This is a genomic window from Photobacterium sp. WH77 (assembly GCF_022014395.1).
GTDB lineage: Bacteria > Pseudomonadota > Gammaproteobacteria > Enterobacterales > Vibrionaceae > Photobacterium > Photobacterium arenosum.
In genome coordinates, this window is record NZ_JAKLTE010000006.1 from 114,062 (window position 1) to 170,382 (window position 56,321).

The window sequence follows — 56,321 nt, forward strand, 5'->3', positions numbered from 1 at the left end:
TCTGCCAGAGGATAACTGGGACGGTTACACCGGCTTCATCCATAATGTGCTTTATGAAAACTACCTGAAAGATCATGATGCACCGGAAGACTGCGAATACTATATGTGTGGTCCACCGATGATGAACGCTGCTGTTATCAGTATGCTGAAAGACTTGGGTGTTGAAGACGAAAACATCCTGCTGGATGACTTTGGTGGCTAATCCTGCCTGAGGTCTTCCTTTAAAATGGCTGATCCCTTGGGATCAGCCATTTTTCGTCAAGCCCTGCATAAATTCTTTAGCGCGTATCAATGCCGTGTGAGCGGTAACTGAGTGACATTGTCTGTATTTGGGAGATCCCTGCATGATGAAACTATTCACCCGGGCAGCTGTGCTGCTGGTGATGGCACTGGTTGTCAGTGGCTGTAGCGAGCAACGTCAGTTAATTCACCTGACCGGCTCAACAATGGGGACCTATTATTCGATCAAGTTGATTGAGCAGGAAGGCTTACCGAGCGAAGTGGCACTTCAGAAAGAAATTGATCGCCGCCTTGAATTGGTTAACGATCAGATGTCGACCTATCGTGAGGACTCCGAGCTCAGCCAATTTAATCAGCATCAAAGCCGTGAACCGTTTGCTGTGTCGGCTGATACGGCGACAGTTGTCCGGGAAGCGATTCGCTTGGCAAAACTGACGGATGGAGCGCTGGATGTGACGGTTGGCCCCCTGGTTAACTTATGGAGTTTCGGACCGGAAGCCCGTCCGGATGTGGTACCGACGGATGAAGAGCTGAGTGCTCGCCGTCAGGAAATCGGCATAGAGCATCTGAAAGTCGAAGGTAACGCTTTGGTAAAAGATTTGCCCGGACTGTATGTTGATCTGTCATCCATTGCGAAGGGGTATGGCGTCGATGTTGTGGCTGACTATATTGCTTCTTTGGGTGTAAATGACTATCTGGTTGAAATCGGTGGTGAAATTCGCCTGAAAGGCAAGAATCTGGAAGGTGTGCCATGGCGGATAGCCATTGAAAAGCCAACAGAAGATGGCAGCCGTTCGATACAGGAAGTGGTTGAGCCGGGGGAAATGGCGGTGGCCACTTCGGGTGATTATCGTAACTATTTTGAAGAAAATGGTGTACGCTATTCACATCTGATAAATCCTAAAACAGGTAAGCCGATTACCAACCATGTGGTGTCAGTGACTGTGATGCATCCGAAAAGCATGACAGCAGATGCTCTGGCAACGGCATTTTCTGTAATGGGAGAAGAGAAAGCAATTGCACTGGCAAACCAAGAAAAATTGCCAGTTCTGTTAATTGTAAGTACGGGAGAAGGCTTTAAGGAATATGCCTCTGATGCCTTTACGACTTACATGCAGAAGAAATAAGTTGAGAGCATAGTATGTTGGTATATGTAACAACCTTTGGTGTTTTTCTGTTGGTCATAGTCGCTATGGCTGTCGGCTATATTTTCCAGCGTAAAACGGTAGCTGGTAGCTGCGGCGGCCTTGGCGCGGTTGGCATTGAAAAAGAATGTGACTGTCCTGAGCCCTGTGATAAGCGTTTGAAACGTGAAGCTCGCGCCGCCAAGCAGGAAGAATGGAAGAAAAATCAGATCATCTGATTATGACTGGCGTTCTCGCTGAGTAAAAAGCCCGTGGTTAAAACCGCGGGCTTTTTGTTGCTCGCTATCTGCAAGGTGAGCACATATAATACTGTGTATAAATACAGCTATCTATTATCCAGCCACATGTTGAAAGCCGATGTTATGTCAGATAAAAACGTGACCAACAGCCATCAACGGAAAATTATCCATGTTGATATGGACTGCTTTTTTGCGGCGGTTGAGATGCGCGATAACCCTGAACTGCAACATGTCCCTATTGCTATCGGTGGGCGATCTGAACAGCGGGGAGTGCTCAGTACCTGTAATTATCTGGCCCGGCAATTCGGCGTGCGTTCTGCTATGCCGACAGCTCAGGCGATGCAGCTCTGTCCGGACCTGGTACTGGTGCCCGGCAGGATGGCTGTTTATAAAGAGGTCTCGCATCAAATCAGGGCGATTTTCCGGCGCTATACCTCGCTGATCGAACCCCTTTCTCTCGATGAAGCCTATCTGGATGTCACAGACAGCCTCCTGCACCGAGGTTCAGCGACTTTAATTGCTCAGGACATCCGTCAGGCTATCCGTGAAGAGTTGCATCTCACAGCTTCCGCAGGGGTGGCACCGGTAAAATTCATTGCCAAAATAGCCTCCGATATGAATAAACCGGATGGTCAGTATGTGGTGACGCCAGCCGGCGTGTCTGATTTTGTGGCCGAGTTGCCATTGGAGAAAATACCTGGAGTTGGCAAAGTCACCATCCAAAAACTGCACGATATCGGCCTGTATCTCGGCAAGGATGTACAAGCTTATGACAGGCGGGAGTTGTTAAAGCAGTTTGGCAAGTTTGGCCAATCACTGTGGGCGCGTGCACACGGCATTGATGAGCGTGACGTTGTGGTCTCGCGTGAGCGAAAATCTGTGGGTGTCGAGAGAACCTTTTCCCGCAACATTGTTGATTATGCTCAATGCTGGCAAGTCGTTGAGAAACTGTATCCTGAATTGGAAGCACGGCTCAGAAAAGTGCGTCCGGATCTGCGTATTGCCCGTCAGGGAGTCAAAGTGAAATTCGCCGATTTCCAGCAAACCACGGTCGAGCATAGTCAACCGGTATTGCAGAAGCAGCAGTTCGCCGCTTTACTGACCGAAGCCCTGACCAGACAAAAAGGGCGGGAAATTCGCTTAGTTGGTATCAGCGTCGGGCTGGAATCGGGCGTCAAAGCGCAGCAATTGTCGTTTGACTGGTAGGTGTGTTTTAGGAAACTCAGGTTTTCCGGAACAGACAAAGGGGAGCGGATACGCTCCCCGCTGCATTTATCAGGCTTTCACCGGGATCTGTTTCAGGATGGCGACCATTTGCTCCCAGAACAGGCCAACGGTTTTAATGTTCACCTTTTCGTCGGGGGAATGCGGAAATTTAATGGTCGGACCGAAAGAAATCATATCCATGTTTGGGTACGGCTCTTTAAACAAGCCACATTCCAGGCCAGCATGGATCACCATGATATCCGGGATATTACCGTAAATCTCTTTGTAAGTGTCGCGGAACAGATGCATCACTTCTGAATCCGGGTCTGGTTTCCAGCCCGGATAGGCGCCGGAGAACTCACACTGTGCGCCAGCCAGCTGGGCCAGGGCGCTCAGCGCGTGTTCAACACTGCTACGGCCAGAGTCAATCAGAGAGCGGATCAGACACAGCAGGGTCACGCGGTCAGTCTCTGTGGTGATCACGCCCAGGTTCAGTGAGGTTTCAACGACACCGGGAATGTCGTCGCTCATGCGCACAACACCGTTCGGACAGGCATTGATCAGTGCCAGAAGACGTTGCTGGCTGTCAGCACAGAGCACATCTACAGGCAATTCGCTGTTTTCAACCGACAGTTTGATACCGGTTTCTACGTTACCCAGCTCGGTATTCAGTATGTTTTGGAAATGACCGAAGCGATCCTGCAGCGCATCAGCCTGTCTGGCTGGCAGCGTAACGATGGCAAAGGCTTCGCGGGGAATCGCGTTGCGCAGTGTGCCGCCTTTGAGGCTGTGTACTCGCAGCCCCAGCTCTGCGGCATGGGCAAACAGGAAACGTCCCAGCAACTTATTGGCGTTGGCACGGCCGGTGTGAATATCACAGCCAGAGTGGCCGCCTTTCAGGCCTTTGATCATCAGTTTGACAGCAGTGTGCTCTGCCGGAACCGTCTCACGCTCAATCGCCAGAGATAGCTCGGCATCAACGCCACCGGCGCAACCCATGTAGATTTCGCCTTCCTGCTCTGAATCGGTATTCAGCAGAATATCGCCTTCCAGCCAGCCTTCCTGCAGACCAAATGCACCTGTCATACCGGCTTCTTCATCAATAGTTAGCAGTACTTCCAGAGGGCCGTGCTCAATATCTTTCGAGGCCAGTACAGCCAGACAAGTTGCCATACCAATACCGTTATCTGCCCCTAAGGTCGTTCCTCTGGCGGTTACCCACTCACCGTCGATATAAGGCTGAATTGGGTCAGCAGCAAAGTCGTGATCTGTGTCTTCATTCTTTTGCGGAACCATATCAATGTGTGCCTGAAGCACCACGCCTTTGCGGTTTTCCATTCCCGCAGTGGCTGGCTTTGTAATAAATACGTTGCCAGTGGGATCTCGGCGTACGGCCAGGCCTTCGGTTTCAGCAAAACGTATGATGTGTTGAGCCAATGCTTCTTCATGCTTGGACGGGTGTGGTATAGCGCAAATTTGATCAAAGAATTGCCACACGATTTGTGGCGAAAGATGGCTGATTTCAGACACAGAACTCTCCCTAATAAACTGTCATTCATGCTGCCTTACCCGGACTATCATAGGGTGAATTTCCGGGACAGGCAGATGAATATCTTACCTCAGCCACAGGGAGCTTGCTATTAATCCACTTTGCTTTTCGCTAAATCTTAAATTGAGAGATCTGTACATTAAGGTGACGACCACTAGCGAGCAGTTGCTCACTGGCCGCCGCAATCTGCTGACCCTGTGAAACATGGCTGTGACTGTGTTCACTCAGTTGCGACAGGCTGATGTTAATGGCTTCTGTCGCATCGGACTGCTGCTGGCTGGCATCGGCAATGTGTTGATTCAGATCTCGAATAGTATGAATTTGCTGACTGATCGCTTCCAGTGCATTGGCGACATCCTGGGCATGTTTTACCGTACTGGCTGACTGCTCACTGGTCTGGATCAGGGCGTTACTGACATTGCTGGAGCGATTCTGCAGCCGGGTGATAATGGATTCTATCTCATTGGTACTGGACTGAGTGCGGGTAGCCAGAGTACGTACCTCATCGGCGACTACGGCAAAACCACGGCCCTGCTCGCCAGCACGGGCTGCTTCAATGGCGGCATTCAGGGCCAGCAGGTTGGTCTGTTCAGCAATGTTGCGGATCACGTCCAGCACAGCTCCTATGGCTTCAGAGTCTTCGGCCAATGCTTGCGCACTTTTATTGGTTTCATCCAACAAGGCGAGCAGGGCACGCATTTCCTCTCCCGAGCGAGATACAACACTCAGCCCCTGTTCACTGTGAGATTGCGCTGTTGTTGCGGCGTCGGCAGCTGTTGCTGCCGAGCGTGCGACTTCCTGGTTACTGGAATGCAGCTCTGTCATGGCCGAGGCGACGGAATCCACCCCCTGATGCGCCTGACTTGCACTCTCGGCCGTGGTGTTGGCGACGGCATTGAGCTGACTGGCGGCCGAACTGATATGCTCACTGACGGGTTCGACAGCACGCAGCATGTCGGTGATTTTATCGGCAAACTGGTTGTAGGCAGTAGCGATGAGGCTCAGTTCATCATTACCCTGAACCGGCAGGCGCCGGGTTAAATCACCTTCACCGCGGGAAATATCCTGCATGGCCAGCAAGGTGGATTCACACGGGGCGGTAATGCTGCGGCCTATCACTTTGGCCAGAAGCAGCATCAGGATCAATGAAGCGGCCAAAATGAGCCCGAGGCGTTGTAACTCTGTGTAAAACAGCGCTTTGACATCATCGACATATATCCCAGATCCCAGAATCCATCCCCAGGGGGCAAATCCTTTTACATAGGAAATTTTATCAACAGGCTCAGAGTGACCTGGTTTTTCCCACTGATAATCGACAAAGCCCTGGCTTTGCTGCCTGACGATGTCTGCCATGCTGACAAACAGTGTGTTGCCGAGCGGATCTTTGAACTGGGAGAGATCTTTACCGTCCAGTTCGGGTTTGAACGGGTGCATCACCATGTTGGGATGGTTATCGTTAATCCAGAAGTAATCATTATTTTCATAGCGAAGGCTGGCGATGGCCAGTTTTGCCTGCTGTTGTGCTTCAATGCGTGTCAGCTGGCCCTGAGTTTCCTGCTGGTAGTAGTAAGCCAGCAAACTGTGGGCACTCTCGACCAGATTTCTGGTTTTATCTCGTTTTTGGTCCAGAAGGGTTTCCTGATAGCCAGATATAAAGGTAATCAGAGGGAGCAGGGTCAGAATGGTAATGATCAAGCCCAGCAGATACAGACGGCTGCTGATAGATAGTGAACGTAAGTGAAGGAGTTTTGTCATAGCGCTTTCTTCCTTGCTTGCACTCAGGCAAATGACCTTCACTGATGTTGTCTGCTTCTTCGGAAATTAGGTATGCCACTTTAGTCTCATTTGTGTGGATTTATGGCCTGGTTAACATAGTCCGTGGTGTAATAAATTACCGATAATGGGTGTTGTTGAGAGGTTAATTCACAAAAGTGTGACGTAGTTAAAATTAAGGTTGTAATTAAATTACCAAATGGTTATTATTATCCCAAGTTGAAAAACGATAGTTAGCACAGGGAAAGGTCAGTGCATTAACTCCAGGGAACCGAGATTGGTGGCCAGGTTGCTCTCAATTAGCCTCCAGGCAATAAAAATATATTAGGAAGTCGTTGTCATGAATGTATATGAATCCACAGCAAAATTTTGGAACAATAAAGGCGTTTTCAGTGGTGCGTTTAGCTACCCGCGATCTTTTGGTTACTGATAATTGAATTGCTCACGGCACACATCCCCCTGATGTGCCTGCAACTTTAGCGTTGCGAACAGATGTTCACCCCCTAACTTTCAAGACTAATCAGATAATTGCTCTGCTGCAGTGATTGCTGCCGACAGAGACCCGATGACTTAGTTTTGCCGCCACCCGGGAAAGGGTGGCGTTTTTTTTATCTTCCGCTTAACTCATTTTACTTTCACCCGGCATTTTTGATGATAATGTTGTGAAAAGGAATGTATTCGATTACACCCTGCCTAACAGAGTAAAGACTTCACTCTTTATATATGATTAAGCGTTTGCTTTTGCTGTGAAAAATTTAATCGCTTAAATATCAATCATGAATGGTTAATTTTAACTTGTTGATTTTTATTGTATTTAATGGGGTTTCGGTGTTGGGTTGGATTAAAATCAGCCATATATCTGACATTGACTGATATTTCTGACCCGTCTGGTAATTTACTACTGATAAGCCTATAATCGCCCCCCAAAATTACTGTGACGCAATCGTTTACTATTTGCTGTTATACTTTTTGCGTTTCAGAGGTAGCAAACACTTTTCTCCAAGGACCAGAGAGCAATGCTAGAGAAGCTGTTTAAGTTAAATGAAAACGGGACCAATGTTCGTACCGAAATGCTGGCTGGTGCGACGACCTTCCTGACGATGGCCTATATCATCTTTGTGAACCCGTCGATGCTGGCGGCGACAGGAATGGATAAAGGGGCCGTTTTTGTTGCAACCTGTCTGGCGGCGATGATCGGCTGTTTCATGATGGGCTTAGTGGCAAATTATCCGGTTGCTCAGGCGCCGGGCATGGGGCTGAATGCTTTCTTCACTTATTCCGTAGTTTTGGGAATGGGTCATACCTGGCAGGTGGCGCTGGCGGCGGTCTTCTTCTCGGGCCTGTGTTTTATCGTGCTCAGTCTGTTGAAAGTCCGCGAGTGGTTAATTCATGCCATACCACTCTCGCTGAGGACGGGCATCACGGCGGGCATCGGGTTGTTCCTGGCATTTATTGCCTTGCAAAGTGCGGGGATTGTCGTCGATAACCCGGCAACGCTGGTTCAGGTTGGTGACTTCACCAGTTTCCCGGCAGCCATGGCAGCGCTGGGTTTCATTCTGACCATTGCACTGGTTCATCGCGGTTTAAAAGCTGCGGTTCTGATTGCCATTCTGATCATTACGGCATTGGGGATTTTGTTTGGCGACGTCCAGTACCACGGCATTGTTTCTTTGCCGCCAAGTCTTGCGCCAACCTTCATGCAGCTGGATTTCAGCGGTGCCATGGATGTAGGCCTGGTGTCGATCGTCTTTGCTTTCCTGTTTGTGGATCTGTTTGATACCGCCGGGACGCTGGTGGGGGCAACCACCAAAGCTGGCATGGTCGACAAAGACGGCAGGATGCCGCGCCTGGGTCGTGCGCTGCTGGCAGACAGTACCGCAACCTCCGTGGGTGCACTGCTGGGAACATCCAACACGACGTCTTACGTTGAAAGTGTTGCTGGTGTTGCGGCAGGCGGTCGGACCGGTCTGACGGCTGTGACTGTGGGTGTCTTGTTCCTGCTCGCGCTGTTCTTCTCGCCGCTGGCGGGCATGGTACCTGCTTACGCGGCGGCCGGCGCATTGTTTTACGTCGCCATCCTGATGATGTCGGGGCTGAACAGCATTGACTGGCGTGACTTAACAGAAGCGGCACCTGTTGTTGTGGTCTGCCTGCTGATGCCGTTAACATATTCCATTGCAGAAGGGATCGCGCTGGGCTTTATCAGCTATGCAGCGATCAAGTTGCTTAGTGGTAAAGGACGCGAGGTGAATATCAGCGTCTGGGTTATTGCCGTGCTGTTTGCAGCTAAAATCATCTTTTTATAATTTGTTTATCGACCAGCGGTTTTTATTCGCTGATTTAGAGGTTCATCGGATATGAGTAATAAGTTCGTCATCACCTGGGACAACATGCAGAGTTACACACGCCAGCTGGCTGAGAAGCTGCTGCCGGCTGAGCAGTGGAAAGGCATTATCGCTGTGAGCCGTGGCGGTCTGGTACCGGCTGCCATTCTTGCGCGTGAACTGGGTATTCGTCATGTTGATACAGTCTGTATTTCAAGCTATGACCACGATCATCAGCGTGATATGAAAGTACTGAAAAAAGCAGAGGGTGATGGTGACGGCTTTATCGTGGTGGACGATCTGGTGGATACAGGCGGTACGGCTGAAATGATCCGTGCTATGTACCCGAAAGCAAAATTCGTTACCGTGTGCGCCAAACCTGCCGGTAAACATCTGGTTGATGATTATGTTGTCGATATTGCTCAGGATACCTGGATTGAGCAACCCTGGGATATGGCTGTGACTTATGTTGATCCAATTGCCAAGCGCTAAGTAAAACAGCTGCCCGGCATTTTTTCGAAAAGGAGCGAACAGGCTCCTTTTTTTGTGCCTGCCGTTTGGGGTAATGGCTGAGAAAACATATACAATATAGCCAGATTTAATGTTATCGCTGTGGTGGCGGTAGCAGGTTCTGAACCGACAAATGCAGGAGTCAATTGTGTCTGAGCCTTCTAAGGTAAACTTGTCTGAAAAATTGTTTGCTCCTCGTCAAACGACCAAAGAAACCTCGAGTCTGGTTAAACTGGCCCATACTTCATCCCAGGAAGTTCATAACGCGCTTGATGGGGACAGTGAAAGTGGCTGGTACCGGGTTCTGCGACGTCCGCAATGGATCTGGCAAGGCGTTGATCCTATTGAAATGGAAAGTGTCTTTGCCAAAATTGCCAGTGCCGAAGCACAACGCACCAATGATGAGCTGCTGGATACAGTGATCGGCTACAAGCCTGGTAACTGGGTCTATGAATGGTCGCAGCTGGGCAGTAAATACCAGCGCTTAAGCCGCGAGAGCCTGGATAAAGGCGACAAAGAACAGGCCGCTAAGCTGCTGCTTAAAGCGAGCACCCATTATGGTATTGCGGCCTATCCGCACCTGAAGGGGGATGAGCTGGCCGCCCAGGCGGAGCTTCAGGCGACCCTGACCTACAAAGATGCCACCGAACTGATGCCGCATCAGGTGAAAACCATTGATGTCTCCTACCAGGGCAAAAAATTTCAGGCTTTTATTCACTTGCCTTGTACCGACAAGCTGTTGCCGACCGTGATTGTCAGTGGTGGTCTGGATACATTGCAGACTGAGCTGTGGCCCTTGTATCAGGATTACTTCGGACCGGCCGGTTTTGCGATGATCACACTGGATATGCCATCGGTTGGCCACAGTGCGGCCTGGCCATTAACCGAAGATACCAGCCGGCTTCATCAGGCATTGCTGCAACAGGTGCGTGATGTGCCCTGGGTTGACCATAACAGGGTCGCGATGCTGGGGATACGCTTTGGCGGCAATGCTGCTATCCGGCTGGGGTTTCTGGAGCCGACACGGCTGAAAACCAGCATCAGTATTGGCGGTATTATTCATGGATTACTGAGCCAGCCTAAGTTGCTGAACAGTATGCCCAGAATGTATCTGGACATGTTTGCTTCACGGATGGGGAAAAACTGGGTGTCTAAAGCAAGCCTGGTTTCGCATATGAGCGCCTGGTCGCTCAAGCAGCAGGGGTTGCTCGCCCGTCGTAAAGTCGACATCCCTATGCTGGGCGTCAGTTTAAAAGATGATCCTGTTTGCCCTGAGACGGATAACCAGCTGATTGCTTTATCAAGCAGGGGCGGGAAAGCGGTGACTGTACCTGCGGCACCTTTGCACGATGGCTACCACAGAGCGATGAGCACGGTAGTCGACTGGTTGAAGGACACACTGTAAAGGTCGCTTTGTCTGGTCCGAGGATGTAAATAATATGTTGCCATTTCATTGGCCTTGTGCGTTAAATGGTCATTCCAACAAGGGATATTTTCAGAAAGTTGCGCTTTTTTTGAACTCCGACTAAGGATGGACATGCTATGCCAACACAAGTCATTTTTCCTCCTCATGGCCGCCTGATGACCAAGCTGACCGCGCTTGGCCCGTATCTTCGCCAGCAGCACTCATCCGAAGGGCATTTTTTCTTCGATTGTCTTGCCAGTTGCATTAATGCCAAGAAAGCACCGGAAGAACGTGAGTTCTGGGGCTGGTGGCTGGAAATGGTTGAAACAGCGGCCGGCTATCAGTATCGCTATTATTTCGGGCGTTATGACATCAATGGCGACTGGCTGGAAGATAAAGTGCCGGCCAAACACCTGGAGCCAGTTCAGCAGACTCTGGATGATTTTTATCAGAAGCTTATCACTTTGCTTGAACAGGAATACTCGCTGACGCTGAGCCCGGCCTCGGATCTGTCAGCACCGACTTTATCCGTTTCGGCCTGATTTTAGTATTAAACCCTGAAAAAACAGAAAATGCGCCGCTACCGGCGCATTTTTCTTGTGCTTTACGGTCGGGGTTGATAAAACAAATGCCATTCATCCGCATCCTTTTTGAATCTTCATGGCAGACAATCACGAAAAACACGCCAGTGAGCAAAGTGCTCACCATACAGAGAAAGCTGTAATACAGACCATAGTGGTGAAACTGGGGACCAGTGTGCTGACTGGCGGCACCCTCAAGCTGGACCGGGCCCATATGGTTGAACTGGTTCGTCAATGTGCTCATTTGCGACAGCAGGGGCATCAGGTGATTATTGTGACTTCCGGCGCCATTGCCGCAGGTCGCGAGCATCTGGGCTACCCTGAGCTGCCGAAAACCATGGCCAGTAAGCAGTTGCTGGCAGCCGTGGGCCAGAGCCGTTTGATTCAGGAATGGGAACAGCTCTTCAGTATTTATGGCCTGCATGTGGGTCAGATGCTGTTAACCCGTGCTGATCTTAATGACAGAGAGCGTTACCTCAATGCCCGGGATATGCTGCTGGCCTTGCTGGAGCACGGGATTATTCCTGTCGTGAATGAAAATGATGCCGTGGCAACGACTGAAATTAAAGTGGGTGATAACGACAACCTCTCTGCGCTGGTTGGTATTCTGGCCGGTGCAGACAAGCTGTTGCTGCTGACCGATCAGCCAGGGCTGTTTACTGCCGACCCGCGCAGCAACCCGGATGCGGAACTGATACGTGAAGTCCATACCATTGATGAAACCCTGCGTAAGCTGGCCGGTGGCAGTGTCGGCGGATTAGGCACAGGCGGTATGGCGACCAAACTGCAGGCGGCTGATGTAGCCCGCCGGGCAGGGATTGAAGTAATTATTGCTGCGGGCAGCAGACCGGAAGTGATTGCCGGAATAGTGAAGGGCGAGCAATTGGGCACGCATTTCCTGCCGCTGGAATCACCACTGGAAAGTCGTAAGCGCTGGATTCTGGCCGGTCCTCCTCCTGCCGGGGACATTATTGTTGACGCCGGGGCGGCTATGGCCGTGACACAGCGCGGCAGCAGCTTGCTGGCGAAAGGTATTACTGCGGTGAAAGGCGAGTTTGAGCGGGGCGAAGTGGCCCGCATATACAGCGCCGATGGCATTTTGCTGGCCCGCGGCATTAGCCGCTATTCAAGCCTGGATATCGCGAAAATTGCCGGTAAACACAGCCAGGATATCCACAAGGTACTGGGTTATGAATACGGGCCGGTTGCCGTACACAGGGATGATCTGGTACTGATATAACCAGAAACAGATAATCAACCCCAAGCCTGTTCAGATGGCTTGGGTTGAATTGACTTGGTAGAGACAGACCGACAAAGGGGAACAGGGTGGAATTGCAAGCAATGGGACAGGCAGCCAGGCAGGCTGCTTTTACACTGGCAACGACAGCAACAGCGCAGAAAAATCAGGCGCTGGCGTTTATCGCCGATGAACTGGAAGCCCGTCAGGCAGAAATTCTGGCAGCCAATGAAAAAGATCTGGCTGCGGCGCGCGAAAGTGGTATGTCTGAGGCGTTGCTGGATCGGCTGATGCTGAATGCATCGCGTCTTGCGGCCATCGCCGGTGATGTGCGCAATGTGATTGGTTTGCCGGATCCCGTTGGTGCCGAGTTGGATTCTCGTGTGCTGGAAAATGGTATGCGCCTGAGTCGCCGCCGTGTTCCGTTAGGTGTAGTGGGTGTGATTTATGAAGCCCGCCCGAACGTGACGATTGATATTGCAGCGCTGTGTCTGAAAACCGGTAACGCCAGCATTTTGCGCGGGGGACGGGAAACCTTCCATTCCAATATGGCGCTGGTCAGTGTTATTCAGCAGGCGATGGAAAAAGCGGGCTTGCCTGGCGCATCGGTGCAGTATATTGCCAAACCGGATCGCGAGCTGGTCTCTGAGCTGCTGACCATGGATCAGTATGTCGATATGATTATTCCCCGTGGTGGTGCCGGCCTGCATAAAATGTGTAAAGAAAAAAGCACGATTCCTGTGATTATCGGCGGCTTTGGTATCAGCCATGCCTTTGTCGATCAGTCTGCTGATTTGGTGCGCGCGCTGGATGTGGTGGAAAACGCCAAAGTGCAGCGTCCGTCCGCCTGTAATGCTCTGGATACACTGCTGGTTCATGACGCGGTGGCAGCCGATTTTCTGCCTGCACTGGCAGAGCGCATGAACCAGAACAAAGTGACGTTGGTCGCTGAGGGTAAGGCGCTGGAGATGCTGCAAGGTCAGGCCGCTCAGCTGCGCGAGGCACAAGAGGGAGATTTTGATACCGAGTGGCTGAGTTATACCCTGGGGGTGAAACTGGTGCCTGATGTGGAAGCGGCTATCCGTCATATGCAGGATCACAATGCCAGCCATTCCGATGCCATTCTGACCAATGATCTGATGTCGGCTGAGCGTTTCATCAATGCCGCAGGTTCTGCCGCTGTGTATGTCAACGCTTCAACCCGGTTTACCGATGGCGCACAGTTCGGACTGGGCGCAGAGGTTGCGGTGTCTACCCAGAAACTGCATGCGCGAGGCCCTATGGGGCTGGAAGAGCTGACAAGCTACAAGTGGGTTGGGCAAGCGGATTATCTGTGCCGCCGCTGAGGCCAGGACAGCGCTGAATGAGTAAAATAACCGGTTCAAAGCAACCGGTTATTTTTTGTCTGTCGCATCGTTCTGATCTGCTGCATCGTCCTGGGGGTGTTTATGCTTCAGGTTCTCGACTTCCTGCTGTTTTCGTAACAGCTCCTGGGTTTTGTCATGGCGGCCAAATTTCATATTGGCCGTGTATTTAATGGCGGCAATATTGCTGACCACCACACTCACAATGATGATAGAGATAACCCAGGGATTGAGCAGCCATTCCATCTCAGACCTCACAGATGTTGTTGATGTACTTACTATAAAGCGTATCAAGGTTTGCCAGAATATGCGATTTTCCTGCAACAGGTTGATCGCCTATCACAGTGGCAAGCTGGCTTGGCGTTAGCTGTTCCCGAAGCGACTGACTGACAGGAAAATAGCTGATATGCCAGGGCTCGACAGCGACACCTCCTAAATCAACGGCATAAGGCCGGTAAAAACCAAAACGGCCCATATTGTCCGTCAGCCAGGTGTTGAACGCAGCCTGATGTCCGCCTTCTTCGTATTCCCAGGGCTCTAACTGTAACTGGGTGTCTTGCGGCAGGCAGTTGCTGGCATAGACATCCAGATCCGTTCCCCAATGATGGCGGCTGGCACCGGGCAGAGCCGACCAGCGTAAAATCGCCCGGATCTTATCAAGTTCGCTCAGACAGCTCGTATCCAGCGGCTGGCTGCAGCTGTCCAATATAGGACGCACGCCGTTGAACTTGTTATTCCAGATCAGCATCTGGCGCTCAAAGGAGCGAAAAGCGCTGGCAATCGTCAGCGCAAACCCGGCGTCAGTGGCCGCCTGCTGTAAGGCGGCCAGCGCAGCATGAACGTCCTGATGAATCAGGCGGTGCTGATACTCACAGAGATGGCTTTCATCCAGCCCTGTGAGTTGCTCCAGCGTCAGTGTGCTTTTACTGAGTGTCATGCCAGGGCTTTTTCCATCACTTTCTGGTACATATCGGTGAGCTTTTCCAGATCGGCCATCTTCACACATTCGTTGACTTTGTGAATGGTGGCATTAACCGGCCCCAGTTCGACCACCTGTGCCCCGGTGCGGGCAATGAAACGGCCATCCGAGGTTCCGCCTGTGGTCAGCAGTTCAGGACGCTTGTGGTTCACGTCTTCAATGGCGCAGACCACGGCTTCGAGTAAGGTGCCTTCGTCGGTCAGGAAAGGGTGACCGCTGAAAGTCCAGATAAGATCATAATCCAGCCCGTGGGCATCCAGCACTGAATGGACTTTGCGCTTGATGTCCTCCACCGTCAGCTCGGTACTGAAACGGAAATTGAACTGGACGTGGAATTCACCGGGGATCACATTGGATGCGCCTGTACCTGCAGCGACATTGGCAATCTGAAAACTGGTCGGTGGGAAGTAGTCGTTGCCATTATCCCACACCGCGGCAGAGAGCTCGGCCAGGGCCGGCATCGCTTTGTGAACAGGATTATCGGCCAGGTGAGGGTAGGCAACATGGCCCTGGACACCTTTAACAATCAGATCGCCCGTGATGGAGCCGCGGCGGCCGTTTTTCACCACATCGCCGACTTCATGGGTGCTGGATGGCTCACCGACAATGCACATGTCGATTTTTTCATTACGCGCTTCCAGTGTATCCACCACCCGCGTTGTGCCATTGATGAAGGGGCCTTCTTCATCAGAAGTGATCAGCAGGGCGATAGAGCCTTTGTGATCCGGATTCTCAGCCACAAAACGTTCAATGGCAACTATCATGCAGGCCAGCGATCCTTTCATATCGGCGGCGCCGCGGCCGTGCAGGTAACCGTCAATGACTGTGGGTTCAAACGGCGGCGTGTGCCATTGCGCTTCCGGTCCGGCGGGCACAACATCCGTGTGACCGGCAAACACAAATAAGGGAGCCTCTGTGCCACGGCGCGCCCAAAAGTTGGTGGTATCTTCAAATACCATGGTCTCAATCTTGAAGCCCAGTTTTTCCAGTCGGGCAATCATGACATCCTGACACCCGGCATCTGCTGGGGTGACTGATTGTCGGCTGATAAGGTCTTTGGCCAGGGCGATGACTGGGCTGTCTGACATCCGTGTTTCCTTCTTAATATTGCGTAGTTAATGTGATTGTGAACGTTAAGCAAAAATGGCCTGATACTGATCCGGTTTGAATCCCAGGTGGTAACTTTGGTTGTGAACCAGTAAAGGGCGTTTGATCATGGCCGGTTGTTCCAGCATTAATGTGAGTGCGCTGTCGCGGTTGAGGGTATTTTTCTGCTCGTCACTCAGCTGGCGGAAAGTGGTGCCCCGTTTATTCAGCAAGGCTTCCCAGCCCAGTTCGGCTTCAAAGGCTTCAAGGAGGCTGCGATCCAGGCCGTCAGCACGGTAATCATGAAAACGGTACTCGATGCCTTGCTCATCCAGCCACTTTTTCATTTTCTTGATGGTATCGCAGTTTTTGATCCCGTAGGCGATGGTGCTCATAATCTAACCTGTTTTTCTGTCTGGCAGGAATAATAAAACAAGCCCCTTTTATAACGGGAATGAGCAGGGTTCGCAATGGCAAACCCTGATTGAAATGCGGGATGAGGACTATCTGTCCTGCGTTTGCAGGTAGATGACAGTGGCCGCGGTACGGGAGCCGACGTCCAGCTTTTTCAGCAGGCTTTTGATATGCACTTTCACTGTCGCTTCTGATATGAACAGCTGGACAGCAATATCTTTGTTACGTTTACCCTGAGCGACCAGATGGAGAATTTCTTTCTCTCTGCCGGTTAATGTACTGAGTGGATCGCCGGTGTTGGCGCTGTCTGCCAGATACTGACTGATTTGATGGCTGAATACCTGCTGGCCGGCAACGGCCTGATGCAGTAATACCAGTAGTTGCTCGGGTTCGGTATCTTTCAGAAGATAACCGTCTGCACCGGCTTTGATCAGTGCGCGAATATCACTGGGGTTATCGGAAACAGTCAGGATAACGACTATCGCCTGGCTGTTCTGCTCACGCAGCGCGCGCAGGGTATCTAACCCGGAGAGCCCTTTCATATTGAGATCCAGTAAAATCAGATCGGGTTCGTGCTCGCTGGCAGCATCCAGAGCCTGATAGCCGTTACTGGCTTCACCGACCAGCTCAAAACCGGTTTCCAGTTCCAGTAACTGGCCGAGACCGCGACGCATCAAAGGGTGGTCATCAACAATTAAAACCCGGTATGCCGGCGTGTTACTCATGGTTATTATCCTGTGTCTGTAACGCAAATTTCAGTTGAACCAGGCAGCCTTTGCCCGGTGCGCTGGTAATGGTCAGCTGGCCGCCAAGGCTCTCGGCGCGTTCATTCATGATAGACAGCCCGTAATGGGCAGCCTTGCTGTGATCCGGATTGAACCCCTGGCCATCATCGGCAATTTCAACCAGTACATGGTTTCCCTGCTGAAGACAGTCAACGGTTATCGTATTTGCTCCGGCGTGTTTAATAGCATTGATAACCGCTTCTCTGGTCAGGTGGAGCAGGTGAATGTGCTGCGCTGCGGTCAACTGGATTGAGGGCAACTGATTATGAAGCAAAATACTGGCATTGGTTTGATTACGCAGCACGCTCAGCATGTCGTTCAGGGCGTCGCCCAGCTTGCCGGGTTTGACTGACAGGCGAAAGGTATTGAGCAATTCGCGAAGCTGGCGATAGGCCTGCGACAGGCCATTGTCAATATCATTGATCACACCATTGGCAGTTGCCGGTGATGTGGCCAGCTGACGCTTGAGCAGGGTGAGCTGAATTTTCAGATAAGACAGCGCCTGAGCCAGTGAGTCATGCAATTCCCGGGCAATGGTGGCCCTTTCTTCCATCAGCAGCAACTGCTCGTTCTGGACCTGGATCTGATGGGCGTAGAGGGCGCGGCTCAGCAGATGGCCGACACTGATGATCAGTGCCGGGTCCGGGCACGGCAAGGTATGCTGCCACCAAAGCGTGCCCAAATGCTGGTTCTCCTGCTTCAGCGCATGATGATGCCAGGACTGATTCTCTGCCGGCTCTCCGGCCTGAAATTCCGTTCGTATACCTTGCCCTTCTTCAACGACCAGCCTGATAGCGGCGAAGCCTTCCAGCTGTATCAACCGGTCTAGTACCTGGCTGAAGTGCTTGGCCTGAATGCGGTTCATGGATAATAACTGTGCGCAGTCATACAGGGTTTTCAGTGCGTTGTTGGCTTCTTGCAGCCGGTGCGTTTTCTCTTCGACGGTGCGCTCCAGCGCCTGATAACTTTGCCCCAGTTCTTCAGCCATCTGATTGAACGCTTTAGCCAGGGTGCCAAGTTCATTCTGGCAGTCTTCCTGCACCCGAACGGCAAAATTGCGAGACTGTACCTGCTGGCTGGCGATGAGCAGGTTGTAAAGCGGTGGCACAATAAACCGCCGGCTGTACTGAATCGCAAATAACGCCAGCAGCAGTATCAGCCCCAGGCCCAGCCCGGCAATGATGGCCATTATCTGCAGTTTCTGCTTTGAAAATGCTTGTAACTCATAGACAAAGTGATCGATTCGGTCGACAAATTCGGGTACCTGGTGGATAAAAAAATCAGGGTGCTGACCTGTCAGTTCCGGGCTGATTCGTTGCCAGTCGTCCAGTATGGCCTGATAGCTTCGGGTCAGATCTTCTGGGGTGGTCTGCCCGAACAGGGAGGTCATCGCTGGGGTCGCCAGCGTCTGGCTGAAATGGGCGATATCTTGTGCATCCGCCTTCCCTTTTTCTGCCAGCTGGAATGCCAGCCGGTAGCTCTGCATGCGCAGCGAACCCGCCAGATTGACGACCTCAGCGTCATAACGGCTGGCATTGACAGCAAACATGGTTGCGCCTGTTGTCAGCAGAGAAAGTAACACAATTGCCAGCATGACACTGGCAACCGTTCCCGTGACACTTCCGGCCAGCAGGCTTGACCTTGGCAGGGTATTTGAGGGAGATGAATCCGGACGTTTGGGCACACGTTCTCCTGCTAAGCGTGGAAGGCTTTCCATTTCAATTAGACTGTTTTCGCTGATGGTGAGCATTTTGTGAAGTTAAGCGTTGTACTTTCTTGATCTCAAACAAGCTTAGGCCCGAATTACCTCCTTAGGGGTATGTTACGACCAGAATACCCACAACTAATATATGTCTATACTTTGACTGTTTATCACTGAATGTGTTGCCTTTTAAAGGCAGTGGAACGAATACGTAATTCATATGGCTGATTTAGCACGACGATTCTGGCTCCGGCGAGACAGTGCGCTACAAGCGCCTCGTTTACCCTGGATGATTGACGATCAAGCGTTCACGGGCAAGTGTACCCGTTGTCAGGCGTGCCTGAATGCCTGTGAGACAGACATCATTGTGCAAGGCGATGGCGGTTTCCCTCAGGTCGATTTTCAGCGTGGTGAATGTACGTTCTGTTACCAGTGTGCACAGGCGTGTCCGGAGCCGTTATTCCGTCCGCGCCAAGACCCGCCCTGGCAGGTCAGTATCACAATGTCTTCTGCCTGTTTAGCGAAACAAGGTGTGGACTGCCGAACGTGCGGAGACGAATGCGAACCTTCGGCCATACGCTTTGCCTTGCAGCCAGGAAAGGTTGCTCAGCCGGTAATCAGTGACGCAGATTGCACCGGCTGCGGTGCCTGCCTGTCCGTCTGCCCAACTCAGGCCATTCAGATTCAGTCTGTCACTAAAGTGGAATAACACGCTTATGAAGCAACGAAGTGCACCTTGTCATTCAGGTTCAGCGGTATCTGCCGGACCCTCATTTCTGCCTGAAGAAGTTCATATTTCCAGTCTGGTGGTGCATGTCAAACCAGAAGGGCTTGTGCAGGTAAAGGCACAGATCAATGCACTGCCACAGGCCGAAGTGTACGGAGAAAGCACTGTCGGCAAACTGGTTGTGGTACTGGAGACGCCAAGCCACAGAAAAGTGACAGACATTATTGACACTATCAATGCATTTGAACATGTGCTGACGACGTTTCTGGTATTTCACCAGGTTGAGCAGCAGGGACCTGACTTTGAGGACACACCATGAAAATGACCAGACGGGCGTTTGTTAAAGCAAATGCGGCAGCATCGGCTGCAGCCGTGGCAGGGATCACTCTGCCTGCATCGGCAACCAATCTGATTGTGAGTTCGGATGAAACCAAAATTCACTGGGATAAAGCCCCCTGCCGCTTTTGTGGTACCGGCTGCTCGGTGCTGGTGGGGACGCAGGCGGGCAGGGTGATAGCGACTCAGGCCGACCCAGAAGCTGAAGTTAACCGGGGTCTTAACTGTATCAAGGGCTATTTTCTGTCCAAAATTATGTACGGCGCTGACCGCCTGACAACGCCTTTGCTGCGGATGAAGAACGGCCAATACCACAAAGAGGGTGACTTTCAGCCAATCAGCTGGGATCAGGCGTTCGATATCATGGCTGAAAAATGGAAAGCAGCGCTGAAAGCCAAAGGGCCAACCAGTGTCGGTATGTTCGGCTCTGGTCAATGGACAGTGATGGAAGGCTATGCGGCCTCCAAAATGATGAAGGCAGGGTTCCGTTCAAATAACATTGACCCGAATGCCCGACACTGTATGGCGTCGGCTGTAGTGGGCTTTATGCGTGCGTTCAATATGGATGAACCCATGGGCTGCTACGATGATTTTGAACATGCCGATGCGTTTGTGCTCTGGGGCTCGAATATGGCCGAGATGCACCCTATATTGTGGACGCGTATTACAGACCGTCGGCTCAGCCACCCTCATGTCAAGGTCAACGTGTTATCGACCTATTATCACCGCTCATTTGAGCTGGCGGATAACGGGATGATCTTCCACCCACAGACTGACTTGGCTATCGCGAACTTCATTGCCAACTACATCATTGAAAATGATGCGGTGAACTGGGATTTCGTCAATAAACATACTCATTTCAAACGTGCTGATACCGATATCGGCTATGGTCTGCGCGACGATGATCCTTTGCAAAAAGCCGCTGCGCATCCTAACTCAGGCGTCATGCATAACATGACGTTTGAGGAATACAAGAAATCCGTGTCTGAATACACGCTGGAAAAAACCGTTGAAATGTCCGGCGTGGAGAAAGACAAGCTGATCGAACTCGCCAGGTATTATGCTGATCCGGACACCAAAGTGATGTCACTCTGGACCATGGGTATGAACCAGCATACTCGCGGTGTCTGGATGAATAATCTGGTATACAACATTCACTTGCTGACCGGGAAAATTTCCCAACCCGGCAACAGTCCGTTTTCTCTGACTGGGCAGCCGTCGGCTTGCGGCACCGCGCGTGAAGTCGGTACGTTTGCACACCGCCTGCCGGCGGATCTGGTGGTGACTAATCCTGAACACCGTGCAACGGCAGAAAAAATATGGAAGCTGCCTGAAGGCACTATTCCGCCAAAGCCTGGTTTCCATGCGGTGCAACAGGATCGCATGCTGCGTGATGGCGTTCTTAATGCCTATTGGGTGATGTGCAACAACAACATGCAAGCAGGTCCGAATATCAACAAAGAGCGTCTGCCGGGCTACCGTAGCCCGGACAACTTTATTGTGTGTTCAGACCCTTATCCGACAGCCACTGCCCAGTCTGCGGATCTGGTACTGCCAACGGCCATGTGGGTCGAAAAAGAGGGCGCTTACGGCAATGCTGAACGTCGTACTCAGGCGTGGTATCAGCAGGTGGCTGCACCGGGTGAGTCGAAATCGGATCTCTGGCAAATCATGGAGTTCAGTAAACGCTTCACAATGGAAGAGGTGTGGGACGAGGCTTTGCTCAATAGCATGCCGGAGTACAAAGGCAAGACGATGTATGACGTGCTGTTCCGTAACGGCCAGGTGGATCAGTTCCCGCTGGAGCAAGCGCAGGCGCTTAATGATGATGCCAAAGCGCAGGGGTATTATGTTCAGAAAGGGCTGTTTGAAGAATATGCCAGCTTTGGCCGCGGTCATGGTCATGATCTAGCCCCTTACGATGATTACCACAAAGCCCGTGGTTTACGCTGGCCTGTGGTTGAGGGTAAGGAAACACGCTGGCGCTATGCCGAAGGATCAGATCCTTATGTGCCTGAAGGAAAAGGTTTTTACTTTTACGGTCAGCCAGACGGCAAAGCCAATATTATTTTTGCGCCTTATGAACAGCCGCCGGAAGTACCGGATGAAGAATACGATATGTGGCTGTGTACCGGCCGGGTACTGGAACACTGGCATACCGGCACCATGACCCGCCGGGTACCTGAACTGTACAAAGCTGTGCCGGATGCGGTGTGCTACATCCATCCTGATGATGCGGAAAAACGCAATTTGCGCCGGGGCGATGAAGTCATTCTGACCTCCCGTCGCGGTGAGGTGCGTTGCCGGGTGGATACCCGGGGCCGTAACAGACCACCGGTCGGACTGGTTTTTGTTCCTTTCTTCGATGCCCGGGTGTTGATCAACAAACTGGTACTGGATGCCACTGATCCCCTGTCAAAACAGACAGACTATAAAAAATGTCCAATCAAGATCAGAAAGGCGTAAAGGGAGTCGACCATGAAAATTACATCTAAATTTGCCAGTGGCTTGATGGTCTTGTTACTTGCATTCGGGGCGGCTCATGCCGCTAACGAAGAGCTGGTGGGCGGTAACGGTGGTCTGCATTCGTTACGTGGTCAGACGGAAATTAAAGATACTTTTCCCGGTGAAAACTGGAAAAAGTACCCGAAAGACGGCCAGCCGATTGACAGCGATTATGTGTATCAGCCGCCGCTAATCCCACACACCATCCGCAACTACGAGGTGTCGCTGAATGCCAATAAGTGCTTGTCGTGCCACAGCTGGAAATACGCCAACGAAATGGGGGCGACTAAAATCAGCGTGACTCATTACCGTTCTCCTCGCCACGGGCAGGTTTTGTCAGATGTGTCGCCCAGCCGCTATTTCTGTTTGCAGTGCCATGTGCCACAGGCCGATGCGACTCCCTTGGTGGACAACACGTTCAAACGGGTTGATGCCCTGGATGAAAAATAACGACGGAGCCAGTTATGAATATCATTAAACGCTTCTGGCGTCGTCTGAGTTCGCCGAGTAAAGCGGCAGCGGGTGTGGTGCTGTTTCTGGGCTTTATGGGTGGTTTACTGTTCTGGGGGGCATTTAATACAGGGATGGAGGCCACGAACACTGAAGCTTTCTGCTCTGGCTGCCACGCACCCATAGTGAAGGAGATACGTGAAACCATTCATTACTCAAACCGCTCGGGTGTGCGGGCGATTTGTTCAGATTGTCACGTTCCTCATGAGTGGACAGACAAGATTGTCCGTAAAGTCCAGGCATCGAAAGAGCTGTTTGCGTTTGCGATGGGGACGATAAGCACCGAAGAAAAGTTTCAGGCCAGGCGGGGGCACCTTGCTCACCGCGAATGGAGCCGAATGAAAAACAACGACTCCAAGGAATGCCGGAACTGTCACCAATTTGACTACATGGATTATTCTGAGCAAGGGTCACGCGCAGTGAAACAGCATTCAGAGGCGCTCGCTTCAGGAGATAAAACCTGTGTGGATTGTCATAAAGGGATAGCCCACCGACTGCCTGATATGAGAGACGTTGAAGGCTGGCAATAAGGAGAGAGCAATGAGTACTCTAGAATCGATTATCTGGCATGTACTTGGCTATGCCGCCATGCCCGTGATTATATTAACGGGCTTTCTGATGGTTGCGGTTGTGTCTTTATGGATACTCTCAATCGGTAAAGATAAACCTGGCCGTTAAGTACAGCCATTTCCCTGACCAGGCGGCTTGTAGCTGATAACTAAAGCCGCCAGCCAGGCAGTATAGAGCGGCAGCCAGTCAGTCAGCAATGCAACAAATGGTGTGTGGCCTGTAAGCCAAATTTCACCCAAGTGAAGTACAGCAACGCAGGCCAAACCAAGCAAACAGATAATACGAAACACATTCCGCCCCATACATATATCCTTTGAAAATCTACGGATAAGTATAGATGCAAATGCTAATTGTTATCAAGTGCATTTGTGGGCTATTTATACATCACTTAATAAAGTGCCAACCAATGAATCCTGCCCAGGATAACACCAGTAGTATCCAAGCTATCGGACTCTGTGTGACGATTTTCTGCACTTCAGTGTGCTCCGACTGAGCCTGAACCGTGGGATCGGGCGCCGTTTTTTCTTTTAGCTGCTTCTTACGAAACTTATCCCTTTCGCGCGCTTTGGCCTTTTGCTGTTTTTTATAGAGTTCGATGCCCTTCTGAATCCCTTGTGCGATCAGCTTGGTCTGTTCTTTTGTCTGTCCGGGTTTTTGTGTGGCTCTGGCAATTTGCATCGCTTCAGCTTGCGTTTCTGGTGAGGGTGATTGGGTCGTTTTGTTCATTGCGTGCTCGTTAATGGTAAATGTATCGATTTAATAGCATTTTATACCGTTGTTGTACTTGTGCTAAATGGCTGCATTTTGTAGGAATATTCCTACATATTGTAGTGTTTCACATCAACCAGCGTGCGATTTTTTTGGATCACAAGCTGTAGTAAGTGAATGAAATACCATTAGTTATTATCGTGATATTGAAATTGTTGCTTCTGAAGAAATCATAGTACTTTTCATTGTTTGTTAAATATACGTAAAACCGTGATCAAGATTACAGGTTAAGTAATTAATCCGTGCGTTATAACGCAGAACGAATGTCTGTACCTTTGCCGATTGATCCATATCATTTATTGTCAGGAAAGATAAATATGATTTTCCTGTTTCTGAGCGCCACACGCATGTATTCAATAGATGCTTACGACAGCAATGGTCTGCTTAAACCTTCCGGCTTGTTATGGTTAAGTATGCTGTTCAGTGCCAGGGGGTGGGGAGTATTTGTCATGGCTGGTGTAAGCCGGGCACAAGGTGCTGAGCTGCTCCAGTTGTTTTTTCCTCATACTGAGAATTTGTACTTCTTGATGGGGATAGGTTTGCCAGCCGTGTTCCTGATGTGGCTGAGTGGACTGAGACATAAAAATAACAACATGATAAATGGAGTATGGCGGTACGGCAGATTTGTTTTGCTGCTTGGTTATGCTCTTGATTTAATATTGCAAGTGTACCAACTGACATTGTTAAGAGGCGCCTTTAGCTGGCCGGCAGCGGTTACTTTGCTGGCAACCATTTGGCTAATGGCTTATCTGGTACGAAGTTCCCGAGTCAGACATACATTTGCCAATTAGCCTATGGAGAAAGTGTCAGATGAATGATTTGGGAAGAGGAGTTGTGCTGTTTAGCGCCTTACTTAGCCCTTTGGCAATGGCAGACTGGTTATTGAATGTGAACCTGGAGCTGTCAAGTGCAGGTTATCGTCAGTCGGTAGCGACTTCAATACAGTTGCTACCGGGTGAGGAAACAGTGATCTTCGGTACAACTGAAGGTGAGCAGCGGCGAAAGTTTTTCGGTAGTGCTGAATTACTGGAAGTATCCGCAGAAGAAGTCAAAATTAAATTTAAAATCCAGGAGCAACTGGATGATGGTGCCTGGCGGATATTGGCGGCACCAGTGATTTCGACCGGGCTGGATACGCCAGCATCATTTGAGTCGTCGCAAGACGATGAACTGAACTCAGTAAAGCTGCAAGTTGCCGTGATGTCAGCGTAAAGTTTCAGCATATTCTGGAAAAATGTGATAAAAGCGCCTTTTTGGCGCTTTTTGCTTTTTCTCTGCAACATTTTGTCGTAAATGAGCGTTTTTCTGACTTGGCTGTCCATGATCAATATGCTTAACTCAGAGTAAATTACAATATACTTTTCTTCTTGGATGCTGCAATCAGACTGGTTGTATTATCAAAGAGCTGAGTATAGAAAAACGCAATATTGGGAGAATGAATGTGACGCCACAAAGTGCCATTTTACCTGAAGCGGGCCCGTATTCCTTGGTCTGTGTGTTTAACCTTGTAGGAAATAAAGACAAGGTTATACGTCAGTGCCAGGGGCTGCTTGAAGTAGCGGAAAAGCTAAATCAACAGCACGTGAGTGCCTGTATTCACCTAAGCTTTGGTTTCGGCAAAGCGTTCTGGCAACAATTTGAAAAAGGGTGTCCTAACGACTTTGAAGAGTTTGCGCCTTTGGGAAGCGGTGATGTTACAGCGCCATCCACGGGCGGTGACTTGCTGCTTCATGTTCACTCTAATCGGCATGACCTGAATTTTCATCTGCTGAGCAGCTTCATGCAGCCCATAGCTTCGGAAGTGGAATTGATCGATGAAACGAATGGCTTCCGGTATCTGGACGCCCGTGATCTCACCGGTTTTATTGACGGCACTGAGAATCCGAAGAAACAAGCGGCCAGACAAGAGATTGCAATCATTCCTGATGGGCCATTTGCCGGAGGAAGCTTCGTGATGCTCCAGCGGTTTGTTCATAATTTACCTGCCTGGCATGCTGTGAATGTTGCTCAGCAGGAGCAAATTATCGGGCGCACTAAACCAGATTCAGTTGAGCTGGATGAGGTTCCGGCTGACTCACACGTGGGCAGGGTGGATCTGAAAGAAGAGGGGAAAGGGTTAAAAATTGTACGTCATAGTTTGCCATACGGCACTGTGAGCGGTGAACATGGCTTATTGTTTATTGCCTATTGTGCGCAGCAACGGAACTTCCGCGAAATGCTCGACAGTATGTATGGTGAAAAAGACGGGCAGACTGATAAGCTGCTGGATTTTACCAAGGCGGTTACCGGCGCTTACTTCTTTGTACCCTCGACAGAAATGCTGATGCAGCTGCAGGGATGATTTTGATCATTCAATGATGCAAAAATGCCGCCTGAAAAGGCGGCATTTTATTAACTCATACTTTACATCAAGGTGTTTTACTTCTTGATGCGCAGTACAGGTGTTTCACCCACGGTGACGGCGCCGGACAGCTTACTCAGCTCTTTGATTTCATCCATGTTAGAAATCACTACAGGCGTAAGAGTAGACTTCGCTTTTTCTTCCAGTACAGCCAGATCGAACTCAATGATAGTGTCACCCACTTTCACTGTTTGACCTTCTTCTGCTATACGTGTGAAGCCTTCGCCTTTCAATTCAACGGTATCAATACCGAAGTGAACGAACAGCTCTACACCGTCATCAGACTCGATAGAGAATGCGTGGTTGGTTTCAAAGATTTTACCGATTGTGCCGTTTACCGGGGCAACCATTTTGTTACCTGCTGGTTTGATAGCGATACCGTCACCAACAATTTTCTCAGCAAAAACAACATCAGGCACATCTTCGATATTTACGATTTCACCTGAAAGCGGGGCGATGATCTCAATAGCACCAGTTTCATTGGTGTCGTCAGAAACCAGCTTCTTCAATTTGTCAAACAGACCCATAGTGTTGCTCCTAAGCGTTGTTATTCTATCTGCAGCTATCTTAGCAGATGGTTTTTTCTGCGATAAATGTCTCTACGTGTGCTTCGATTTCCGCGGCAGTTGGCAGAGCAAGTGCTTGCTCGGCCATCAGCTTCACATCAGCAAAGTTACTGTTACGAATCACTTTTTTGATGCGTGGGATTGAAATCGCACTCATGCTGAACTCATCAAGGCCCATACCAAGCAATAGCAGGGTCGCACGATCATCACCAGCTAACTCACCGCACATGCCAGTCCATTTACCTTCCTTGTGGGAAGCATCGATGACTTGCTTGATGACAGTTAACACTGCGGGTGACATTGGATTATATAGATGAGAAATCAGCTCGTTACCACGGTCAACAGCCAGAGTATACTGGGTTAAGTCGTTTGTACCAATGCTAAAGAAGTCAACTTCTTTGGCTAAATGGTGAGCAATTGCTGCTGCAGCTGGTGTTTCAACCATGACACCAACTTCAATCTTGTCGTCGAAAGCAATGCCTTCTTCACGGAGTTCTGCTTTGTAGGTTTCCAACTCGTTTTTCAGTTCACGAATCTCTTCGACAGAGATAATCATCGGGAACATCACACGCAGCTTACCGTGTGCAGAGGCACGCAGTATAGCGCGCAGCTGAGCACGCAGGATTTCACGACGATCCAGGCTGATACGCACTGCGCGCCAACCCAGGAATGGATTCATTTCTTTTGGCAGGTCCATATACGGCAGATCTTTATCACCGCCGATATCCATGGTGCGGATGATCACTGACTGACCAAGCATGGCTTCTGCCACATCTTTATAAGCCTGATACTGTTCGTCTTCAGTCGGCAGTGAATCGCGGTCCATGAACAGGAATTCAGTACGGTACAGACCAACACCTTCGCCGCCGTTACGGTTTACGCCTTCACAGTCTTTTACTGTACCTATGTTGCCGCACACCTCTACCTGCTGGCCATCAAGGGTAATTGCCGGCAAATCTTTCAGTTTCGCGAGTTCATCTTTTTCTGCCTGATACTCATCGCGAATGGTTTTGAACTTTGCCATTTCGTCTGCTGACGGATTAATAACGATTTGGTTATTAATGGCATCCAACACCAGCATGTCACCGTTTTTCACCTGTTTGGTGATGTCGTTCGTACCCACAATGGCAGGTAATTCGAGTGAACGAGCCATGATTGAGGTGTGAGACGTGCGGCCACCGATGTCGGTAGCAAAACCCAGCACGTATTTCAGATTGATTTGCGCCGTTTCTGAAGGCGTCAGATCGTTGGCCACCAGTATCACTTCTTCATTGATGGCACTCAGATTGACTATGTTGATACCCAGTGCGTTTTTCACCACACGATTACCGATATCACGGATGTCGGTGGCACGCTCTTTCAGGTACTCATCATCCAGAGATTCCAGCGTGGTTGCCTGCTCTTCAATGATAGCGTGGATCGCACAGGCGGCTCGTGCTTTGTTATCTTTAATGAAGGCTATGATTTCCTCTTCAAGCTCTTCATCTTCAAGCAACATGATGTGGCCTTCAAAGATGGCTTCCTTCTCTTCACCGAAGGTAATACGTGCTTTCTCTTTGATAACGTTGAGTTGCTCAGAAGATTTCTGACGCGCATTGAAGAAGCACTCAATTTCTTTTTCGATTTGATCGGCAGAAATGGGTGACTTGTCGAGAGTAATCTCTTCTTCCTGCAGTAGCAGCGCTTTACCAAAAGCGATGCCAGGAGATGCCAGGATACCTGAAATCATAGCCTTACCTTAAATTTAACAAACAACTAGGGAAATAATGTACTGCGGCCGATTAGTGCAGCTGGTCCATCAGGGCAACCAGGTGATCAACAGCTTCCTGAGCTTGTGAACCTTCAGCTGAAATGGTGACCACAGTGCCTTTAACCAGGCCTAGTGTTTGCAGTTTGAACAGGCTTTTAGCACTTGCGCTTTTACCATTAGAAGTCACTGTGATATCAGCGTCAAAACCTTTGGCTTCTTTAACGAATTGCGCAGCAGGACGAGTGTGTAGGCCGTTTTCTGCAGTGATCTCAACTTGCTTCTGATACATTTTTCACCCCGATTCTTAATATCGTATTATGTAATAATCACGTAACTGAAAGTAAGCTTAATCCCAATAGCGAAAGCTTGCTAATTTAGGTTCTAGTTTCACATTCACTTACATTGATTTAGTCTATGTCTGAAACCCATTCTAAGAGGTTTGTGACCCGGCAAACATCGACCAGGTCAATTTTCACTCTTTTATTTCGATGCTGAAAATAAAAGCGTGGTCGGATTTATATTAAAGCTAAGGTCAAAAAGCAATAAAAAAGCCCCTATTGAGGGGCTTGACTTTAACAAATGCTTATCAAAAATGGCAGTTTTGTGATCACTGTTGGGTTTCTTTTTCTGTAAAGATACCAGCGAACAATGCCGATGAGAGATAGCGCTCACCTGAACTCGGTAGCACTACAACAATGTTTTTACCAGCGAATTCCGGGCGCTCTGCAAGGCGGTTTGCTGCAACCACAGCGGCACCTGAAGAGATACCTGCCAGAATGCCTTCTTCTTCCATCAGACGCTGAGCCATAGCTATCGCATCTTCCGAGCTGACACGCTCTACTTCATCAATCAGAGACAGATCCAGGTTGCCAGGGATGAAGCCTGCGCCGATACCCTGAATTTTGTGCGGAGCCGGTTTGATCTCTTCACCGTTCAATGCCTGAGTAATAACGGGAGATTCGCTTGGCTCAACGGCAACCGTGGTGATGGCTTTACCTTTCTGCTGTTTGATAAAGCGGCTAACACCCGTCAGAGTACCACCGGTACCTACACCAGAAACGAACACATCAATGTCGCCTTCGGTTGCATCCCAAATTTCCGGGCCTGTGGTCTTTTCGTGAATTTTCGGGTTAGCAGGGTTATCAAACTGCTGCAGCAGCAGGTATTTTTCCGGATCAGAAGCGACAATTTCTTCTGCTTTCTCAATCGCACCTTTCATGCCTTTTGGTGCTTCGGTCAGAACCAGGTTGGCACCGAGTGCTTTGAGCAGTTTACGACGCTCCAGACTCATACTCTCTGGCATCGTCAGAGTCAGTTTGTAACCGCGGGCGGCGGCAACAAAGGCAAGGGCAATACCTGTGTTACCACTGGTAGGTTCAACCAGCTCTACACCTTGTTTCAGCACGCCACGTTTTTCAGCATCCCAAATCATGTTGGCACCGATACGGCATTTAACGCTGAAGCTTGGGTTGCGTGATTCAATTTTTGCCAGAACATTGCCTTTGCTGACACGGTTCAGGCGTACCAATGGGGTATTACCAATTGTCAGAGAATTATCTTCGTAAATCTTACTCATGCTTGTCGTTCCTTGGTGACACGTTATCAACAAATGATAGTCAAAGCATAATCGCTGACCACGCATTGGAAAGGAATTTATTGTTATATCTTAGAGTTATAAGAAAAGGTGTGAACTGTGCCGCTTTATTATTCCTTATGAGTAATATGTAGTGACACTGAGAGCATATTGACTGAGCGAAGGCCGAGAGAAGAGAGGAGCAAAAGCTCCTCTCAGGCAGGGTTTACTGACGACGGTTGAGCATGGGCTGCCGGTAATGATCAACCCACATGGCTGTTGCGCCGCAAACGGCGACAGGCATGACAAACAGGTTCAGAATCGGTGTCATGGTACACAGCATAACAAGGCTGCCGAAGCTCAGTGATTTGCCGCGGCGCTCTTTGAGGGCATCACGCATGGTATTGAAGGGGATCTTGTGGTTGTCGAAAGGGTAGTCGACATACTGAATCGTCATCATCCAGGCACTGAACAGAAACCACAAAACCGGGCCAAGTGTCTGCCCCACCATAGGAATCCATAGCAGTATCAGTAAGCCCAGGGCTTTGGGCAGGTAATACCTCAGCTTGACCCACTCACGGTGCAGGATACGGGGGAGATCTTTGATGATTGCCCCGATTCCGGCGTCAGGCGGCGCCTCCCCAGTCAGCTTGGCTTCCAGGTGTTCGGCTAACAGTCCGTTAAACGGCGCGGCTATCCAATTGGCAATCGTACTGAAAAAATAGGACAGTATGACCAGCAATGCGATGGCTAATAAAGGCCACAGCAAATAAGACAACCAATCCAGCCAACCGGGCAAGCTGGATAGCCAGCCGTTAATCCAGTCATCCAATTGAGTCAGTGTGTATCCGAATGCGGCACCAAAAAGCAGGATATTGATTAATAGTGGAATGATCACAAAACGACGCGTGCCTGGCTGCATCGCCAGAGAAACGCCGCGAAAAAAATAACCTGCCCCGCCAATGGGTGTGGTGTTGTATGTCGCTTTAGACATCGTTGGTCTCCTACTGGATTTCCTGTTGCAATGCCAATATAAGGCGTCAGGATATGGATGCAGGCATAGTAACGGTATCTATAACGACTAATCAATTGGGGCGTATAGTCTCTTAAGTCAAATTTGCCAGCAGTTTGGCGGAAAATTGTGCTCAAATGCACTATATGACATCAATCACAACATTGAACTTCTCTTTCGGATTTGAGTTTTGATACATTAAGGATAATACCTTCATGAGATAGGCTGTTTAGTTCAACAAAAAATCTCAGGTGTGACTCGCTAAGTTGGTCTGCGTCTGAACAGCAATCGTATTCAGACTGAATGGATTCACTGCTTCAGGCCGTCTTTGTCAGGTAAACAAGTTATTCAGAGTATTCATAATGCAGGAATTGCGTCTGGTTCTAATTATTGTGGGAGTGCTGGCTATTTCAGCGCTTCTGTTGCACGGATTGTGGTCAAGCCGGAAGGACAAACCCGCCAAGTTCGGCGAGAAGCCCATTGGCCGACTGGCAGAGGGTAAGGAAAAAGATAATGAAGGCTTTGATCAGGACGGAATAGGTTCTGTCAGGGTTGTTGCCGGTAGCCCGGTTCCGGAAGGAGCAGCAAAGCGGGCCGAGCGAAGAGAGCCTGAGCTGCATTTCGGTGACGAACTGGAGATCGATCCTTTGTTCAGTGCCGCCGCCGATCCTGTTGATCAAGAACGCAAGCCGGCCTCATCCAATTCGGCGACTGAAGTAGAATCTCATCCGGTAACGCCAACCGAACCGCCAAGGAAAACTGTTCAGGAAACTGTTCAGGAATCTGTTCAGGGATCTGTTCAAGAGTCGACTCAGGCTTTGGTACAGGAATCGGTACCGACGAAAGACCCAGCACCGGAAACCGTCTGGCAGTCAGTGCCGGAAAGCATTCACGACCATGCACAGGCTCAGGATTCAGAACCGTCATTCACTTTGTCGGGTGGGGTTTCAGACTCAGATTCTGCACCGGAGCACACATCATCTGCTGCCGATCAGGGTGAAGTGCTTTCACAACAGTCAGAAGCTGACATAGCTGTGGCGCAAAAAGTACAGGCTGAAGAGCCGCCGCCTGAGCCTGATTTCCTGGTTCTGAATGTTCATGCCCGCGGTGGTGAAATGCTGACGGGTGTGAAGTTGTTCCAGTGCCTGGAACGGCATCATCTGATTTATGGTGAAAACTCGGTTTATCATCGCCATGTTGATCTGGCAGGTACCGAGCCTGTGCTATTTACTGTCGCGAACATGGTCAGCCCAGGGTACTTCCCGCAAGATCAATTGGATGAGTTTGCTACACCTGGCATTGCTTTTTATCTGATGCTGCCTTGCCACGGCCGTGCCGATGACAATTTCAATCTGATGCTGCAAACCGTACAACGTATTGCGGATGAGATGGGCGCTGATATTTTGGATCACGAGCGTAATCTGATTACGCCACAGCGCTTGAAAGGTTACCGGGAAAAAGCGAAAAAATACCTGTAACAGGTGTGAATATTGCCCAGAATTTATCAATAACAGGGCCCCGGTTAGGGGCCCTGTGTTTTAGTGTTCAGGAATCGGCAATATGACTAATAAAGGTGAGTGATGGCCCATTGCACTCAGGTGCTACCGCCACAAACAATACCGTCCTGATCCCCGCTAGTGATAGCGATAAGAATTGATGTAGGAAAAGAAAAATGACAGACATCCAAGCCAGGCTGGTCTCCCTGCGCGAGCAGCTTGCTTATCATGGCTACCGGTATTACGTTCTGGATAACCCTGAGGTTCCGGACGCTGAGTATGATCGTTTAATGCAAGAATTACTGGCGTTGGAAGCTGCGCATCCTGAACTGATTACGACTGACTCACCCAGCCAGCGTGTTGGCGGTGAGCCTTTGGCGGCTTTTACCCAGATCAATCATGAATTGCCTATGCTGTCGCTGGATAATGCATTTTCTGACGAAGAATTGCAGAGCTTCGACCGCCGAATCCGAGAGCGTCTGGCAGCAACAGCTGCAGTGTCTTATTGCTGTGAACCCAAACTGGATGGCCTGGCCGTCAGCCTGATGTATGAAAACGGCGTACTGGTTCAGGCCGCTACGCGTGGCGATGGCACCACGGGCGAGAACATTACCGCCAATGTTAAAACCATTCGCGCCATTCCATTGAAATTACGCGGCAGCGACTGGCCGGTGCGACTAGAGGTGCGTGGTGAAGTCTTTATGCCGAAAAAAGGCTTTGAAGATCTGAACGCCCGGGCAGCAAAAAAAGGTGAGAAAGTGTTCGCGAATCCGCGTAATGCGGCTGCAGGCAGCCTGCGCCAGCTGGATCCGCGCATCACAGCGACCCGGCCTTTGAGCTTTTATGCCTATTCAGTTGGCGTTGTTGAAGGCACGGAGCTGGCAGGCAGCCAGTATGAGCGCTTATGTCAGTTAAAAGAGTGGGGGCTGCCAATGTGCCCTGAAACACGGTTGCTGCATAACCTGAGTGAAGTGATTGGCTTCTATCAGGGGATAGGTGAAAAGCGTCAGGCGCTGAGTTATGAGATAGACGGGGTTGTCATTAAGGTTGATGGTATCAGTCATCAGCAGCAACTGGGATTTGTTGCCAGAGCGCCAAGATGGGCCGTGGCGTATAAGTTCCCGGCACAGGAAGAGCTGACGCTGCTAAATAATGTTGAGTTCCAGGTAGGCCGGACCGGGGCAATTACGCCTGTGGCGAAATTGCAGCCTGTCATGGTTGGTGGAGTCACAGTGAGCAACGCTACGCTGCACAATGCCGATGAAATTGCCCGTCTGGGCGTCATGATTGGCGATACTGTGGTAATCCGCCGTGCTGGCGATGTCATTCCGCAAGTTGTCTCTGTGGTGCTCTCTCGCCGGCCTGATGATGCGCAGGCCATAGTGTTTCCGGAAACCTGTCCTGTTTGCCAGTCTGCACTTGAGCGGGTGGAAGGAGAGGCGGTGACACGCTGCTCTGGCGGTCTGATTTGTCAGGCTCAGCGTACAGAAGCCTTAAAGCATTTTGTATCACGCAAGGCGCTGGATGTGGATGGCTGCGGTACTAAGGTCATTGAGCAACTGGTCGACAAAGAAATGGTCGAAACGCCAGCCGATTTATTTAAGCTGTCTGCCGGGATACTGACAGGTCTTGAGCGCATGGGGCCAAAGTCAGCCCAGAAGCTGGTTGATGCATTCCAGAAGGCAAAACAGACCACCCTGCCTCGTTTTCTGTACTCACTGGGGATTCGGGAAGTGGGTGAAGCGACCGCTGCAAATCTGGCAAAACATTTCTTCACATTGGAAGCCGTAATGGCCGCCACGCCGGAGCAACTTGTTGAAGTGCCTGATGTCGGGGCAATAGTTGCTGCCCACACGCATAATTTTTTCCAGGAAGAGCATAATCGGGCTGTGATCTCTGACTTGTTAAACCAAGGGGTTTACTGGCCAGATATTGAAAAGCCGGCTGATGATGCGGAACTGCCTCTTGCCGGAAAGGTGGTGGTGCTGACCGGCACACTTTCCCAGCTCAGCCGTTCCGGTGCCAAAGAGGCATTAGAGGCGCTTGGTGCCAAGGTTACAGGCAGCGTTTCCAAGAAAACGGATTTGCTGGTTGCGGGAGAAGCGGCAGGTTCCAAGCTGACCAAAGCACAAGAGCTGGGCATTGAAATCTGGGATGAAGCGGAACTGCTGGCCAGACTCGGATCCTGATTGTTTATTTAAGCTGTGAAAATAGATGAAAGCCTGTCTGACTGAGACAGGCTTTTTATTTATTGGTTTGGTGAATAACTTTTTTCGAATCATGTTTTTTATGATCGGATGAAAAGCATTTTAATAGCGATATCAGAATAAATTAATGGAAATTTAACAAAAATGGCATAAGAAGTAAGATCTTACATTTATGTGAAACGATTGTTGCAACATGCATAAAACTACTATCAAGATCTCATTAATGAGATGGTTGTTTTTATAAGTAGTTGTTATTTATCGGTTATTGTTTGGGTTTATTGGTGTTATTGCAGTTTCATGACTAGGATCACTGTTACTGGATAAATTTGCGCTGAATCATATTTTTTTAACGACAAATTAACTTCTGATTGATGTTTTGCGCTGCGAAAGTAGTCTTAGCTGTGAACTTATAAAGTTCTCAACCAAACAAAAATATGGAAATGCAAACTCACTATAAGTTTGACTGACATATTGGGGAGAATCACCTGACGTCAACGGCGGCCAACCATTTTGACGCAGGTATACAGCTAGTTTTTTAGGAGTTTTCCATGGAAAATGTGTTCAAGCGTTCGGTATTAGGAATTGCGGTTGCAGCAGCTGCAACTATGGCTGCATCAGCACAAGCAGCACCAGCAACAGACTCTGTTGATCTTTACGGTCAGATTGCTGTCTCTGTATGGCAATTCGGCGAAGATAAAATCGGTGGTGGTGATGCACCGCTGAAAGTTGAAAACGAATCCCGTTTCGGCCTGCGTGGCTCAAAAGATCTGGCCCGCGGTCCAAATTTGATCTGGCAGCTGGAAGGCGGTGACGTCGGTGATAACGGTGGTAACTCCGGTCTGGGTGTGCGTGATACTTTCGTGGGTGTGAGCTTTGATGACGGCGGTAAAGTTCGTTTGGGCCGTATGCTGACGCCTCTGTATGAGATGATTGACTGGCCGTATTCAGGCCAGCGTGCCGGTGCTATTTTTGACTGGGGCGGCGATGTCGTTGGCGGTGCACGTTACGATCGTCAATCTAATATGGTGCGTTATGACTCAGGCAACTACAGCGGCTTTACCTTTAACGTAGCGGCTGGTCGTGGCGATGAAGGCAATAAAGACTCTAACTTCTACGGCGTTGGTGCACATTATTCAACGGGTATGTTTACTCTGCATGCTGGCTATGAAGCTGGTTTCGACCGTAAAGTAAGTGCATCTTCCGTATTCTATGATGCGTACTTAGCTCAGCAGCCAGGTAACAAACCAACTTATTCCGATGTAGAAGGTGACACACTCTCTGACACCAATGCTTATCTGCTTGGTTTCGAACTGAACCTGGGTGATTTTGGTCTGTACGGTGCGTTCAAAAACGAAAAAGCCGATTACGCAGATACAACCCTTACTGTTGATGGAACTGACATCAGTGTGACTGATTTGGATATCGACCAAAACAGCTATTCTGTTGGTGCAGTGTACAACGGTGTGGCGAACTGGCAGTTTAAAGCCAACTATGCCGCTAACCTGGAAGCTGATGCTAAAGGTAACTCAGTTTCAGGTACGGAAGATTACATCGTTTCTGCTCAGGCGCTGTACTTCCTGGATGACTCTGCGCTGACGTATGTTCGTCCATACATGATCTCGAAAGACGACTCAGACGCTGAGTTCGGTTGGGGATGGGGAGTAGAATACTACTTCTAATTGCTCAACTGCTACTGCCTTATTTCATTTTGGCCGGCCTTGAAGGCCGGTCCTTTTGCTTAGCTGGGTTGAGCAATCATTGTTTAGATAAGCCGTTTAAGACAGCAATGTTAAGGCAAGCAATGTCAGCGTTGGACTGGGATTTCAAAAGCACCTTTAAAGGTGCTTTTTTTATTGCTAACACAAAACCACCGCCAATGGCGGCGGTGATTGTTTTTTCGTTTCAGCGGATCAGGCTTATTTATCCATGTTGCTGATTGCCCAGCTCAGAAATGCTTTTCTGCTCTCAGGGCTGGCTTGTTCAAACCAGTATTTCAGCATGTTATCGACATCAGGATGATTGGGCACTTGCGCTGTATTGGTTGTACCTGGCTGCGATTGTGGCGCATTGTGTAACGAAGCAACACTTTGGGTTTGGTTGTACTCTTTGGTCAATGTGACGTAATTTGGTGAGATATCAAACCCAACGGACAGCGTATCCGACTTAACATTAATAGGTTTGCCGTTATCAAGTATGTCGAAGCTTGGCGATTTATCGTATTGCTGGCCTTGTGCCAGGGTATCAATACGTGGAACCTTAAGTTCCAGTTTGGTATCAGTGGCTTCAAAAAGTGCAACAATAGGGACTGAGTCGTATTTTGTCTTCAGACTGCCCGATTCCATGACAATTTTTCCAATGCGAAAAACGACCTGGTTTTGTCCGTCAGGCAATTCCAAAACAGGCTGATGATTAAAACCAAGTGAGGAATAACCAGCATCCTGGCCATTGACAACCAGAAGATGGACACCTTTCGGCAGTTCTACATTTACCTGCGCCATTGACGGAGAAGCTAAAGCCAACAGCGCAGATGACAGGAGTAACTTTTTCAGTTTCATTGGGCACATTCCTCAAGCGCTAAGGGAGTTTTTGAGTAGGGTTTGTAAAAATACAGTTTACTGAGGCTGTGAGCGGGGTAAAGCAGTAAAACTGGCAAACTTGTATAATCTGAAGCTGGTCACTCTCGCTACGCTCGATTGCATCAGGTTTTCATCTCTTGCCTGAATAGCAGGTTGAGGATTGGCGTGTCAGTGGTAGAATGCCGCTAATGCTCACTTATCGTTTGAATCATTTAGATTGAAGGTCTTTTCATGACGGTTAAAACTCGTTTTGCTCCAAGTCCAACAGGCTTCCTCCATGTCGGCGGTGCCCGTACGGCACTGTATTCCTGGCTATACGCTAAACACACTGGTGGCGAATTTGTACTTCGTATTGAAGATACTGATATCGAACGTTCCACCCAGGAAGCTATTGATGCGATCATGGAAGGTATGGAGTGGCTGGGCCTGAACTGGGATGAAGGTCCATATTATCAAACCAAGCGTTTTGACCGTTATAACCAGCTGGTTGATCAACTGCTGGCTGAAGATAAAGCGTATAAGTGCTATTGCTCAAAAGAGCTGTTGGATGAAATTCGTGAAGAGCAAATGGCTGCTGGTCTGAAGCCCCGTTACGATGCCAGTCACCCTCGTATTATTGCAGCCAATGCGGCGGCAACTGCAGACTCTCCGTTTGTGATTCGTTTCCGTAATCCGAAAGAAGGCAGCGTTGTTTTTGATGATCATATCCGTGGTCGTATCGAAATCAGCAACAGTGAAATGGATGATTTGATTATCCGTCGAACTGATGGCAGCCCGACGTATAACTTCTGCGTAGTGGTTGATGATTGGGATATGCAGATCACGCACGTGGTACGTGGCGAAGATCATATCAACAATACGCCTCGTCAGATCAACATCTACAAAGCCTTAGGTGCGCCAGTACCTGAGTTCGCACATTGTGCAATGATCCTGGGTGATGACGGTGCCAAATTGTCTAAGCGTCATGGTGCGGTAAGCGTGATGCAATACCGTGATGACGGTTATCTGCCTGAAGCGTTGCTAAACTATCTGGTTCGGCTGGGATGGTCACATGGCGATCAGGAAATTTTCTCTCAGGAAGAAATGATTGAGTTTTTCAGTCTGGACGACATCAGCAAGTCTGCATCTGCATTTAACACAGACAAACTTCGCTGGCTGAATAATCATTACATCAAAACCTGCGAGCCTGAATACGTGGCTAAGCATCTGCAATGGCACCTGGACCATCAGGCTATTGCTACCAGTAATGGCCCGGCTGTTACAGACGTGATTCAACTGCTGGCTGAGCGTTGCGATACCCTGGTTGAGCTTGCTGCTCAGTCTCGCTATTTCTATCAGGATTTCTCCGCATTTGATGAAGCCGCGGCGAAAAAGCACTTACGTCCGGTGGCTAAAGAGGCACTGGAACTGGCGAAAGCCAAAGCGCAAGCCTTGGATAGCTGGAATACTGAAGCATTACATCAACTGATTCAGCAAACCTGTGAGGAGCTGGAGCTGGGGATGGGCAAAGTCGGCATGCCGCTGCGTGTAGCGGTAACGGGTCAGGGACAATCACCATCGGTGGACGCTGTAATGCATTTGATCGGTAAAGAGCGTGTTGTTTCACGTATTCAAATGGCTCTCGACTATATCGCACAGCGCGAAGCGAATGCTTAATCACCACTGTCATTGAGTGGCTGAGTACAGATAAAGTTTTGAAGATGAAAAGCGGAGGCCAGTGCCTCCGCTTTTTCTTTGGGTGGAGCGCTATTTGTTTTGTCTTTCAAATGTATCTACGCAAACCCAAAAGTTTTGTGCGCCAGCACAGTATTGCATGGCATCTTGTGGGATTTGAGTTGGTGTTCCGGACAATGTATAAGCCAACGCATTAAAGCTTAACGCCATCAGTGCGGCTGTTACGAACATTGCGAACTTTTTCATAGCTCTCTCCTTTTGTGGCGGCACAAAGTGATAGGTGAAAAGAGAATGTTATGGACATATTCTCTGGTTTTCTTTTATCACTTGGTCTTTATCACTATTAGACTAGAACAAGATCATATTTTTCAATTATTAAAAAGAGTCAGAATCTTGTCATGCAAATAGAGTGGCCGAGCGGTGAATAATTTCACTTTGAGCACGAAAAAGCCGTGTCTTATCTCATCAGTGAGACAGAAGGAAGCAAAGAAGAGAGTAGAAGCGTGTAACGTTTGGGGAATGGCGCTCCCTGCAGGAGTCGAACCTGCGGCCTTCCCCTTAGGAGGGGGACGCTCTATCCTGCTGAGCTAAGGGAGCCTTTCTGAAAATGCAGAAAGGCCATTATACCCAAAAGTGATGAATTATTAAGTAATTAGTATCTGCGATCTGGTTGCTTGGTCAGTAAATCGCCAGGTTGGATACTGGCAGCTAAATCGCTTTGTTGCACACTGCCTTCCGCGGAAGTTTCATAGACGCGGTCGACAACCAGCGTCATGCTGGTTTCAACCATCCGGTTACGGGAAATACCGTACTGGTCGATGAACCCGGCGGTATGCCAGAGCTTTAATTCATCACCCTGTTTTACGCCATGGACTCTGCCGACATTGATCTGTACCTGATTGCCATGTGCATTAATGACTTCAGGCAGACTGGCCCGGCAGGCCAGAGACGATTCCATGTCCAGCATGATATTCCGGCTTAAACGTTGCAGCGCAGCACCATAAGGTGATACCCAGAAGCGGGCGCTTTGAGTATCTACCTGGCTGATGCGGGAAAACGGCCATTCTGCTACTTCCCGGTATTTCCGCTGGGACAGAATTTCCCCCGTTTTGCCGTTGATCACCATGGTTTCTACGGAAAACTGTCTGTTAATTTTGTCATCAGATAGCAGGCTTTGATCAAGCGTGGAGGTCAGATCCGTCACCTGTCCGCTGATAATATATTGTGCATCATAATCTTCCGCCAGCATCATCATAGCGTCGGGATTACCTGGCTGGAGAGGGATCTCACTGGTGCCTGTCACAACAAAGCTCTGCGATTGCTTACCAATCTGCCGCTTAAGTAACTGGGTAAAATCTTTGCCGATTTGGTAAATGCCCCCCAGCGCCGCTTGTTGAGGAACACTGAGCGAGAAATCACTGATCAGCAGGCCTTTCTTGTACTGGATGTTGTGGCAACTTTTTGCCGACGGGTAGATATCAACCCTGGCGGTGACATAGTAATTGCCGTCCTTGGTAAACGCCTTGCTGATCTGCACGTGGCGAACTTCGGTGCCATTGAACTGATAATCCTGCCTGTCTTCCTGAAAGTAAGGCTTCATTTGCGCAAAGCTGGAAAAATCAGCCCCTGAATAGTACATGGCGCGGTAGACAGCGTCTTCAATCGCATTGGTTCGGGCCGATGTTTTACTTTCCAGCAAGATAGCCTGGCCAGTCACTTCAAACCAGGCGGCCTGTAGTGGTAAAGCAGTGAGCATTCCCAGACCCCAAAGGGCTTTCCTGAGCGTCTTTTTCATAGGTTTTCCAATCTCGGGGGCGATTTCGGTACGATAATTGCTAAGTTTTGTGTGTCGTTCAGGTTGAATCACCATGGATTCATGCTGATTAGCCTATCAGCTTTTTGCTGTGCCAACATCCTGAGTCGCTAGCTGATGCATGCAAAGAGTGTTCCCAAAATTTCGAATTGGGAGCGAGGCAATGAAAAGTCGTAAAGTTTTCGAGATAGCGGACGATAAAAAGCCATTGTCTCGTTTCTTCCGGAGCAGGGTAGAATGAAAAAATTGACCATCTTGCTGTTGTCGCTGCTGACAGCATCATGTGCATACTCACCAATTTATAATGGTAAAGAGAGCTATACGGGCAGCAATTTTCTGCTGGCGGAAACGCCTCGCCATACCATGGACTTTTTTATTGAAGGTCTGACCAAGCAGTTGGTCGATTCGAATCAGTACCTGACAGCGAAAACACCGCTGGCCGTGACTTCATTTGTTGATATGCAGCAGATGAATGAAACAAACTGGCTGGGTAATGCCGTTTCTGAAGGCTTCATGTATCACATGCAGCAATTGGGATACACTGTGGTGGATTACAAGGCAACCGGTGCGATACGTGTGACAGCGGAAGGGGATTTTTCCCTGAGCCGTAACTGGAAGGAACTGGCTGCTGAACAACCGGTGGACTATGTACTGACCGGGACAATGCTGCGCCAGGGTGGCGGGGTGTTGATCAATGCACGTGTGATTGGTATGCGCTCCCGCGTCGTGATCGCCAGCGCCCAGGGATTCCTGCCGGAAGACCGGATCGGACGCGATTTGGATACACTCAATAAAATGCGTCTGGAAAACGGTGTTCTGATTCGCTCAGAAGCAACAAAATTTGAGAACAATTCAATTATTTTAAAACCTTAGGAGTCACTATGCGGTTTTGGTGGATGGCTGTTTTGCTGATTACCCTGTCTGGTTGCCAGCCGTTAACAGAATTTCGCGATATCAACTTGCTGACTGCGGTTGGCTACGCTTCAATCAGCGAGCAACGCGGTCAAACCCTTGAAGAAAAACGCATTCGTGCGATGCGGGCTTCGAAAGTGGATGCTTACCGTGAGCTGACCGAGCAGGTCTATGGCATGCGTATCAGTGCCAGGACGGGACTGACAGATCAGCAACTTGATTCAGAAGAGACCGATGGCGCGGTGGACGGCGTGATTCGCGGAGCAGAAGTGATCCGCAGCTACCCGGTAGGCGATAGTTATGTGACTGAAATGCAGCTCGATTTAAATAAAATGGAGCGAATGAAGCAGCAGGGTGAGGTCTATCATGTACCTGCGAATCAGGAAGTGATGTTCTAAATACGCTTTCGTCAGGCAAGGCGGCAACTTTATGCCAGTCAGGTTGCCGCCTTGTCTTTGTCTCTAACTCTTTGCTTCTTCTTTCGGCTTGTCTGCTGACTCATCTATCCGAAAAACGGGAAGTTGCCAGCTGAAACGAATCGCGGCAAGGCGCAGCAGAAACCCTGTCACCAGTGTGACCCCTATCGCAATGTTCTCCGACACACCAAAGTGAAGCTGGGCCATGTAGAGTCCGGCAGCAATAAATGCGACCGAAGCGTACAGCTCTTTGTGAAGCACTAATGGCGTGCGACGGCAGATCAGATCCCGAAGCAAACCACCAAATACACCCGTTACCACGGCGGCAACCAGACAGATGATCACAGGTTGCCCCATATTCATGGCAACCCGGCAGCCCAAGATGCTGAATACGATCAGACCTAATGCATCTAAAATAACGAATATTTTATGAAAGCGAACCACCAGAGGCGCAATCCAGGTGGTGGCTAACCCCGCCAGGCACGTGATAAGCAGATACTGCGGGTTGGCAATCCAGTTCAGGGGATAATGACCCAAGAGTATGTCCCGAACCGTCCCGCCGCCTATGGCTGTTGCACTGGCAACCAGCATCACACCAAACCAGTCCATGTGGCGCTTGCCGGCAGCCAGAGCGCCTGTCATCGCTTCTGCGGTGATCCCGACAATATATAAAATGGTTAATAGCATGAAAATCAGACTCTTAGTGAATAGGGATAAGGTATTGGGCGCAATGGTAAATGTGATTCAAGTCAATATCCAATGAAATTTTTGAGTGGTTTCATTAGCTGACATAATTCTGACACCCGAATGCCAAACAGATAGCCTTGCAAGCCATTCTGGCTGAGAGTGTCTACGAGATGGGAGTGAACAGTTTGAATGCTACCAGTTCGGCCTTGATTTATAACGTTTTTGCACAGAGACAGACATAGAGCACATCAGTGTCAAATAACTGACGGGTAATGGGCGGGGGATTCAGGCTTTCAGGTTCGTGCCTAAGGAACGCAGATTCTGTGCAACACCTTCTTTGTTGTATGTCTGGTGATGACCCAGGCTCTGCTGGAACAGATTGTTAAGTTTGTGGAAACTGAGCTGCGCACGCTGCAAAGCGGCACCGTTAATCTCGTTCTGGCTTCGGCATTCGTCAACCAGCGCCTGGATGGCTTCCACTTGACGGGTAAGCTCAGGATTTTCTTTCAACTGACTGCTTTGCGAATGTCGGGCGATTTGCTGATCCTGAAGCTGGATTTTATCGACCAGTGATTTTTTGTCACTGGCATGCCGGGTAATGTCGCCAGCCTCACGGTTCACAATTGACGCCCTTTCCTGCTCTAGCAGGCGTAACAGAGCCTCAAGCGTGGCATGTTGCTGGGCAAGTAATTGTTCTATGGTTGGCGACATGTTTCTGCACTCCGGCGCTGAATCTGCAAGCTATGGATAATATCAGAGCCCGCGTAATTCGTCCTCAAATCGCAGCATATTGCTGGCCAGTCGATCCGCATCAACCTGGTAGGAACCATTGCTGATGGCATTTTTAATCGACTCGACCTTGTTGCGATCAAAGCTCGGTTCAGCAGCCAGTTGCTGATGAATTTGCCCGACCGCACGTGCCTGCGAGCTCAGTGAGACCGCATCCCGAGGCGTGTGACCAGACTCTTCTCTGGCCTCGGTCCTGCCTTGTGTGTTGTTCGTACTGCTACTGTTGCGCAGGTTGCTTAACAGCTGACCACTACGCAGGGAATCAATACTTGCCATAATCGTGTTGCCTTTAACAGATATTCATCGTTGATGCCCTGCTATCGGCAAGGCTATGACTAACTTTAGCATTTTTTTCGTTCAGTACTTCACTGTGACTTCACCAACTGCGGTAATGGTCGCATTGATAATGCGGCGTGACTTATTGTTCTGCACCCGTATGTCTTCACCCAGAGAGCCATCGGACAGCGCGGTCCCCTTAGTTACTATGTTCAGGCCACTCTGGCCTGCTCTGATCAGCACGGAATCGTTACGGCATACCAGGCAGATATCATTACCCAGTACGGCCTCACCCATGTTGATATTACGTTTTACTGTCGAGCCGATGATTTGCTCAGGGTATTCGAACACTATGCCTCTCTGATAACGACTCTCAACCTGACGTACCTGCAAGTCTGAGTCGGCAATGACTGCGCCGCGGGCCAGTGGTCTTGCGGCAACGACTCTGGGCAGCAAGAGGGAAACCTGCACCGGTACGTAAACCTGCCAATTTGTTGAAGGGCAGCTGACCAGAACGGTGACATTGCCGGTCAGAGACTGCTTACCCGGCACAGACGTATCAAGTGCGTCTTGGCAATCACCAATGCGTAACCGGTTATCCAGCTCGGAGGCTGTAATGTCCAATTCTCCGCGCTCTGGTTTGTCCACCAGGCTTCTGATGTGATCCGCTGCTGCCTCGCGCACATTACTGAGCATATTATCGCTAGCAGCAATTGCATTCATGCTTAAGAAACCGCACAGTATGCCGATAAAGATTAAACAGAGTGTAAATTGTGTTCTTCCTGTCACGCTTTTCGCTCTTTTTATGTCGCTTTCTGGGGCTACAATTGCCCCATGATAGGGGATTTTGACTCGGATTACCCGTTGATCCTTCAAGATTGTCTATTTTTACAACAATTCATTTCGACAACTTTGGAGTCACGTTATATGTCGGGGATATTGGATTCTGTGAACCAGCGCACTCAGCTTGTGGGACAAAACCGTCTCGAGTTGCTGACCTTCAAGCTGAACCGCCGCCAGCGCTACGGCATTAATGTCTTCAAGGTCAAAGAGGTACTGCAGTGCCCTAAGCTCACAGCCATGCCGAATCTTCATCCGCTGGTGAAAGGGATAGCCCATATTCGTGGTCAGACCATTTCTGTGATTGACATGAGCCTGGCAACTGGCGGACGTCCGATTGAGAGCACAGAAAATTGTTTTGTGATCATCTCCGAGTTTAATCGCTCTGTGCAGGGTTTTTTGGTGTCTGCTGTTGAGCGAATCATTAATATGAACTGGGAAGACATTCTTCCGCCTCCTAAAGGTGCAGGCAGTGGTAACTACCTGACCGCGGTGACAGAAATTGATGGTGAATTGGTCGAAATTCTGGATGTGGAAAAAATCCTGGATGAAATTTCGCCAAGGCACACGGAAGTGTCACAGACATTGCGGGATGAGATGATTCGTGACAATCCGGTCACTCGCCGCGTACTGGTGGCTGATGACTCCAGTGTGGCGCGTAAACAGGTGCAAAGGGCAATTGAATCAATCGGTTGCGAGTGCATTCTGGTGAAGGATGGTAAAGAAGCCCTCAACAAGCTCCGTGAAATGGCAACAGAAGATAGTATCTATAATCAGCTTGATTTAGTGATTTCTGATATCGAAATGCCTGAAATGGACGGTTATACCCTGACGGCGGCCATCAGAAATGATGCCAAACTAAAAGATTTACATGTTATCCTGCACACCTCGTTGAGTGGGGTATTTAATCAGGCCATGGTAGACAGAGTCGGTGCTAATGCGTTTATTCCCAAGTTTAATCCTGATGAACTTGGCGCAGCAGTTAAAGCGGCCATGCCTGAATAAACTAACGTTAGAGTAGTAGATGACAGCCATAACAATTAAAGACCAGGAATATCGAGATTTTTGCCGTTTCTTGGAAGGTCAATGCGGTATCATTCTTGGCGACAGCAAGCAGTATCTGGTTCGGAGTCGCCTGAGTCCTTTGGTCAACCGCTTTGGTCTGGCGTCGCTCTCTGAATTGTTGCAGATTGTGATCAGTGGCCGTAACCGTGAATTACGGGTCGCGGCAGTTGATGCCATGACAACGAATGAGACACTGTGGTTCAGGGATACCTATCCGTATACTGTACTGGCCGACAAGATCCTGCCGGAACTGGCCACGAATAAGCGGCCGATACGCATCTGGTCTTCCGCAAGCTCTTCAGGCCAGGAGCCATACTCCATTGCCATGACAGTACTGGAAACACAGCAGCGCCGCCCTGGTATGTTGCCACTGGGCATTCAGGTGACTGCCACAGATATTTCGCAAACCATGCTGGATATGTGCCGGACGGGTGTGTATGACGCTCTGGCGTTAGGCCGTGGCCTGTCCCCGGAGCGCCGGCAAGCGTTTTTCGAACCGATTGGCGACGGGCGGATGCGAATTGGCAGCAAGGTAAAGCAGATGGTAAATTTTCGTCCGCAAAACCTGAAAGACAGCTACGCGTTGCTCGGTAAGTTTGATGTGATTTTCTGCCGCAATGTCCTGATTTATTTTGCGCCAGAGATGAAAGCGAAAGTGCTCAATCAAATGGCGGCCAGCCTGAACCCAGGCGGTTACCTGCTGCTGGGCGCATCTGAGTCTCTGACCGGACTGACTGACAGGTTTGAGATGATCCGCTGTAACCCGGGTATTATCTACAAGCTGAAGTGATGCCGTCGTAGTCGAGCCGACGCATTAGAACTGATGCATGAGAACAGAAGTATTAGAACAGAGGGGTCCGTAATGGACCCTTTTTTGCATCCCTGCATTTGTGCTTTGCCCCCGCAAGACTGCCGGCATCGCCTCCTTTCGTTCCGCTATCACACCATTTTCAATATTGGCACGCCCTTTGCAGATAAATCAGTAAGTGATTCAGGAGGCAGACGATGGCCATTTCTTTTGATAAAGCATTAGGTGTGCACCAATACACAGTTGGTGTCAGGGGTAAAAGGGCTGAAACCCTTGCCAGTAACATCGCTAACGCCAATACACCCGGTTATAAAGCAAAAGACATGGACTTTCAGCGCGCGCTGAATGCGGCAACATCAGAGGCAAAAGTTGGCCTCAGCCGTACCAATGAGCGGCATATTGCTGCCTCCACCAAAGTCATGGGTGAACAGAAGTACCGTGTGCCCGATCAGCCGGATACCGGTGATGGCAACACGGTCGATGCTCAGTTGGAGCAAAATCTGTTTATGCAAAACGCGCTGGAGTATCAGGCATCGCTGGATTTTCTGGGCTCGAAATTCAGTAATCTGAGCAAGGCATTAAAAGGGGATTAATAAATGAGTTTGTTTAACGTTTTTAATGTCACCGGTTCGGCAATGAGTGCAGAATCCGTACGTCTGAACACCACGGCCAGTAACATGGCGAATGCCAACACCGTCAGCAGCTCTGCGGCACAAACGTACAAGGCGCGTCACCCTGTGTTCGAGGCGGCGCTGCAAAGTGCCAGCTACCAGCGTGAAGAAAGTGTTCCTGTAAGGGTGAAAGCCATTGTCGAAAGCCAGAAGCCTTTGACGGCGGAATATAACCCGGCACACCCTTTGGCCAATGCCGAAGGCTATATCTATAAACCGAACGTTAACGTGATGGAAGAGATGGCGAACATGATCTCGGCTTCACGTTCCTATCAAAGCAATGTTCAGGTCGCAGATGCCAGTAAGCAGATGCTGATGCGAACACTGCAGATGGGCAAATAAGGGTAGGGAGTAACTGACATGACCGGTATTAAAGGCACAGGTCAAAGCCCTTTGTCCTATATTGACCAGCTTAAGAGCATGCAGGAGAAAAAACTGCAGTCTGAGCAGAAAGTAACTGGACAACAAGAGCTTAAGCAGGAAGATTTTCTGTCATTGCTGACCAAGCAGATGTCGCAGCAGGATCCGTTCAAACCTGTTGGTAATGATCAGATGATTGCGCAGATGGCGTCGTTTGCCACAGTTGACGGCATCAGCAAGATGAACGAACAGTTTGGTGGCCTGAATGCTGCCATGACATCCAATCAGGCCCTGCAGGCATCTTCTCTGGTCGGCCGCGATGTGCTTGTTCCGAATCCAACCGGCTCGAAATCTGCCGAAGGTGGTGTCGCGGGAATGGTTAAGTTGCCGCAATCGCTTAATAACCTGATTGTTCGGGTTGAAAATGCAACAGGCGAGCTGGTACGCAGCTTTGATTTAGGCTCTAAGCCTGCCGGTGATCATCGCGTGGCATGGGACGGTAAAGATGACCGCGGCAATATGTTGCCTGCCGGTAAGTATCAGCTGAAAGTCAGCGGACTGGCCGACGGCAAGAACTCAGAATTTGACGTTTCGACTTACGCCAACGTGAACAGCGTGCTGCTGGGCAATGGTGACGGTAATGTCATGCTGAATCTGGCTGGATTTGAGTCCCCGATTAAGCTGGCTGAAGTGCTGGAAGTCGGCAAGGCATAACGCCGGACGCATTAATAAATCACCAGCGACATCAATAAGGTGTGGCTGGTGAACAATAAGTACGCTGTACACAGAATTCAGGAGAGTCACCTATGGGCTTTAATGTCGCACTGAGTGGACTGGGCGCCGCCCAGAAAGATTTGAACACCACAAGTAACAACATTGCCAACGCCAATACTTACGGCTTTAAAGAGTCGCGGGCCGAATTTGGTGATGTGTATTCAAACTCTATTTTTTCCAACACCAAAACCACTACAGGTGGTGGTGTCCAGAATTCTGTGGTTGCTCAGCAGTTTCATGAAGGTTCCAGTATTTATACCAACAACCCGATGGATTTGCGTATTTCCGGTACCGGCTTTTTTGCCGTATCAGACCAGCGTCTGGAGCCGAACAATAACAGCCTGACCCGTAACGGTGCTTTCCATCTGGACAAAGATAATTACATTGTTAACTCAGAAGATCAGTTCTTATTGGGATACGGTGTGGATCAGGAAACGGATCAGGTGGTCTCTTATGAACCACAGGCACTGAAAGTGCCGGATCAATTTGGTCAGCCGAAAGCCACCAGTCAGGTCGAGATTGGTGTCAACCTGCCTGCTAACGGCGACCCGAAAGACATCAATCAGTTTAACTTTGAAGACCAGGATACCTATAACAAATCCACTTCTGTCACCATGTATGACTCCTTAGGTCAGCCATACAAAATGACCAGTTATTATGTGAAGGACAATACGCAGCCAAATCGCTGGGCGACGTTTTATACCGTGACGGATGCCGACGGTGAGAAGCCGCTGGACATTGCCGACGGTGAGGCAACCAATGTCGCGGGACATACCGGCGCACTGGTTGATTTTAACTTCGACGGAACAGTCGCCCAGGTAAATGGCGGTAACCCGATGATTTCTGAAGCTTTCAGTGCGGCTGGCCTGAGCATGAACGGTGCGGATGGTTCACAGACGCTTAACTTTAACTTTGATGCCCCTACTCAGTTTGCGGCGCCGTTTGAAGTGCGTAAGTTCAGTGAAAATGGTGCCACCACAGGTTATCTGGCCAAAGTGGATGTCGATGCCAAAGGCTCTATTGTGGCAACCTACAGTAACGGGGAAAACATTACCCTTGGCCGTGTCGGTATGGTTCGTGTTCCGAACGAGCAGGGGTTGCTGTCTAAGGGCGGCACTCAATGGGCGGTAAGCCAGGAGTCTGGTGCTGCTGTTTGGGGGGAGGCGACCTTCGGTGCGTTTGGTTCGGTGAAAAGCGGTACGCTGGAGCAGTCAAACATTGACATGACTCAGGAACTGGTGGATTTGATCACCGCGCAGCGTAATTTCCAGGCCAACTCCCGTGCCCTGGAAGTGGACAACAGTCTCCAGCAGACCATACTGCAAATTCGTTAATCTCATCTCGTCTGACATTGCCGCCTGAGCCTCTGATGGCGGCAATGTTTGTCCGACACCTGTCTTTCAGAAGCCATTTCTTTGGCACCTCGCTGATTTCCCATCTTTGTTATGGAAAGCATCTCTCACTAATTACCTGATCTTTCGCTGTTTCATGACTGTTTTTCAGCCATTTACCAATGTGGTACGTATATTGCTTCTATAGCTGCAGTACTGATTGGGAGACTCGAAATGGATCGTGCACTGTACCTGGCAATGAGCGGCGCTAAACAAGATATGTATGGCTTGCAGCTTCATGCCAACAACCTGGCTAACGTTCGTACGACTGGCTTTCGCGCTGATTTAGAGCAGGCGCGGAGTATGCAGGCGTTTGGCGAAGGCATGCCGTCCCGTGTGTTTTCCATGACAGAGAGACCGGGGCAGGATTTTGCCCAGGGGGCAGTGATGACAACAGGCCGGGATCTGGATGTTGCCGTAGAAGGTAACGGCTGGCTGGCGGTATTGGATGCCAGCGGCCAGGAAGCTTATACCCGTGCCGGTCACCTGAAAATCGATCAGACAGGCTTGCTGCAAAACAGCAATGGCAGCCTGATGGTCGGTGAAAATGGCGGCCCGATTTTTATTCCTCTGCCAATCAGCAAAATTGAAATCGGTAAGGATGGCACTGTTTCGGTCCGTCCTCAGGGCGCACCGGCCGATGCGATGGAAGTGGTTGATCGCATTAAAATGGTGAAGCCGGACAACAGTGAAGTTTTTAAAGACGTTGATGGCCTGTTCAAATCCAAAGTGCCTGCGCAGTTATTTGACGCCGATGCTGAGGTGACTCTGCTGAGCGGTGCGCTAGAGGGCAGTAACGTGAATGCCGTGGGTGAAATGACCAGCATGATAGATCTTCAGCGTCATTTTGAAATGCAAGTTAAGTTAATGAAAACCGCAGAGGAAATGGACCAGGCGTCCTCGTCTCTGCTGCGTTTGGGCTAATTAGGAAAGGAATAACACATGCATCCAGCATTATGGGTCAGTAAAACCGGTCTTGACGCTCAGCAAACAAACATCTCGACCATTTCGAATAACCTGGCTAACGCCTCGACCATAGGCTTCAAAAAGAGCCGCGCAGTGTTCGAGGATCTGTTTTATCAGAACATCAACCAGCCTGGCGGCCAGTCCACTCAGGATACGACCTTGCCATCCGGTCTGATGCTGGGGGCGGGTTCAAAGGTGGTGGCAACACAAAAAGTGTTTACTCAGGGTAATACCCAGACCACCAATAACGCCATGGACATGATGATTGAAGGCGATGGCTTCTTTCAGATCCTGCTGCCGGACGGCAACATAGGCTACACCCGGAATGGTCAGTTCACTATCAATGAAGAAGGCCAGATGGTGACCTCAGGTGGCGGTTATTTGCTGCAGCCTGAAATTGTCGTGCCGGAAGATGCGGTCAGTATTACTGTCGGTACAGACGGTGAAGTGTCTGCCCGTATCCGTAACCAGCAGGAAAGCCTGGTACTGGGCCAACTGACCACGGTTGATTTTATCAACCCGGGCGGTATGGAGCCTATCGGTCAGAACCTGTTCCTGCCAACCGGTGCGAGCGGCGATCCGCAGGAAGGCGTGCCAGGTCTGGAAGGGTTTGGCCAGATCCGCCAGTCAATGCTGGAAACGTCCAACGTGAACGTGACTGAAGAGCTGGTCAATATGATTGAAGCTCAGCGCGTGTACGAAATGAACTCCAAAGTGATTTCAACCGTTGACCAGATGCTGAGCTATGTGAACCAGCAGCTTTAATTAAGAGTGGGGTCTAAGATGAAAAATTGGTTGTTGACTGCTTTAATACTGACGCTGACCGGTTGTGTCCAGATGCCGGAACAACAGGATGAGCTGACACAGGCGACGACCAATGTCGATGCCGTAGAAGGGAATCAGGATTCATCGGGCGGTGATTTGATTGACCTTGTACGTCGTCGTGATGATCCGCAGGCCGGCGACCCGGCCTGGAGCAGTGTTCGCCCGCAGGATAAACCGGCTCATTACGCCACGGCGACCGGTTCTTTGTTCAGCCAGGCGCTGGCGCAGGATATGTATGATGATACCCGTCCGCGCGGGATCGGTGATATCGTGACCGTGATGCTGGCTGAGAAAAACAAAGCGAATAAAAGTGCCAGTACCGATCTCGACAAGTCGACAGATCTTACCATGGACCCCCTGACACTCGGCGGCAAGCCGCTGACGATTGGCGATCGCGACATCTCTTACGATGTCAATAACTCCAATACCTTTTCAGGCAGTACCTCAGCCGACCAGAGCAACAGCATTCAGGGCTCAATTTCAGTCGAAGTGGTTGACGTATTGGCGAACGGTAATCTGCTGGTGCGCGGCGAGAAGTGGCTGACACTCAACAGCGGTGATGAGTATATCCGGCTGAGCGGCACGATTCGTCCTGATGACATCACGCAGGAAAACACCATAGAATCGACCCGGATTGCCAATGCCCGCATTCAGTATTCCGGCACCGGCGACAGGCAGGATGTACAGGAGCAGGGCTGGCTGGCCCGGTTCTTTAACGTCAGTTTGTAAGCCATGTATTTCCCTTTAACCGCCACCCGACGATGAGAGTATGACAGTGACCAGACAAATGCTATGGGCAGGACTCGCCCTGTTGATGGCTTTCCCTTTGCAGGCCGCCCGAATTAAGGATGTCTCTGAAGTTGCCGGGGTGCGGAGTAACCAGTTGTCAGGTTACGGTCTGGTTGTTGGTCTGCCGGGAACCGGGGAAACCACGCCATTTACCGACCAGAGCTTCAATGCCATGTTGCAAAACTTCGGCATCCAGTTGCCGGCAGGCACCAAACCCAAAACCAAGAATGTGGCCGCTGTAGCTGTCAGCGCGACCTTGCCGCCTTTCACCAAGCAAGGTCAGCATATTGATATCACTGTCTCTTCTATCGGCTCGGCGAAAAGCCTGCGCGGCGGCACCTTGATTCAAACTTTCCTGCGCGGCCTGGACGGTAAAGTCTATGCGGTGGCGCAGGGCAGCCTGGTGGTTGGCGGCTTCAGTGCCGAAGGTCTGGACGGTTCTAAGCTGGTGGGCAATAACCCGACGGTCGGCCGCATTGCAAACGGCGCGATTGTCGAGCAGGAAGTCCCTAACCCGTTCAGCCGCGGCGATCATCTGACTTTTAACCTGTTTGAATCTGATTTCACCACAGCGCAACGTATGTCAGATGCCATCAATCAGTTTCTCGGCCCTGATATGGCCGCGCCCATTGATGCCACTTCGGTACGTGTACGTGCGCCGCGAGATGTGAGCCAGCGGGTGGCTTTCCTGTCGACTATCGAAAATCTTGAATTCGACCCGGCCGAAGGCGCGGCGAAAATTATCGTGAACTCCCGTACCGGGACAATCGTTGTCGGGCAGCATGTAAAGCTCAAACCGGCAGCGATTACCCACGGTGGTATGACAGTGTCGATCCGGGAAAATCCTACTGTCAGCCAGCCCAATCCATTCTCCGGCGGCGAAACTGTGGTGGTACCTGACTCTCAGATTGAAGTGACGGAAGAAGACTCCCGGATGTTTAAGTTCAATCCGGGGATTACCCTGGATGAGCTGGTACGCGCGGTCAATCAGGTGGGGGCTGCGCCTTCCGATCTGATGGCGATTCTGCAGGCACTGAAACAGGCTGGTGCCATTGAAGGCCAGCTGATCATTATTTAATTATGGCTGGCACCTTGTGTGAAGGTGCTGATGGAAAGACCATTACAGGCAGATAACTGACGATGAAACCGACGGACCCAGGCTTTGTCAACGACCTTGCTAATCTTGACAGACTTCGTGCTGGCATCAAAGGCAAAGGGGATACGGAATCTTTGAGAGCAGCAGCAGAGCAGTTTGAAGCCCTGTTCACTCAAATGCTGTTTAAATCGATGCGTCAGGCCAATGAAGCCTTTGAGTCTGATCTGATGAGCAGCTCAAACACCAAGTTTTTTGAAGAAATGCGCGACGAGCAAATGTCCAGTGAACTCAGCGCCCGCGGTTCGCTTGGTTTGGCTGATCTGATCGTGGAACAGCTCAGCGCATTAGAGCAGCCACCGGCAACACCGGAAGAGCAGGCGAAAGCGGCGCAAGAAAAAGCCGCCGGTTTCGAGGCCATTCAGCAGTCGCGTCAGGTGTCTGCCGATGATGTGCTTGCCAAAGTCTTCGCAGCCAAAGATGCAACGGCTATAGACACGGCGGCTAAAGAGAAAGCTGCGTCAGCGCCGGAACAAGCGGCGATACCAGCAGCTTCTGCCACCACGCCAGCCGAGTTTGTCCGTCCGCCATTGCGCCAGCCGCAGGAAAAACCGTTTTCTTCGCCGGAAGATTTCGTGACCCGCATGCGTCCGTTTGCTGAAAAAGCGGCAGGCATGCTGGGCACCGATCCGGCAGTGCTGATTGCGCAGGCGGCACTGGAAACAGGCTGGGGTAAAAAAGTGGTGAAAAATGCGGCAGGTGACAGTAATAATCTGTTCAACATCAAAGCGGACCCACGCTGGGCCGGCAATAAAGTGGCCACTCAGACGCTGGAATACCATGACGGCATTCCGGTTCAGGAGCGGGCGGCATTCCGCTCTTACAATACTTATGAAGACAGTTTCAACGACTATGTCCGTTTTTTGAATGACAACCCGCGTTATTCAGAAGCACTGGCCTCGCCGCAAGATCCGCGCCGTTTTATTCGTAACCTGCATCAGGCCGGTTACGCGACCGATCCGAAATACGCCGATAAAATCATCAATGTGATGGAGTCGGTGAAAAAACTGATGAAGTAAAAAATACGGCTAGAAAATAATCTCTAGCCGTAAAGTTAATTGATTAGCAAATTTTACCTTCAACCGCTGAGCCTAGCGGAATTCCTTTGTATGTTGTGTAAACGCTTGCAGCTGCATTTCCTGTTCTTATTGTGGTTGAACCATTCCCATTAAATTGTCGATTTTCCCATACATTAGCTGGCCCCCAGAATCTTACCCATGTCTGAACTAATGTTTTTCCAAGTATTTTAGAGCTGACATTGTATGTTGTTGCACCAATATGGCTACCTATTGCTATAGGTTTGCTCCAAAAATTCGGTGAAGCATATGCTGAAAATCTTCGACAGCTTAAAGCCATAATATCGTTCTCATTGAGAGTGCTGGCTTTTGTTTCAATTTTATTTGCAGGAACTTTGGGCTCGGCGAGTTCACTAACCGGCACTTCTTCATAACTATCCGTTGTGATTCTTTGTGTTACGCAATTAGGGCCAGGAAGGTCAACAATACTGAAGTCTGGCGGATTACTTGGATCAGTAAATAATAACGCCTCGGAACACTCCTTAATGATTGGATTACCTGACTCATCGAACCATTCAATGGTACCGGTAAATATATATTGATGACCATCTGGGTCAGTCATTACTTTGGTATCAGGATCTTGATATAGCAGGGAAGTGTCTACATAAATGGGGTTCCCTTCCGTATCAAACGCATTTGTCTCGGTACCGGCATAGGCCAGACTGGTTACGAGTGACGCTGACAATACAATCAGTTTTTTATAATTGAACATTGTTATACTCCATTGTGAATTCAATTGCATATTAGTTCAGTGCACCTTTTTGTAAATAATTCTTCTTCATATTTTGCGATGTGCGGCAACCTTTTTCCTTTAGCCGACTTATATTTAATTTAATCAATTAAAAACAATGACTTATATATTGGAATGATTTTTGCTTATTAATCTCCAGTAAAGTAACTCCCCCCGAGGTTTTCTGGAGGCGCAATGGCGTTCGATTTGCTCAGTTTGGGCTCTCAAGGTGTGTTAACAGCGCAAAGGCAGCTGAATACCACCAGCCATAACATCAACAACGTCAATACGGATGGTTACAGCCGCCAGTCTGTGGTGCAGCAGACCAACGATCCCCTGTGGTGGGGCGGCAATAACTACGGCACGGGCGTACACGCGGCAGAAGTTCGCCGCGGTTATGATCAGTTTGCCACTAACGAGCTGAACCTCACCACGACCAATCACAGTTACGCCACTGAGCGCGACGGCCAGCTGGAGCGGCTCGATAAGCTGCTGGCAAACAGTGCCAGTCAGGTGCCGCAGGATATGAACCAGTGGTACGACGCCGTCAAAGCAATGGCTGACAGCCCCAATGATCTGGGCACCCGCAAAGTGGTGCTGGAAAAAGCCAAAATGGTTGCGGCCGGTTTGAATGACACCCACCGGGTTCTGGCCGAACAGAAAGACGTCACCAATGACGTACTGGCAAAAACCCTGCACAGAGTGAATGACATTGGCCGCGAGCTGGTGGAAATCCATCAGGCTTTGCTGAAAACCCCGGCCGGCGGCGC

60 protein-coding genes and 1 tRNA gene (2 of these 61 running past the window's edge) are annotated in these 56,321 nt (G+C 49.9%); 37 read left to right on the plus strand and 24 right to left on the minus strand.

Annotated features, from left to right (window positions below):
- The 4 genes from nqrF to dinB all read left to right on the plus strand — a co-directional run.
- Positions 1-202, plus strand: partial view of an NADH:ubiquinone reductase (Na(+)-transporting) subunit F gene (nqrF, locus tag L6J37_RS08475; RefSeq protein WP_192014647.1) — the 3' portion only. The gene continues 1,022 nt to the left of window position 1, outside the view; the window shows 202 of its 1,224 coding nt (coding positions 1,023-1,224); its start codon lies beyond the left edge, outside the window; its stop codon occupies positions 200-202.
- A gap of 145 nt (positions 203-347) precedes the next feature.
- A complete protein-coding gene (locus L6J37_RS08480) occupies positions 348-1,367 on the plus strand; it encodes an FAD:protein FMN transferase (protein WP_442957006.1) in 1,020 nt (339 codons plus the stop codon).
- A gap of 14 nt (positions 1,368-1,381) precedes the next feature.
- Positions 1,382-1,603 (plus strand): (Na+)-NQR maturation NqrM, encoded by a 222-nt coding sequence (nqrM, locus tag L6J37_RS08485; protein ID WP_027253869.1) that lies wholly within the window; start codon positions 1,382-1,384, stop codon positions 1,601-1,603.
- 144 nt (positions 1,604-1,747) lie between these two features.
- Positions 1,748-2,830, plus strand: coding sequence for a DNA polymerase IV (dinB, locus tag L6J37_RS08490; protein WP_237794770.1), 1,083 nt, complete (start codon positions 1,748-1,750; stop codon positions 2,828-2,830).
- Positions 2,831-2,899: 69 nt separating this feature from the next.
- On the opposite strand, the gene L6J37_RS08495 is transcribed toward dinB, so the two are convergent.
- Both L6J37_RS08495 and L6J37_RS08500 read right to left on the minus strand, forming a co-directional pair.
- Positions 2,900-4,360, minus strand: a complete 1,461-nt coding sequence (locus L6J37_RS08495; RefSeq protein WP_192014649.1) for an aminoacyl-histidine dipeptidase — start codon at positions 4,358-4,360, stop codon at positions 2,900-2,902.
- Between the two features lie 130 nt (positions 4,361-4,490).
- On the minus strand, positions 4,491-6,134 hold the full coding sequence (locus L6J37_RS08500) for a methyl-accepting chemotaxis protein (RefSeq protein ID WP_237794771.1): 1,644 nt from the start codon (positions 6,132-6,134) through the stop codon (positions 4,491-4,493).
- A 1,034-nt stretch (positions 6,135-7,168) separates the two neighbouring features.
- Here L6J37_RS08500 and L6J37_RS08505 point away from each other — a divergent pair.
- The 6 genes from L6J37_RS08505 to L6J37_RS08530 all read left to right on the plus strand — a co-directional run bounded on the left by L6J37_RS08505 (position 7,169) and on the right by L6J37_RS08530 (position 13,555).
- On the plus strand, positions 7,169-8,458 hold the full coding sequence (locus L6J37_RS08505) for an NCS2 family permease (protein ID WP_237794772.1): 1,290 nt from the start codon (positions 7,169-7,171) through the stop codon (positions 8,456-8,458).
- A 51-nt stretch (positions 8,459-8,509) separates the two neighbouring features.
- Positions 8,510-8,968: a xanthine phosphoribosyltransferase gene (gene gpt / locus L6J37_RS08510; protein WP_192014652.1), complete on the plus strand. Its 459-nt coding sequence runs from the start codon at positions 8,510-8,512 to the stop codon at positions 8,966-8,968.
- Between the two features lie 166 nt (positions 8,969-9,134).
- Entirely contained in the window at positions 9,135-10,391 is a 1,257-nt protein-coding gene (frsA, locus tag L6J37_RS08515) for an esterase FrsA (protein ID WP_192014653.1), read from the plus strand.
- Positions 10,392-10,528: 137 nt separating this feature from the next.
- Complete coding sequence (crl, locus tag L6J37_RS08520) at positions 10,529-10,933, plus strand: sigma factor-binding protein Crl (protein WP_218383798.1); 405 nt, start codon at positions 10,529-10,531, stop codon at positions 10,931-10,933.
- Positions 10,934-11,051: 118 nt separating this feature from the next.
- Positions 11,052-12,212 (plus strand): glutamate 5-kinase, encoded by a 1,161-nt coding sequence (gene proB / locus L6J37_RS08525; RefSeq protein WP_192014655.1) that lies wholly within the window; start codon positions 11,052-11,054, stop codon positions 12,210-12,212.
- 86 nt (positions 12,213-12,298) lie between these two features.
- Positions 12,299-13,555, plus strand: coding sequence for a glutamate-5-semialdehyde dehydrogenase (locus L6J37_RS08530; RefSeq protein ID WP_192014656.1), 1,257 nt, complete (start codon positions 12,299-12,301; stop codon positions 13,553-13,555).
- Positions 13,556-13,603: 48 nt separating this feature from the next.
- Here the strand turns inward: L6J37_RS08530 and L6J37_RS08535 are convergent, their stop codons facing one another.
- The 6 genes from L6J37_RS08535 to narQ all read right to left on the minus strand — a co-directional run bounded on the left by L6J37_RS08535 (position 13,604) and on the right by narQ (position 18,521).
- Positions 13,604-13,819 carry a DUF2897 family protein gene (locus L6J37_RS08535; protein ID WP_192014657.1) on the minus strand — a complete coding sequence of 72 codons (216 nt, stop codon included), beginning with the start codon at positions 13,817-13,819 and terminating at the stop codon, positions 13,604-13,606.
- Position 13,820: 1 nt separating this feature from the next.
- Complete coding sequence (locus L6J37_RS08540) at positions 13,821-14,510, minus strand: M15 family metallopeptidase (protein WP_237794774.1); 690 nt, start codon at positions 14,508-14,510, stop codon at positions 13,821-13,823.
- Positions 14,507-15,640: a succinyl-diaminopimelate desuccinylase gene (gene dapE, locus L6J37_RS08545; protein ID WP_192014659.1), complete on the minus strand. Its 1,134-nt coding sequence runs from the start codon at positions 15,638-15,640 to the stop codon at positions 14,507-14,509. The genes L6J37_RS08540 and dapE overlap by 4 nt, the downstream gene beginning before the upstream one ends.
- A 45-nt stretch (positions 15,641-15,685) precedes the next feature.
- On the minus strand, positions 15,686-16,033 hold the full coding sequence (locus tag L6J37_RS08550; protein ID WP_161455596.1) for an ArsC family reductase: 348 nt from the start codon (positions 16,031-16,033) through the stop codon (positions 15,686-15,688).
- 108 nt (positions 16,034-16,141) lie between these two features.
- A complete protein-coding gene (locus tag L6J37_RS08555) occupies positions 16,142-16,777 on the minus strand; it encodes a response regulator (RefSeq protein WP_218383792.1) in 636 nt (211 codons plus the stop codon).
- Complete coding sequence (gene narQ / locus L6J37_RS08560; protein ID WP_237794776.1) at positions 16,770-18,521, minus strand: nitrate/nitrite two-component system sensor histidine kinase NarQ; 1,752 nt, start codon at positions 18,519-18,521, stop codon at positions 16,770-16,772. The genes L6J37_RS08555 and narQ overlap by 8 nt, the downstream gene beginning before the upstream one ends.
- Positions 18,522-18,759: 238 nt before the next feature.
- Between narQ and napF the strand changes: the two genes are divergently transcribed.
- The 6 genes from napF to L6J37_RS08590 are packed head-to-tail and all read left to right on the plus strand — an operon-like array spanning position 18,760 to position 23,295.
- On the plus strand, positions 18,760-19,248 hold the full coding sequence (gene napF / locus L6J37_RS08565; protein ID WP_237794778.1) for a ferredoxin-type protein NapF: 489 nt from the start codon (positions 18,760-18,762) through the stop codon (positions 19,246-19,248).
- Between the two features lie 7 nt (positions 19,249-19,255).
- A complete protein-coding gene (locus L6J37_RS08570; RefSeq protein ID WP_237794780.1) occupies positions 19,256-19,585 on the plus strand; it encodes a chaperone NapD in 330 nt (109 codons plus the stop codon).
- The gene (gene napA, locus L6J37_RS08575) at positions 19,582-22,068 is read left to right on the plus strand and encodes a periplasmic nitrate reductase subunit alpha (protein WP_218383789.1); all 2,487 of its coding nucleotides are present in this window, start codon (positions 19,582-19,584) and stop codon (positions 22,066-22,068) included. Before L6J37_RS08570 ends, napA begins: the two co-directional genes overlap by 4 nt.
- 12 nt (positions 22,069-22,080) lie before the next feature.
- On the plus strand, positions 22,081-22,557 hold the full coding sequence (locus L6J37_RS08580; protein WP_192014665.1) for a nitrate reductase cytochrome c-type subunit: 477 nt from the start codon (positions 22,081-22,083) through the stop codon (positions 22,555-22,557).
- Positions 22,558-22,571: 14 nt separating this feature from the next.
- Positions 22,572-23,147 (plus strand): NapC/NirT family cytochrome c, encoded by a 576-nt coding sequence (locus tag L6J37_RS08585; protein WP_192014666.1) that lies wholly within the window; start codon positions 22,572-22,574, stop codon positions 23,145-23,147.
- A gap of 10 nt (positions 23,148-23,157) precedes the next feature.
- Positions 23,158-23,295, plus strand: a complete 138-nt coding sequence (locus tag L6J37_RS08590; RefSeq protein ID WP_081669337.1) for a TIGR02808 family protein — start codon at positions 23,158-23,160, stop codon at positions 23,293-23,295.
- Here L6J37_RS08590 and L6J37_RS08595 read toward each other — a convergent pair.
- Both L6J37_RS08595 and L6J37_RS08600 read right to left on the minus strand, forming a co-directional pair.
- Complete coding sequence (locus L6J37_RS08595; protein WP_218383787.1) at positions 23,292-23,489, minus strand: hypothetical protein; 198 nt, start codon at positions 23,487-23,489, stop codon at positions 23,292-23,294. The two genes, L6J37_RS08590 and L6J37_RS08595, sit on opposite strands and share 4 nt — an antisense overlap.
- 82 nt (positions 23,490-23,571) lie before the next feature.
- Positions 23,572-23,913 (minus strand): DUF2956 domain-containing protein, encoded by a 342-nt coding sequence (locus L6J37_RS08600; RefSeq protein ID WP_192014667.1) that lies wholly within the window; start codon positions 23,911-23,913, stop codon positions 23,572-23,574.
- Between the two features lie 359 nt (positions 23,914-24,272).
- On the opposite strand from L6J37_RS08600, the gene L6J37_RS08605 reads away from it, so the two are divergent.
- The 3 genes from L6J37_RS08605 to L6J37_RS08615 all read left to right on the plus strand — a co-directional run bounded on the left by L6J37_RS08605 (position 24,273) and on the right by L6J37_RS08615 (position 26,296).
- Positions 24,273-24,746 carry a DUF2919 domain-containing protein gene (locus tag L6J37_RS08605; protein ID WP_237794782.1) on the plus strand — a complete coding sequence of 158 codons (474 nt, stop codon included), beginning with the start codon at positions 24,273-24,275 and terminating at the stop codon, positions 24,744-24,746.
- A gap of 19 nt (positions 24,747-24,765) precedes the next feature.
- Positions 24,766-25,167, plus strand: coding sequence for a hypothetical protein (locus tag L6J37_RS08610; RefSeq protein WP_192014668.1), 402 nt, complete (start codon positions 24,766-24,768; stop codon positions 25,165-25,167).
- 223 nt (positions 25,168-25,390) lie between these two features.
- On the plus strand, positions 25,391-26,296 hold the full coding sequence (locus tag L6J37_RS08615; RefSeq protein WP_375713909.1) for a Dyp-type peroxidase: 906 nt from the start codon (positions 25,391-25,393) through the stop codon (positions 26,294-26,296).
- Between the two features lie 77 nt (positions 26,297-26,373).
- On the opposite strand, the gene crr is transcribed toward L6J37_RS08615, so the two are convergent.
- From crr to cysZ, 5 genes are all read right to left on the minus strand, one after another.
- Positions 26,374-26,883 carry a PTS glucose transporter subunit IIA gene (gene crr / locus L6J37_RS08620; RefSeq protein WP_046219564.1) on the minus strand — a complete coding sequence of 170 codons (510 nt, stop codon included), beginning with the start codon at positions 26,881-26,883 and terminating at the stop codon, positions 26,374-26,376.
- 40 nt (positions 26,884-26,923) lie between these two features.
- Entirely contained in the window at positions 26,924-28,651 is a 1,728-nt protein-coding gene (gene ptsI / locus L6J37_RS08625) for a phosphoenolpyruvate-protein phosphotransferase PtsI (protein ID WP_192014670.1), read from the minus strand.
- Positions 28,652-28,703: 52 nt separating this feature from the next.
- Complete coding sequence (locus L6J37_RS08630) at positions 28,704-28,961, minus strand: HPr family phosphocarrier protein (RefSeq protein ID WP_027253897.1); 258 nt, start codon at positions 28,959-28,961, stop codon at positions 28,704-28,706.
- Positions 28,962-29,279: 318 nt separating this feature from the next.
- Positions 29,280-30,248 carry a cysteine synthase A gene (cysK, locus tag L6J37_RS08635; RefSeq protein ID WP_237794785.1) on the minus strand — a complete coding sequence of 323 codons (969 nt, stop codon included), beginning with the start codon at positions 30,246-30,248 and terminating at the stop codon, positions 29,280-29,282.
- 223 nt (positions 30,249-30,471) lie between these two features.
- Positions 30,472-31,239, minus strand: a complete 768-nt coding sequence (gene cysZ / locus L6J37_RS08640) for a sulfate transporter CysZ (RefSeq protein WP_192014671.1) — start codon at positions 31,237-31,239, stop codon at positions 30,472-30,474.
- Between the two features lie 380 nt (positions 31,240-31,619).
- Here cysZ and zipA point away from each other — a divergent pair, with 380 nt between their 5' ends.
- The 3 genes from zipA to L6J37_RS08655 all read left to right on the plus strand — a co-directional run bounded on the left by zipA (position 31,620) and on the right by L6J37_RS08655 (position 36,639).
- Positions 31,620-32,735: a cell division protein ZipA gene (gene zipA / locus L6J37_RS08645; protein ID WP_237794787.1), complete on the plus strand. Its 1,116-nt coding sequence runs from the start codon at positions 31,620-31,622 to the stop codon at positions 32,733-32,735.
- Between the two features lie 194 nt (positions 32,736-32,929).
- Positions 32,930-34,942, plus strand: coding sequence for an NAD-dependent DNA ligase LigA (ligA, locus tag L6J37_RS08650; RefSeq protein ID WP_237794789.1), 2,013 nt, complete (start codon positions 32,930-32,932; stop codon positions 34,940-34,942).
- A gap of 566 nt (positions 34,943-35,508) precedes the next feature.
- Positions 35,509-36,639, plus strand: coding sequence for a porin (locus L6J37_RS08655; RefSeq protein WP_192014674.1), 1,131 nt, complete (start codon positions 35,509-35,511; stop codon positions 36,637-36,639).
- A 237-nt stretch (positions 36,640-36,876) separates the two neighbouring features.
- Here the strand turns inward: L6J37_RS08655 and L6J37_RS08660 are convergent, their stop codons facing one another.
- Positions 36,877-37,515, minus strand: coding sequence for a YccT family protein (locus L6J37_RS08660; protein ID WP_237794790.1), 639 nt, complete (start codon positions 37,513-37,515; stop codon positions 36,877-36,879).
- A 252-nt stretch (positions 37,516-37,767) separates the two neighbouring features.
- Here L6J37_RS08660 and gltX point away from each other — a divergent pair, with 252 nt between their 5' ends.
- Positions 37,768-39,192 carry a glutamate--tRNA ligase gene (gene gltX, locus L6J37_RS08665; RefSeq protein ID WP_218383779.1) on the plus strand — a complete coding sequence of 475 codons (1,425 nt, stop codon included), beginning with the start codon at positions 37,768-37,770 and terminating at the stop codon, positions 39,190-39,192.
- A 90-nt stretch (positions 39,193-39,282) separates the two neighbouring features.
- Here the strand turns inward: gltX and L6J37_RS08670 are convergent, their stop codons facing one another.
- The 3 genes from L6J37_RS08670 to L6J37_RS08680 all read right to left on the minus strand — a co-directional run bounded on the left by L6J37_RS08670 (position 39,283) and on the right by L6J37_RS08680 (position 41,005).
- Complete coding sequence (locus L6J37_RS08670; RefSeq protein WP_162940893.1) at positions 39,283-39,456, minus strand: hypothetical protein; 174 nt, start codon at positions 39,454-39,456, stop codon at positions 39,283-39,285.
- A 274-nt stretch (positions 39,457-39,730) separates the two neighbouring features.
- Positions 39,731-39,807, minus strand: a tRNA-Arg gene (locus L6J37_RS08675).
- A gap of 55 nt (positions 39,808-39,862) precedes the next feature.
- Positions 39,863-41,005, minus strand: a complete 1,143-nt coding sequence (locus tag L6J37_RS08680; RefSeq protein WP_192014677.1) for a flagella assembly protein FlgT — start codon at positions 41,003-41,005, stop codon at positions 39,863-39,865.
- A 255-nt stretch (positions 41,006-41,260) separates the two neighbouring features.
- Here L6J37_RS08680 and L6J37_RS08685 point away from each other — a divergent pair, with 255 nt between their 5' ends.
- Together L6J37_RS08685 and L6J37_RS08690 are read left to right on the plus strand one after the other, a co-directional pair.
- Positions 41,261-41,896, plus strand: a complete 636-nt coding sequence (locus L6J37_RS08685; protein WP_192014678.1) for a FlgO family outer membrane protein — start codon at positions 41,261-41,263, stop codon at positions 41,894-41,896.
- Between the two features lie 8 nt (positions 41,897-41,904).
- Positions 41,905-42,333 carry an LPP20 family lipoprotein gene (locus L6J37_RS08690; protein ID WP_120510248.1) on the plus strand — a complete coding sequence of 143 codons (429 nt, stop codon included), beginning with the start codon at positions 41,905-41,907 and terminating at the stop codon, positions 42,331-42,333.
- A gap of 63 nt (positions 42,334-42,396) precedes the next feature.
- On the opposite strand, the gene L6J37_RS08695 is transcribed toward L6J37_RS08690, so the two are convergent.
- The 4 genes from L6J37_RS08695 to flgA form a co-directional block, all read right to left on the minus strand.
- Positions 42,397-43,038: a trimeric intracellular cation channel family protein gene (locus L6J37_RS08695; protein WP_192014680.1), complete on the minus strand. Its 642-nt coding sequence runs from the start codon at positions 43,036-43,038 to the stop codon at positions 42,397-42,399.
- A gap of 285 nt (positions 43,039-43,323) precedes the next feature.
- The gene (locus tag L6J37_RS08700; protein ID WP_192014681.1) at positions 43,324-43,749 is read right to left on the minus strand and encodes a flagella synthesis protein FlgN; all 426 of its coding nucleotides are present in this window, start codon (positions 43,747-43,749) and stop codon (positions 43,324-43,326) included.
- A 42-nt stretch (positions 43,750-43,791) separates the two neighbouring features.
- Positions 43,792-44,103 carry a flagellar biosynthesis anti-sigma factor FlgM gene (gene flgM, locus L6J37_RS08705; protein ID WP_120510251.1) on the minus strand — a complete coding sequence of 104 codons (312 nt, stop codon included), beginning with the start codon at positions 44,101-44,103 and terminating at the stop codon, positions 43,792-43,794.
- Positions 44,104-44,184: 81 nt separating this feature from the next.
- On the minus strand, positions 44,185-44,892 hold the full coding sequence (gene flgA / locus L6J37_RS08710; protein WP_192014682.1) for a flagellar basal body P-ring formation chaperone FlgA: 708 nt from the start codon (positions 44,890-44,892) through the stop codon (positions 44,185-44,187).
- 138 nt (positions 44,893-45,030) lie between these two features.
- On the opposite strand from flgA, the gene L6J37_RS08715 reads away from it, so the two are divergent.
- The 11 genes from L6J37_RS08715 to flgJ all read left to right on the plus strand — a co-directional run bounded on the left by L6J37_RS08715 (position 45,031) and on the right by flgJ (position 54,764).
- Complete coding sequence (locus L6J37_RS08715; protein WP_192014683.1) at positions 45,031-45,948, plus strand: chemotaxis protein CheV; 918 nt, start codon at positions 45,031-45,033, stop codon at positions 45,946-45,948.
- A 19-nt stretch (positions 45,949-45,967) separates the two neighbouring features.
- Positions 45,968-46,798, plus strand: coding sequence for a CheR family methyltransferase (locus tag L6J37_RS08720; RefSeq protein WP_192014684.1), 831 nt, complete (start codon positions 45,968-45,970; stop codon positions 46,796-46,798).
- Between the two features lie 215 nt (positions 46,799-47,013).
- Entirely contained in the window at positions 47,014-47,409 is a 396-nt protein-coding gene (gene flgB / locus L6J37_RS08725; RefSeq protein WP_192014685.1) for a flagellar basal body rod protein FlgB, read from the plus strand.
- Positions 47,410-47,412: 3 nt separating this feature from the next.
- The gene (gene flgC / locus L6J37_RS08730; RefSeq protein ID WP_027253915.1) at positions 47,413-47,829 is read left to right on the plus strand and encodes a flagellar basal body rod protein FlgC; all 417 of its coding nucleotides are present in this window, start codon (positions 47,413-47,415) and stop codon (positions 47,827-47,829) included.
- Positions 47,830-47,847: 18 nt separating this feature from the next.
- A complete protein-coding gene (locus L6J37_RS08735; RefSeq protein WP_192014686.1) occupies positions 47,848-48,561 on the plus strand; it encodes a flagellar hook assembly protein FlgD in 714 nt (237 codons plus the stop codon).
- 92 nt (positions 48,562-48,653) lie between these two features.
- On the plus strand, positions 48,654-49,955 hold the full coding sequence (gene flgE / locus L6J37_RS08740; protein WP_192014687.1) for a flagellar hook protein FlgE: 1,302 nt from the start codon (positions 48,654-48,656) through the stop codon (positions 49,953-49,955).
- 231 nt (positions 49,956-50,186) lie between these two features.
- Positions 50,187-50,936 (plus strand): flagellar basal-body rod protein FlgF, encoded by a 750-nt coding sequence (gene flgF, locus L6J37_RS08745; protein ID WP_237794791.1) that lies wholly within the window; start codon positions 50,187-50,189, stop codon positions 50,934-50,936.
- An 18-nt stretch (positions 50,937-50,954) separates the two neighbouring features.
- Positions 50,955-51,743, plus strand: coding sequence for a flagellar basal-body rod protein FlgG (gene flgG, locus L6J37_RS08750; RefSeq protein WP_027253919.1), 789 nt, complete (start codon positions 50,955-50,957; stop codon positions 51,741-51,743).
- Positions 51,744-51,761: 18 nt separating this feature from the next.
- A complete protein-coding gene (gene flgH, locus L6J37_RS08755; RefSeq protein WP_192014689.1) occupies positions 51,762-52,532 on the plus strand; it encodes a flagellar basal body L-ring protein FlgH in 771 nt (256 codons plus the stop codon).
- Between the two features lie 40 nt (positions 52,533-52,572).
- Positions 52,573-53,670: a flagellar basal body P-ring protein FlgI gene (locus L6J37_RS08760; protein WP_272872717.1), complete on the plus strand. Its 1,098-nt coding sequence runs from the start codon at positions 52,573-52,575 to the stop codon at positions 53,668-53,670.
- Positions 53,671-53,732: 62 nt separating this feature from the next.
- Positions 53,733-54,764 (plus strand): flagellar assembly peptidoglycan hydrolase FlgJ, encoded by a 1,032-nt coding sequence (flgJ, locus tag L6J37_RS08765; RefSeq protein ID WP_237794792.1) that lies wholly within the window; start codon positions 53,733-53,735, stop codon positions 54,762-54,764.
- Positions 54,765-54,807: 43 nt separating this feature from the next.
- Here the strand turns inward: flgJ and L6J37_RS08770 are convergent, their stop codons facing one another.
- A complete protein-coding gene (locus tag L6J37_RS08770; protein WP_237794793.1) occupies positions 54,808-55,533 on the minus strand; it encodes a hypothetical protein in 726 nt (241 codons plus the stop codon).
- A gap of 213 nt (positions 55,534-55,746) precedes the next feature.
- Between L6J37_RS08770 and flgK the strand changes: the two genes are divergently transcribed.
- A protein-coding gene (gene flgK, locus L6J37_RS08775) for a flagellar hook-associated protein FlgK (protein ID WP_192014691.1) crosses the window boundary here: on the plus strand, positions 55,747-56,321 show its start. 1,309 nt of this gene lie beyond the right edge of the window; only the first 575 of its 1,884 coding nucleotides appear in the window; its start codon is at positions 55,747-55,749; its stop codon lies beyond the right edge, outside the window.

Bases quoted from the DNA above. Each gene is read 5' to 3' on its own strand.
- L6J37_RS08535 (WP_192014657.1), bottom strand. From the start codon at position 13,819: ATGGAATGGCTGCTCAATCCCTGGGTTATCTCTATCATCATTGTGAGT.
- flgF (WP_237794791.1), top strand. From the start codon at position 50,187: ATGGATCGTGCACTGTACCTGGCAATGAGCGGCGCTAAACAAGATATG.
- L6J37_RS08605 (WP_237794782.1), top strand. From the start codon at position 24,273: ATGATTTTCCTGTTTCTGAGCGCCACACGCATGTATTCAATAGATGCT.
- gpt (WP_192014652.1), top strand. From the start codon at position 8,510: ATGAGTAATAAGTTCGTCATCACCTGGGACAACATGCAGAGTTACACA.
- dapE (WP_192014659.1), bottom strand. From the start codon at position 15,640: ATGTCAGACAGCCCAGTCATCGCCCTGGCCAAAGACCTTATCAGCCGA.
- gltX (WP_218383779.1), top strand. From the start codon at position 37,768: ATGACGGTTAAAACTCGTTTTGCTCCAAGTCCAACAGGCTTCCTCCAT.
- L6J37_RS08690 (WP_120510248.1), top strand. From the start codon at position 41,905: ATGCGGTTTTGGTGGATGGCTGTTTTGCTGATTACCCTGTCTGGTTGC.
- L6J37_RS08630 (WP_027253897.1), bottom strand. From the start codon at position 28,961: ATGTATCAGAAGCAAGTTGAGATCACTGCAGAAAACGGCCTACACACT.
- L6J37_RS08500 (WP_237794771.1), bottom strand. From the start codon at position 6,134: ATGACAAAACTCCTTCACTTACGTTCACTATCTATCAGCAGCCGTCTG.
- ptsI (WP_192014670.1), bottom strand. From the start codon at position 28,651: ATGATTTCAGGTATCCTGGCATCTCCTGGCATCGCTTTTGGTAAAGCG.
- zipA (WP_237794787.1), top strand. From the start codon at position 31,620: ATGCAGGAATTGCGTCTGGTTCTAATTATTGTGGGAGTGCTGGCTATT.
- napA (WP_218383789.1), top strand. From the start codon at position 19,582: ATGAAAATGACCAGACGGGCGTTTGTTAAAGCAAATGCGGCAGCATCG.
- crr (WP_046219564.1), bottom strand. From the start codon at position 26,883: ATGGGTCTGTTTGACAAATTGAAGAAGCTGGTTTCTGACGACACCAAT.
- L6J37_RS08770 (WP_237794793.1), bottom strand. From the start codon at position 55,533: ATGTTCAATTATAAAAAACTGATTGTATTGTCAGCGTCACTCGTAACC.
- flgB (WP_192014685.1), top strand. From the start codon at position 47,014: ATGGCCATTTCTTTTGATAAAGCATTAGGTGTGCACCAATACACAGTT.
- cysK (WP_237794785.1), bottom strand. From the start codon at position 30,248: ATGAGTAAGATTTACGAAGATAATTCTCTGACAATTGGTAATACCCCA.
- L6J37_RS08600 (WP_192014667.1), bottom strand. From the start codon at position 23,913: ATGAACAAAACGACCCAATCACCCTCACCAGAAACGCAAGCTGAAGCG.
- L6J37_RS08585 (WP_192014666.1), top strand. From the start codon at position 22,572: ATGAATATCATTAAACGCTTCTGGCGTCGTCTGAGTTCGCCGAGTAAA.
- L6J37_RS08590 (WP_081669337.1), top strand. From the start codon at position 23,158: ATGAGTACTCTAGAATCGATTATCTGGCATGTACTTGGCTATGCCGCC.
- L6J37_RS08680 (WP_192014677.1), bottom strand. From the start codon at position 41,005: ATGAAAAAGACGCTCAGGAAAGCCCTTTGGGGTCTGGGAATGCTCACT.
- L6J37_RS08700 (WP_192014681.1), bottom strand. From the start codon at position 43,749: ATGTCGCCAACCATAGAACAATTACTTGCCCAGCAACATGCCACGCTT.
- nqrM (WP_027253869.1), top strand. From the start codon at position 1,382: ATGTTGGTATATGTAACAACCTTTGGTGTTTTTCTGTTGGTCATAGTC.
- L6J37_RS08550 (WP_161455596.1), bottom strand. From the start codon at position 16,033: ATGAGCACCATCGCCTACGGGATCAAAAACTGCGATACCATCAAGAAA.
- L6J37_RS08570 (WP_237794780.1), top strand. From the start codon at position 19,256: ATGAAGCAACGAAGTGCACCTTGTCATTCAGGTTCAGCGGTATCTGCC.
- L6J37_RS08655 (WP_192014674.1), top strand. From the start codon at position 35,509: ATGGAAAATGTGTTCAAGCGTTCGGTATTAGGAATTGCGGTTGCAGCA.
- L6J37_RS08695 (WP_192014680.1), bottom strand. From the start codon at position 43,038: ATGCTATTAACCATTTTATATATTGTCGGGATCACCGCAGAAGCGATG.
- L6J37_RS08670 (WP_162940893.1), bottom strand. From the start codon at position 39,456: ATGAAAAAGTTCGCAATGTTCGTAACAGCCGCACTGATGGCGTTAAGC.
- L6J37_RS08685 (WP_192014678.1), top strand. From the start codon at position 41,261: ATGAAAAAATTGACCATCTTGCTGTTGTCGCTGCTGACAGCATCATGT.
- flgM (WP_120510251.1), bottom strand. From the start codon at position 44,103: ATGGCAAGTATTGATTCCCTGCGTAGTGGTCAGCTGTTAAGCAACCTG.
- L6J37_RS08540 (WP_237794774.1), bottom strand. From the start codon at position 14,510: ATGACACTCAGTAAAAGCACACTGACGCTGGAGCAACTCACAGGGCTG.
- flgG (WP_027253919.1), top strand. From the start codon at position 50,955: ATGCATCCAGCATTATGGGTCAGTAAAACCGGTCTTGACGCTCAGCAA.
- flgC (WP_027253915.1), top strand. From the start codon at position 47,413: ATGAGTTTGTTTAACGTTTTTAATGTCACCGGTTCGGCAATGAGTGCA.
- L6J37_RS08610 (WP_192014668.1), top strand. From the start codon at position 24,766: ATGAATGATTTGGGAAGAGGAGTTGTGCTGTTTAGCGCCTTACTTAGC.
- flgH (WP_192014689.1), top strand. From the start codon at position 51,762: ATGAAAAATTGGTTGTTGACTGCTTTAATACTGACGCTGACCGGTTGT.
- napF (WP_237794778.1), top strand. From the start codon at position 18,760: ATGGCTGATTTAGCACGACGATTCTGGCTCCGGCGAGACAGTGCGCTA.
- L6J37_RS08720 (WP_192014684.1), top strand. From the start codon at position 45,968: ATGACAGCCATAACAATTAAAGACCAGGAATATCGAGATTTTTGCCGT.
- dinB (WP_237794770.1), top strand. From the start codon at position 1,748: ATGTCAGATAAAAACGTGACCAACAGCCATCAACGGAAAATTATCCAT.
- L6J37_RS08660 (WP_237794790.1), bottom strand. From the start codon at position 37,515: ATGAAACTGAAAAAGTTACTCCTGTCATCTGCGCTGTTGGCTTTAGCT.
- L6J37_RS08555 (WP_218383792.1), bottom strand. From the start codon at position 16,777: ATGAGTAACACGCCGGCATACCGGGTTTTAATTGTTGATGACCACCCT.
- L6J37_RS08480 (WP_442957006.1), top strand. From the start codon at position 348: ATGAAACTATTCACCCGGGCAGCTGTGCTGCTGGTGATGGCACTGGTT.
- L6J37_RS08580 (WP_192014665.1), top strand. From the start codon at position 22,081: ATGAAAATTACATCTAAATTTGCCAGTGGCTTGATGGTCTTGTTACTT.
- ligA (WP_237794789.1), top strand. From the start codon at position 32,930: ATGACAGACATCCAAGCCAGGCTGGTCTCCCTGCGCGAGCAGCTTGCT.
- flgE (WP_192014687.1), top strand. From the start codon at position 48,654: ATGGGCTTTAATGTCGCACTGAGTGGACTGGGCGCCGCCCAGAAAGAT.
- crl (WP_218383798.1), top strand. From the start codon at position 10,529: ATGCCAACACAAGTCATTTTTCCTCCTCATGGCCGCCTGATGACCAAG.
- cysZ (WP_192014671.1), bottom strand. From the start codon at position 31,239: ATGTCTAAAGCGACATACAACACCACACCCATTGGCGGGGCAGGTTAT.
- L6J37_RS08760 (WP_272872717.1), top strand. From the start codon at position 52,573: ATGACAGTGACCAGACAAATGCTATGGGCAGGACTCGCCCTGTTGATG.
- flgJ (WP_237794792.1), top strand. From the start codon at position 53,733: ATGAAACCGACGGACCCAGGCTTTGTCAACGACCTTGCTAATCTTGAC.
- L6J37_RS08615 (WP_375713909.1), top strand. From the start codon at position 25,391: ATGAATGTGACGCCACAAAGTGCCATTTTACCTGAAGCGGGCCCGTAT.
- proB (WP_192014655.1), top strand. From the start codon at position 11,052: ATGGCAGACAATCACGAAAAACACGCCAGTGAGCAAAGTGCTCACCAT.
- L6J37_RS08595 (WP_218383787.1), bottom strand. From the start codon at position 23,489: ATGGGGCGGAATGTGTTTCGTATTATCTGTTTGCTTGGTTTGGCCTGC.
- L6J37_RS08735 (WP_192014686.1), top strand. From the start codon at position 47,848: ATGACCGGTATTAAAGGCACAGGTCAAAGCCCTTTGTCCTATATTGAC.
- L6J37_RS08715 (WP_192014683.1), top strand. From the start codon at position 45,031: ATGTCGGGGATATTGGATTCTGTGAACCAGCGCACTCAGCTTGTGGGA.
- L6J37_RS08505 (WP_237794772.1), top strand. From the start codon at position 7,169: ATGCTAGAGAAGCTGTTTAAGTTAAATGAAAACGGGACCAATGTTCGT.